Raw genomic sequence first — 57,157 nt, 5'->3', positions numbered from 1 at the left:
TGGTTCGGGAGCCGAGTGCCCGCCTCCGGCCAGCGACACGGCTCCGGCCGTACCGAGCGCGACCACGCAGAGCACTCCGGAGGCGACCGCCAGCCGCGTACGGCTCTTGCGCCGCCGACCCTCGGCAAGGGCAGGGCCCGCGAGGTCCGGCAGCGGCGGCAGGTCGGCGGAAGCCCGGTCCATTGCATCCCGGACCAGCAGGACGGTCCGGTCCTCGAGGTGTTCCTGATCGTGCATGGCGTTCTTCACCTCTCCGCGGTGTAGATCTCAGCGTCGCCCAGCTCGCTGCGGAGCCGGGAGAGCGCCCGTGAACACTGGCTCTTGACCGTGCCTTCGCTGCACCGCATCAAGCCGGCGACGGCCTCCACGCTCAGGTCCTCCCAGTAGCGCAGGACGACCATGGCCCGGCCGCGCGGCGGCAGGGTGGACAGCGCGGCCAGCAGCGTCACCCGGAGGTCCGGGTGACGGGGTGGTGGCGGCGGGTCGACATGTCTGTGGGCCACCAGGGCCCGTAGTCCGCGTCGCCGTTCACTCGGGAACGTCCGCGTCAGTACGGTCTTCGCGTATGCGTGGGGGTGATCGGCGGCGGCCACCCGCCGCCAGTACTGGAACAGCTTGGCGAGGGTCGTCTGCGTGAGATCGCGTGCGGCGTCGGCGTCACCGCACAGCAGATACGCGGTCCGGTACAACGTGTGCTGGCTCGCCCGGGCGAACGCCTCGAAGTCGTGCTCGTTGTCGGGTGGCATCGGCCCGCCCCTCCGTGGTGATGATCATCCGTTGCGCGCTGTCAAACGTTCTCTGAGCGCCGGCGCCCGGAAAAGGTTGCATACGGATTTCGCGGGGCAGTTCCGCGGGGCGGCGGATCTTCCTGCGGGCGCGCGGGACCCTGGTCCTTTCCCGGACCGGACCGGGTTGCACAATGGGGCCTGTGACCCGAGCCTCCCTGGACAAGCAGCCGCACGAAGTCGCCTCGATGTTCGACGACGTGGCGGCGAACTACGACCTCACCAACGACGTGCTCTCGCTCGGGCAGGACCGCCGCTGGCGCAAGGAGGTCGCCAAGGCCGTCGACGCCCGCCCCGCGGAGAAGGTCCTCGACCTCGCCGCAGGCACCGGCACCTCGTCGCTGCCCTTCACCGCCACCGGCGCCTACGTCGTGCCGTGCGACTTCTCGCTCGGGATGCTGCGCGAGGGCAAGCGACGCAACCCCTGGCTGCCGCTCACCGCGGGCGACGCGACGAAGCTGCCGTTCGCCGACGACGTGTTCGATGCCGTGACGATCTCCTTCGGCCTGCGCAACGTGCAGGACACGGACGGAGCGCTGCGTGAGCTCCACCGGGTGACCAAGCCGGGCGGGCGCGTGGTGATCTGCGAGTTCTCGCACCCGACGTGGGCGCCGTTCCGGACCGTCTACGAGGAGTACCTGATGCGTGCGCTGCCGCCGGTGGCCCGCGCCGTCTCGTCCAACCCGGACGCTTACGTGTACCTCGCCGAGTCGATCCAGAGCTGGCCCGAACAGTCCGCACTGGCGCGCCGCCTCCAGCAGGCCGGCTGGTCGAAGGTCGCCTGGCGCAACCTCACCGGTGGCATCGTGGCGCTGCACCGCGGCACCAAGCCCCTGTAGGTCCCGGGACATGGAGCTTCACGCGATCGCCGTGGACTACCAGGCGGTCCTGGAGCAGATCGCCGTCGACGTCGCCCCGCTCGTCGGCAGCGGCACGCCCGCCGAGTACATCCCGGCGCTGGCCGGTGTCGACCCGCGTCGCTTCGGCATGGCGGTCGCCGACGTCAGCGGCAAGGTGTACGGAGTGGGGGACTGGCAGCACCCCTTCTCCGTACAGTCGATCACCAAGGTGTTCACCCTCGCGCTCGCCCTCGCGGAGGGCGACGACAGCCTGTGGCAGCGGGTCGGTCGCGAACCCTCCGGCAACCCGTTCAACTCGCTGGTGCAGCTGGAGTACGAGAACGGGATCCCGCGCAATCCGTTCATCAACGCGGGTGCCCTCGTCGTCACCGACCGGCTGCAGACCCTCACCGGTGACGCGAGCAGCGAACTGCTCGGCTTCCTGCGGCAGGAGAGCGGCAACCCGGACCTGGCCTTCGATCCCGAGGTCGCCGAGTCGGAGTCCGCGCACGGCGACCGCAATGCCGCGCTCGCCCACTTCATGGCCTCCTACGGCAACATCGCGAACCCGGTCCCCACGCTGCTCGACCACTACTTCTGGCAGTGCTCGATCGAGATGAGCTGCGCCGATCTGACCCTGGCGGCCCGCTTCCTGGCCCGGCACGGGTTGCGTGCCGACGGCTCGCGGCTGCTGACGCGCAGCGAGGCCAAGCAGATCAACGCCGTGATGCTGACCTGCGGCACGTACGACGCGGCCGGTGACTTCGCCTACCGGGTGGGGCTGCCCGGCAAGAGCGGGGTCGGCGGCGGGATCGTGGCGGTCGTGCCGGGGCGGTGCACGCTGTGCGTATGGAGCCCGGGCCTGGACGCGCGGGGCAACTCGGTGGCGGGCGTGGCGGCGCTGGACCGCTTCACGACGCTCACCGGCCTCTCCGTCTTCTGACGCCGGCGCCCACTTCCCCTGCAAAACGGCCGAGTTGACGGGAACCGGTCGATGGTGAAGATGAGTCAGTTGTCTACGACTGTTTACGACTGCCTTATCCGCTTGTCCGTCGGCTTCCTCGTGGCCCGCTCCATCTCCCCGTCCCCTGCCTGTCGTTTCGGAGTATCCCCATGGCGTCGTACTGCCAGCACTGCGGCACCTCATCCCCGGATGAGGCGCGCTTCTGCATGAAATGCGGGAAGGAGCGGCTGCCCGAAGTGTCGGCGCCGCCGCCGCCGCCGACGGCGCCGCCGGCGGCCCCGTCGGCACCGGTGTCTCCGGCGATGCCGGCAGCTCCGCCCCCGCCCACGTACGGGCCCGGGCCCGTGCAGCCGTCGCCCCTCGCCGCCTTCCTCAGCCGGGCCCTGAGGGGCGACTGGCTGTCGGCCGCCAAGGCCGCGCTCTGGCCGGCCGGACTGCTGCTGGTGCTCGCGATCGCGCTGGCCGTTCCCTCGTACGATCAGGGCGACGAGGTCGTCGTCGGCTGGAGCGACCGGCTCCGCATCGCCCTCGCCCTGCTTCTGCAGGGCATCGGCGGCGACTTCGAACTGAAGGTGGCGGGACCTTCGCAGTTCGGCCCCGACGGCTACGGCTCCGACTTCGGCTCCGGTGGCTCCTACGGCTCCGATTCCGCAATGGACGACCTGGCGCAGGGAGCGGCGTCGCTCTCCCTCGTCCCGCTGACCGTGACGGCGCTGCTGATCGCGGCGCTCTGGCTGGGAGCCCGGAGGCTGCGCGGCCGCGGCGAGGGCCTGGAGGCGGCGGTCCGCGTCTCCGTGCTCGTCACGGGCGTGGTGCTGGTCCTCGGTCTGTTCGCGCAGCCCGAGATCATGGGCGTACGGATTTCCTCGTCGCCCGTGCTCGCCGCGCTCGGTGCCCTGGTCGTCTCCCTCGTGGTGACGGCCGGGGTGCTGCAGCGCGATCAGCTCGCGGCCCGGCTCGCCGCGCGCCCGGCCGCCAGGTCGGCGGTCCGCGGGCTGGGCTCGGCGGTCGGCGCGGTGTGCACGGTGGTCGCGCTGTGCTCGCTCGTGGGTTTCGTCGTCTACGCGGCCACCGACGACGTCGACGGCACGGCGCTGCTCCTCGCCCTGCCGATCCTGCCCAACATCGGCTTCGCGGTGCTGGGGCTGAGCTGGGGCGTGCCCGTGGAGTACAGCTTCCAGGGCCCCAGTGGCTGGGGCGGCTCCGCCGTGGAGCGCGGCGACGTCGGACTCGGCGAGATCGGCGACGAGTGGGGCGGCGGCGCCGTGACCGGTGTGCTGGCGCTGGGCGTCGTCTGCGCGCTGGCCATCGGCCTCTGGGCCGCCCGCCGCTCGGCCGACCGCCGCGAACAGGTGCTGGTGGGGGCGTTCACACTGGGGCTGGTCCTGGTCGGCACCGGCGTCAGCGGGGTGACCGCCGACCTGGCGGGTGCCTTCGGTGAGTTCGGCGGCCTGGGCAGGACCGAGGTGGCGCCGAGCGTTCCGGACGCGTTGCTGTTCGGCCTGCTGTGGGTGGGCGGAGCGCTGCTGCTGGGCCCGGTGCTGCAACGTCGTGGGGGCGGAGGTCCGGCGGCGCCGGGGTCCGGGCCCACGCCTCCGGTGTGGCCGGCCCCGGGGCACCTGCCTTCGGGCCCGGTCGGCGCCGGCTTCACGGCGGGCGCGGCGCCCGCGCCCGCCGCTGAGGCGGCGCCTCGGGCTGCCGAGCCCGGACAGGTCGGCGCAGGGCCGGCCGCTGAGGCCGGTCCCGTCGGCGCAGGCGCCGAGCCCGGTTCCGTCGCAGGCACGGCGTCCGAGCCGGGCCCGGCCGGCCCCGTACCCACGCCCACCGCCGTCGACGGCGCCGTCGCCCACGTGCCGGGACCGTACGCGCCGCAGCCCCCGCTTCCCGGCGCGTACGACGAGCCCGCCGCCGACACGGGCCGCCGGCGGCGCGTCCTGGTGTGGACGGCCACCCTCACCGCCGCGTTCGTCGTCGGCGGCGGCGCAACAGCGGGTGTACTGATGTTCCAGGACAGGGACGACCGGGCCAACCCGTCCATCGAGATCGGCGGGACGCCCGACGGCGATGCGAAGGGCTCCCGAGAGCCCTCGCCCACCCCGCCGCCCGCCTCTTCGCCCCCGGCAGCGTCCACCACGCCCTCCCCCCGCGCGAGCGGACCGTCCCCCAGCAACGAGCCCTTGCTCCCGCCCGGCTTCGTGCTGAAGCAGGACCCGGCCGGGTTCACCATCGGTGTGATGGAGGGCTGGTCGCGCCGACAGGCAGGCAGCCAGGTCTACTACGAGGCGCCGACCGGCGGCGAGTACATCCAGATCGGGATCATCAGGGACACCCCGACGAGCAGTTACGACAACTTCACCGGCCTCGAGCAGAAGCACCTGGCGAACACCAGGAGCGACTACCAACGGGTCCGGCTCGAGGAGAACACGTACCAGGGACGCCCCGGCGCGATCTGGGAGTTCACGCACATCCCCGAGCCCGACGAGAGCGGCCTGCGGCGCCACGTCATCGATCAGGCCTTCGTCGCCGCCGACGGCACCGAGTACGCGATCCTCGCCGCCGGCCGCGCCGACGCGTGGGACCCGGCCGAGGACACGGTGTTCTCCACCGCCGTCAGCACCTTCAAGGTCGGCTGAGCCCGCCGTCGGGGCAGGTCCCGCGGATCAGGACCGGGCCGGCCCGAGCTCCAGCCGGAAGCAGAAGCCCTGCTGCTTGGACACCGGAGTCGTGAAGGTCTCCGCCAGCTCCATGCCGATCCGCCGGGTCACGGCGATGGACCGCTCGTTGCGCGAGTGCACCATCGCCACGACGCGCTGCACCCCCGCCGCCCGTACCCGCTCCAGCGTGGTGCGGGCGGCGGCCGTCGCATACCCCTTGCCCCAGGAGGAACGGGCCAGCCGCCAGCCGATCTCGATCTCGCCGACCGGGCCGAACTCCTTGTGCGGCCAGGGCTGGGCACCGGTGAAGCCGATGACCTCGCCGTCCGCGTCGAGCATCGTCCAGAAACAGAACCCCCGCTCGGCGTCGTGCCTGCGCTGCCGTGCGGTGAGCTCCTCGTAGACGGACAGTTCGGCCGCTTTTCCACCGTGGAACTCCATGACCTCCGGGTCGTTGAACACACGGTGCCAGGCGATGGCGTCCTCGTCCGTGGGCACCCGGAGCTGTATGACGGGGAGCGGCCTGCTGGTCATAGACGGAGCCCTTCGGTCGGTTGATCGGTACGCCACCTTAGACTGCACAAGACTGCACCTGTCGTGTGCCGTTCACTACGCAATTTCGACAGCGCCCCATCGAATCCTCGGGAGAAGCCGCCGTGACCGAAGCCCTCACCGAGCACACTGCCGATGTGATCGTCGTCGGGGCGGGCCCGGCCGGCTCCACGACGGCGTACTACCTGGCCAAGGCCGGACTGGACGTGCTGCTGCTGGAGAAGACCGCCTTCCCGCGCGAAAAGGTCTGCGGCGACGGCCTCACGCCGCGCGCGACCAAGCAGCTTGTCTCGATGGGCATCGACATCTCGGAAGAGGCCGGCTGGCTGCGGAACAAGGGCCTGCGGATCATCGGCGGCGGCGTGCGGCTCCAGCTCGACTGGCCGGACCTCGCCTCGTACCCGGACTACGGCCTGGTCCGCAAGCGCGACGACTTCGACGAGCAGCTGGCCCGGCAGGCCCAGAAGGCGGGCGCGCGCCTGTACGAGCGCTGCAACGTCGGCGCGCCGGTCATCGACGACCGCACCGGCCGGATCACCGGCGTGCACGCGAAGCTCGGCGAGGAGAAGACCCCGGTCACCTTCCACGCACCGCTCGTCGTCGCCGCCGACGGCAACTCCTCCCGGATCTCGCTCGCCATGGGTCTGCACCGCCGTGAGGACCGCCCGATGGGCGTCGCGGTCCGCACGTACTTCACCTCGCCCCGGCACGACGACGACTACCTCGAGTCGTGGCTGGAACTGTGGGACCGGCGCGGCCCGGGCGAGGACCGGCTGCTGCCCGGATACGGCTGGATCTTCGGCATGGGCGACGGAACGTCCAATGTCGGCCTCGGCGTCCTCAACACCTCCGCCTCCTTCAAGGAGCTGGACTGGCGCGAGATCCTCAAGGCCTGGTGCGCCTCGATGCCCCAGGACTGGGGCTACACGCCGGAGAACATGACCGGTCCCATCCGTGGGGCGGCCCTGCCGATGGCGTTCAACCGCCAGCCGCACTACACGCGCGGACTGCTGCTGGTCGGTGACGCGGGCGGCCTGGTCAACCCGTTCAACGGCGAGGGCATCGCATACGCGATGGAGTCCGGCCAGATCGCGGCCGACGTCATCGTCCAGGCCAATGCCCGGCAGACCCCGGCCCAGCGCGAATTGGCCCTGCACCGCTACCCGAAGGTCCTCAAGGACACCTACGGCGGCTACTACACGCTGGGCCGCGCCTTCGTGAAGCTGATCGGCAACCCCAAGGTCATGAAGATCGCGACACAGCGCGGTCTCACGCACCCGCTGCTGATGAAGTTCACGCTGAAGATGCTGGCCAACCTGACCGATCCGACCGGTGGCGACGCGATGGACCGCATCATCAACGGCCTGTCCAAGGTCGCGCCGAAGGCGTGAAGCCCACCGGGCTTCCCGGCGGTGTCACGCTGCGCACGCCGCTGCCGGGCGACGCCGAGGCGCTGTGCGCGGCCTACGTGGACAACCGGGAGCACCTCGCGCCCTGGGAACCCCGCCGTGCCGACGAGTTCTTCACCGTCGAGGGCCAGGCCCACCGCCTCGCCGAGCGGCTGCTCGAGTACGAGGCGGGGCGACTGGTGCCCTGGCTGCTCATCGCCGGCGACGGGCGCGTCGTCGGCACCATCACGCTCTCCGGCATCACCCGCGGCCCGTTCTGCAGCGCGTACCTCGGCTACTGGACCGCTGTCGACCAGCAGGGCAGGGGCCTGGCGACGGCGGCGGTGGAAGCTGTCTGCGCCGCAGCGGACGACGCGTTGGGACTGCACCGGATCGAGGCGTCCACGCTGGTGGACAACGTGCGCTCCCAGCGGGTGCTGGAGAAGTGCGGCTTCCAGCCCATCGGCCTCGCGCCGCGCTACCTCCACATCGACGGAGCCTGGCGCGACCACCGCCTCTTCCAGCGCATCCTGCACGACCGGCCCCCGACCGTCCGCCGGGTGACCCGAGGTCCCCGGCCCTGCGGACCCGCTCCGGCAGGATGACCGCGACGCGGGCGACCTCGTGGTCGGCGACCGGCTCATCCACGCCGCGGACCGCGCGACGGCGTCCGGGGCCGGTTCCCGGCCGGTCCGGGGTCGTCAGGGGCCCGTCCGGGACGCCGGCGCGGGACGTCCGGTCGCCGGATCAGGCCAGTCGGATGACGGCACGGTCGCCGTCGACGGCGACGACCTCGACCTCCAGGTCGTTGACGACCAAGGTGCCCGGGACGGTCATCGTGCCGTCGAAGTTCGTGCCGGGTCCCGCCGCCTTGTAGGTGAGCACGTCGTCGGCGATGCGGACGACGGTGAAGCCGTCCAGACGGACGCTGTCGCCGGCGAAGGTGATTCTGTCGCCGGACCGCACCTCCACCTCACAGCGGCCGTCCGCGCAGGCCTTCAGGTCGGTGCCGTCGGCCGGCGTCGGAAACGCCGTGACGGGTGAGGACGGGGGCGACGGGGGAGCGGAGGTCGTCGGCGTCGCCGAGGCGCTGGGCCGCGGGGAGGGTGTCGCCGTGGGCCCGTCGGAATCCCCGCCCCCACCCCCGCATCCGGTCAGCAGCAGCCCCAGCACGGTGGCGCACATCAGGAGGGGGAGGCGGTGCGTGGTGGAGGACATTCGGCAGGCTCCCAGACTCTCGTGACGGGACGCCGGGCATGCATGCCCGGCCGTTGCGCCCGGCGAAGCCTCGGCGGGCGTGGTGCCGATCAGACGGCGTGGGTGACGCGGAGTTTCGACTGTCCGTGCGGCAGCCGCTCCCAGTCGTCCATGAAGCGGGCGACGAGACCGTGCCGCGCGGCCAGCCGGGTCAGCGTCTCCGTGCGGTAGTAGAAGTCCTCGCCCAGCACCTGGTGCTCGCGCGTCTCGGTGCGGTCGTAGGTGAAGTCGAAGAAGCCGCCGGGCGCCAGCACCCGTCCGATGTTCGCCAGGCATTCGTCGATGACCTCCAACGGCGAGTGCGAGAAGACGCTGTGCGCGTGCACGACCGTGAAGGACGCGTCGGGGAGAAAGTCCAGCGTCAGGTCTTCGACGGGGGTGAGATACGGCAGCTTGTGCTGGAGGCCGTAGCGGACGAGGGTCTTCTTGGCCTCGATGAGGATGTCCGGCGAGATGTCGATCCCGTAGTAGTGGCCGGGCTCCAGATGGTCGATGAACCGCCATCCGGCCCGCAGATTGCCGCAGCCGATCTCCAGCAGCCGGTCCTGCGGCCGCAGTCCGTGCTCCCTCAGGTAGTCGAACTGCATCCGACCGATGGCCAGCCAGCGGTCGTGGGACGGCCCCCCGCCCACCGCCGCCTCGGGGCTCCTCGCGGTGTCCGACGCCATCACTGCCCGGTAGTACGCGACGTGCCCGCCGCGGTGGCGCAGCCGCAGCCACGTGTCCCGGCTCGCGCGGCGCACATGGGGCAGCACGCGTCGCGGGTGCCGCAGCGCGTAGCGCACCTTGTGGCTGATCCGTGAGCGGTTCGTCGACAACCGCGATACGGGTCTGTCCTGCATGACGGCCTCCCTGTGCCATCCGTGGGCTGCCCCTCTCGGATGCTAACCAGGGTGGGACAGGTCCGCCTGGGCTCGGCGGCGGGCGGGCAGCGGGGCGAGGACCGGCATCGGCATCGACCCGGGCGCCTTCGAGGCGCCCGGTGGTGCCCCGGAAACGCGTATGGCGCGCCATTGTGGCCAGGCCAGGGCGGCCCCCGGGCGCCTTCGGTGTCGCACGGCTCGCCGTGGCGCCACAGGTGTGCCATGGCGGAGATGGCGGCGGCGACGGCGATCGCCGGTGCTCCGGCCATCCCGGTCGCCGGACAGGCCGGCCGGGGCTGCGCCGGCTCGCCGTGTACCCGCCCGTCGCACCGATGACCGAGACGCTGCGCGGCCTGCTGACGGGTACGGAGATCGGCAGCGACGGCGCCGTCGCCCTCGTCCGGCGCGTCGGCCTGAGCCCGGCCGGCTCTCCGTGGGCTCGGGCCGTCTGCCACCGCGAGGCGCACGGTAGGACATCCGCACCCCGTCCGCGCGCAACGCGAAGGGCCGTCGCTCCCTCCGGGGGAGCGACGGCCCTTCCAGGCGCTGCAGGCGCTGAGGCTACGTCAGAGGACGCGGACCGCGCCGCTCGCCGGGTAGCCCGACAGGTCCTGGATGACGACGCCCTTGCTCGGGTTCGCGGCGTCCAGGTACTGGCCGTCGCCGATGTAGACGCCCGTGTGGTACGCGGAGCCGGCACCGCCCCAGTACAGGATGTCGCCGACCTGGAGGTTGGAGGTGCCCACCTGCGTGCCCGCCAGCGACTGGTCCTGCGAGACGCGCGGGAGGTCGATGCCGACGGTGCGGTAGGCGGCCTGGACCAGGCTGGAGCAGTCCCAGGCGTTGGGGCCGGTGGCGCCCATGATGTAAGCGTCGCCGAGCTGCGCCTTCAGGAAGGCGACCACGGTCGCGGCGCTGCCCGTGGCGCTGCTGCCGGCGGAGCTGTAGGTGGAGGCGGAGAGGGAGGTGCGCTCGGAGTCGCGGGACGCGCGCTCCTGGGCGGCGGCCTCGGCGCGCTTCTTCGCCTCTGCCTTCTCCTTGGCCTCGGCCTCACGGTCGGCCTCGGCCTTGGCCGTCCTGGCGGCCTTCGCGGCCTTGGCCGCGGCCGCCTCCTCCTGGGCCTGCAGCTCAGCCTGGAGCTCGAGGTCGAGGGCGACCTGCTGGGTGGCTTCGGCGGACCGGGCGACCGCGGTGACGGCGTCCGCGGTGAGAAGGGGCATCTCGATGGTCTCGGTCACCGGCTCGGCGTTCGCCGGCCCGGCGGCACCGGCCACCGCGATGGTGCTGAGGAAGCCACCGGCAACTCCGGCCCGTATCGCCATTTTCGAGGCGCTGCGGCGGGGCTTCCGGTGGCTGGGTATGTGAGCGGTGTGGGACATGAGTACAACCGCTATCAGGGCCGAACGGTTCCCTTCAAGAAACGTGTGCTGCGCCACAGTTGTGACCGGAACGTGTGAATCCGCGCTTCGTGAACCTTTATTGACGCCGTAACGGGCAAACCGGGCAGGCGCGATCAGGGCCGTGATCACAGCCTTTCCGAAAAAGGTCCGAATTGCCGGGGGCTTACCACCCCTTTACGTGGTTGGCCAAGCCCGCTTTTGTTGAACTCTTGAGTGCGTGGCGCAGGTCACAGAATGGTCAACGTCCGGGTGGTCCGGTGCTCGTGAAGCGGCGCACTCGTCCACCACGATCCACTCGATCCCACTGCCGAGTGACCCGGCGTCCAATATCACCCGATGCGGTCCATCTCCAATTTGCCTGCGATCCCCACTGCTTGATAAAGCGCCCCGGCTCCGACCAGCGATAACGGCTCCGGATGTCACGGCTGGTGATCGCTCGGGAGCTTCGCGTATGAAGATCACCGCTCATCCGACTTCATGATCCTTCGTCTGGTGGTGGAGATCACAAACTCCATGCCGGACCCCGTGTCGCAGATCACAGACCGAGAGGCATAGGATGCGGGGCAGTCGGGCTTGTGAACTGCCTCACATGTGCACGATCTTCGAGCGCGATCCTCGGTCGCGATCTTCGGGAGTCGGGCGCCACCTGCGGGGCGGCGAGGCGGTGCCCGGTGCGGTCCAACGGTCAAGGACGACTGGAAGGAGCGAGGAGGGTGAATGCTTACGCGCCCATCCTTGTGCTCGGCGCCCTCGGGGCAGGGTTTGCGATCTTCTCCGTGGTCATGGCCACGCTTATCGGCCCCAAGCGGTACAACCGGGCGAAGCTCGAAGCGTACGAGTGCGGCATCGAGCCCACTCCTACGCCTGCCGGAGGCGGTCGCTTCCCGATCAAGTACTACCTGACGGCGATGCTCTTCATCATTTTCGACATCGAGATCGTCTTCCTCTATCCCTGGGCCGTCACCTTCGACGCCCTGGGGATCTTCGGGCTCGTGGAGATGCTGCTCTTCGTGCTCACCGTCTTCGTCGCCTACGCGTATGTATGGCGGCGCGGCGGCCTGGAATGGGACTGAGGGGCACACCATGGGACTCGAAGAGAAGCTGCCGAGCGGATTCCTGCTGACCACCGTCGAACAGGCCGCGGGCTGGGTGCGCAAGTCATCCGTCTTCCCCGCGACCTTCGGTCTGGCCTGCTGCGCCATCGAGATGATGACGACCGGCGCCGGCCGTTACGACCTGGCCCGCTTCGGCATGGAGGTCTTCCGCGGTTCGCCGCGCCAGGCCGACCTGATGATCGTGGCCGGCCGGGTGAGCCAGAAGATGGCGCCCGTCCTGCGCCAGGTCTACGACCAGATGCCCAACCCCAAGTGGGTGATCTCCATGGGTGTTTGCGCGTCATCGGGCGGAATGTTCAACAATTACGCGATTGTGCAGGGTGTTGATCATATCGTCCCCGTCGACATCTATCTGCCGGGCTGCCCACCACGCCCCGAGATGCTGTTGGACGCGATTCTCAAGCTCCACCAGAAGATCCAGAGCTCCAAGCTCGGCGTGAACGCCGAGGAGGCGGCCCGGGAGGCGGAGGAGGCGGCCCTCAAGGCGCTCCCGACGATCGAGATGAAGGGGCTGCTCCGATGAGTGACCAGCCGAACCCGGAGAAGGAGCTCTCCGAGCAGAACCTTCCCGGCCAGCGCGGTGAGCACGGCGAGGAGATCCGCGTCCAGCGCGGCATGTTCGGCGCCAACAGCGGAGGGGACACGTCCGGTTACGGCGGGCTCGTACGCTCCGTGCGCCTGCCGGGCCCGGCCACCCGCCCCTACGGCGGCTGGTTCGACGAGGTCGCCGACGAACTCGAGGGCGCCCTCGAGGAGCAGGGCCTGGTGCCCGAGAACGCCATCGAGAAGACCGTCGTCGACCGCGGTGAACTCACCTTCCACATCGCGCGCGAACACCTGGTGCAGGTGGCGAAGACCCTGCGGGACGACCCGGCGCTGCGCTTCGAGCTCTGCACCGGTGTGAGCGGGGTGCACTACCTCGAGGACAAGGGCCGCGAGCTGCACGCCGTCTACCACCTGCGCTCGATCACCCACGGCCGATTGATCCGGCTCGAGGTCTGTGCCCCGGACCGCGATCCGCACATTCCGTCGCTGGTACCGGTCTATCCGACCAACGACTGGCACGAGCGCGAGACCTACGACTTCTTCGGGCTCGTCTTCGACGGCCACCCCGCCCTCACCCGGATCATGATGCCGGACGACTGGCAGGGCTTCCCGCAGCGGAAGGACTATCCGCTCGGCGGCATCGCCGTCGAGTACAAGGGCGCCCAGATCCCGGCTCCGGACCAGCGGAGGTCGTACTCGTGAGCACTTCCCATGCATCCGCACGCGACACCACAGAGGGACCCGTATACACGGTCACCGGTGGCGACTGGGACGAGGTCGTCCGGTCCGCGGCCAAGGCCGACGACGAGCGGATCGTCGTCAACATGGGCCCGCAGCACCCCTCCACGCACGGCGTTCTGCGGCTGATCCTGGAGATCGACGGCGAGACCGTCACCGAGGCCCGCTGCGGCATCGGTTACCTCCACACCGGTATCGAGAAGAACCTCGAGTACCGGACCTGGACGCAGGGCACCACCTTCGTCACGCGCATGGATTACCTGACGCCGTTCTTCAACGAGACGGCGTACTGCCTGGGCGTCGAGCGCCTGCTCGGCATCAAGGACCAGGTTCCCGACCGGGCGTCGGTCATCCGCGTGCTGCTGATGGAGCTCAACCGGATCTCCTCGCACCTGGTCGCCATCGCCACCGGCGGCATGGAACTCGGCGCCACGACGATCATGATCTACGGCTTCCGTGACCGTGAACTGATTCTCGACATCTACGAGCTGATCACCGGCCTGCGCATGAACCACGCGTACATCCGGCCAGGCGGCCTCGCCCAGGACCTGCCGCCCGGCGCGGTGGACCAGATGCGCGAGTTCGTGAAGACGATGAAGAAGAACCTGCCGGAGTACGACAAGCTCGCCACCGGCAACCCGATCTTCAAGGCCCGCATGCAGGACGTCGGCCACCTGGACCTCACCGGATGCATGGCCCTCGGCGCGACGGGGCCGATCCTGCGCGCCACGGGCCTCGCCCACGACCTGCGCAAGACCGACCCGTACTGCGGCTACGAGACCTACGACTTCGACGTCCCGACCGCCGACACCTGCGACGCCTACGGCCGCTTCCTCATCCGCCTCGAGGAGATGAGGCAGTCGCTGCGGATCGTCGAGCAGTGCCTGGACCGGCTGGAGCCGGGCGCGGTCATGGTCGCCGACAAGAAGATCGCCTGGCCCGCGCAGCTCGCGCTCGGCCCCGACGGTCTCGGCAACTCCCTCGACCACATCAAGAAGATCATGGGTACCTCCATGGAGGCCCTGATCCACCACTTCAAGCTGGTGACCGAGGGGTTCCGGGTGCCGGCCGGACAGACGTACGCCGCGGTCGAGTCGCCCAAGGGCGAGCTCGGAGTGCATGTCGTCTCCGACGGCGGCACCCGGCCCTTCCGGGTCCACTTCCGCGACCCGTCGTTCACCAATCTGCAGGCCATGGCGGCGATGTGCGAGGGCGGCCAGGTCGCCGACGTCATCGTCGCCGTCGCGTCCATCGACCCCGTGATGGGAGGCGTCGACCGATGACGGACGTATCGCTGGGCATGCCGCAACTGCCCGCGCCCGACTACCCGGCCGATGTGCGCGCAAGGCTGGAGGCGGACGCGAAGGAGATCATCGCCCGCTACCCCGGCAGCCGGTCCGCCTTGCTGCCGCTGCTGCACCTCGTGCAGTCGCAAGAGGGCCATGTGACCCGTACGGGCATGCAGTTCTGCGCCGACATGCTCGACCTCACCACCGCGGAGGTCACCGCCGTCGCCACCTTCTACACCATGTACCGGCGCAAGCCCTCCGGTGAGTACCAGGTCGGTGTCTGCACCAACACGCTGTGCGCGGTGATGGGCGGCGACGCGATCTTCGAGGAGCTGAAGGAGCACCTCGGCGTCGGCAACAACGAGACGACCGAGGACGGCAGGATCACCCTCGAGCACATCGAGTGCAACGCGGCCTGCGACTTCGCGCCCGTGGTGATGGTCAACTGGGAGTTCTTCGACAACCAGACGCCCGAGTCCGCGAAGAAGCTCGTCGACGACCTGCGCGCCGGCGGGCAGGTCAGCCCCACCCGCGGCGCCCCGCTGTGCACGTACAAGGAGACCGCCCGCATTCTGGCCGGCTTCCCGGACGAGCGTCCCGGCGTGGTCGAGGCCTCCGGCGGTGCCGGGCCGGCGTCGCTGATCGGCCTGCGGCTCGCCAAGGGAGAGACCGCCCCCGCCCGCGTGGTGCACCCTCGCGGCGAGGCACCGCAGGATCGCCCCCAACCCGGCTCCGAGCACCTGAGCTCGCATGACGCACCGCAGAAGACCTCGGCGTCCGACCCGGAAAACCCGGCCGGACCTGTGGCCGAGGAGGGGGAGTGATGACCTTGTCCACCGAGTACGGCGGCGGTTCCCGGCCACAGGTCGGGGGAGACGGCAGCCCCGAGAAGCTCCTCGCCCCGGTCCTTACGGCCTTCTGGGACGAACCCGAGTCGTGGACGCTCGCGACCTATCGCAGGCACGATGGCTACGAGGGGCTGCGCAAGGCGCTCGCCATGTCGCCCGACGACCTGATCGCCTACGTCAAGGACTCCGGCCTGCGCGGCCGCGGCGGCGCGGGCTTCCCGACCGGTATGAAGTGGCAGTTCATTCCGCAGGGTGACGGCAAACCTCACTACCTCGTCGTCAACGCCGACGAGTCGGAGCCGGGCACCTGCAAGGACATCCCCCTTCTGTTCGCCAATCCGCACTCCCTCATCGAGGGAATCGTGATCGCCTGCTACGCGATCCGCTCCAGCCACGCCTTCATCTATCTGCGCGGGGAAGTCGTCCCCGTACTACGGCGGTTGCACGAGGCCGTGCGCGAGGCGTACGAAGCGGGCTACCTCGGCAAGGACATCCTGGGCAGCGGACTCGACCTCGAACTCACCGTGCACGCGGGCGCGGGCGCATACATCTGCGGTGAGGAGACCGCGCTGCTGGACTCCCTGGAGGGCCGCCGCGGCCAGCCCCGGCTGCGGCCCCCCTTCCCCGCGGTCGCCGGCCTGTACGCCTGCCCCACTGTGGTGAACAACGTCGAGTCCATCGCGTCGGTTCCCGCGATCCTCAACAAGGGCAAGGACTGGTTCAGGTCCATGGGCAGCGAGAAGTCCCCCGGCTTCACGCTGTACTCACTCAGCGGACACGTCGCGAGCCCCGGCCAGTACGAGGCGCCGCTCGGCATCACCCTGCGCCAGCTGCTCGACATGAGCGGCGGCATGCGGCCCGGCCACCGGCTGAAGTTCTGGACGCCCGGCGGCTCCTCGACCCCGATGTTCACCGACGAGCACCTCGACGTCCCGCTGGACTACGAGGGCGTCGGCGCGGCCGGTTCGATGCTCGGCACGAAGGCGCTCCAGTGCTTCGACGAGACCACGTGCGTGGTGCGGGCCGTCACCCGCTGGACCGAGTTCTACGCCCACGAATCCTGCGGCAAGTGCACGCCGTGCCGTGAAGGCACCTACTGGCTGGTCCAGTTGCTGCGCGACATCGAGGCAGGCAAGGGCGTCATGTCCGACCTCGACAAGCTGAACGACATCGCCGACAACATCAACGGCAAGTCCTTCTGCGCGCTCGGTGACGGCGCCGCTTCGCCGATCTTCTCCTCGCTCAAGTACTTCCGCGACGAGTACGAGCAGCACATCACGGGCAAGGGCTGCCCCTTCGACCCGGCCAGGTCGACGGCCTGGGCGGACCGACACACCACGGAGGTGTCCGCATGACTGTGGCGCACGCGCCGAATCCCGGCCGCGGCTCCGCCGCATGCCGTACCGCGGGCGAAGCCGCGCAGGCCGCCCCGTGCCGCGGGGAGGTGTGGGCATGACCGTCACCACGACCGGTTCCGGGGCCGCGGGCAGCGGCGCCGTACCGCCGGAGGACCTCGTCTCGCTGACGATCGACGGCATCGAGATCTCCGTCCCCAAGGGGACGCTGGTCATCCGCGCCGCCGAGATGCTCGGGATCGAGATCCCGCGCTTCTGCGACCACCCGCTCCTCGACCCGGCCGGTGCCTGCCGCCAGTGCATCGTCGAGGTGGAGGGCCAGCGCAAGCCGATGGCCTCGTGCACCATCACCTGCACCGACGGCATGGTCGTCAAGTCGCAGCTCACCTCGCCCGTCGCCGAGAAGGCGCAGAAGGGCGTGATGGAGCTGCTGCTGATCAACCACCCGCTGGACTGCCCGGTCTGCGACAAGGGCGGCGAGTGCCCGCTGCAGAACCAGGCAGTCTCGCACGGCCAGGCCGACTCCCGGTTCGAGGGGAGGAAGCGCACCTTCGAGAAGCCGGTGCCGATCTCCACGCAGGTGCTGCTCGACCGCGAGCGGTGCGTGCTGTGCGCCCGCTGCACCCGCTTCTCCAACCAGGTCGCGGGCGACCCGATGATCGAGCTGCTGGAGCGAGGCGCGCTCCAGCAGGTCGGCACCGGCGAGGGCGACCCGTTCGAGTCGTACTTCTCCGGCAACACCATCCAGATCTGCCCCGTCGGCGCGCTCACCTCGGCCGCGTACCGGTTCCGCTCCCGCCCGTTCGACCTCGTCTCCTCGCCCTCCGTCTGCGAGCACTGCGCGGGCGGCTGCGCGACCCGCACGGACCACCGCCGCGGCAAGGTCATGCGGCGCCTGGCCGCGGAGGACCCGGAGGTCAACGAGGAGTGGCTGTGCGACAAGGGGCGCTTCGGCTTCCGCTACGCCCAGCAGCGCGACCGGCTCACCACGCCGCTGGTCCGCAACGGTGAGGGCGTGCTGGAGCCGGTGAGCTGGCCGGAGGCTCTGGAGGCCGCCGCCCGCGGTCTCGTCAGGGGCCGCACCGGCGTCCTGACCGGCGGCCGGCTGACCGTCGAGGATGCCTACGCGTACGCCAAGTTCGCCCGCGTCGCCCTCGACACCAACGACGTCGACTTCCGCGCCCGGGTGCACTCCGCGGAAGAGGCCGACTTCCTCGCGGCGCGGGTCGCGGGGCAGGGCAGGGACCTGTCCGGCACCGGAGTCACCTACGCCGCGCTGGAGAAGGCGCCCGCGGTGCTGCTCGCCGGGCTCGAGTCGGAGGAGGAGGCCCCCGGCGTCTTTCTGCGGCTGCGCAAGGCCCACCGCAAGCACGGGCAGCGCACCTACTCCCTCGCCACGCACGCCACCCGCGGACTCGGCAAGGCGGGCGGCACCCTGCTCCCCGCCGCGCCCGGCACCGAGACCGAGTGGCTCGACGCCCTCGCCTCCGGCACCGGCCTCGACGGGGACGGCGCGCAGGCGGCGGAGGCGCTGCGGGCCGACGGAGCGGTGATCGTGGTCGGCGAGCGGCTCGCCGCCGTGTCCGGCGGCTTCACCGCCGCCGTACGCGCCGCGACCGCCACCGGCGCACAGCTGGTGTGGATCCCGCGCCGCGCCGGTGAGCGCGGCGCCGTGGAGGCCGGCGCACTGCCGTCACTGCTGCCGGGCGGCCGCCCGGCGACCGACCCGCGGGCCCGTGAGGAGACCGCGGAGGTCTGGCGCGTGCGCGAACTCCCGCACCGCTACGGCCGTGACACCGGCCAGATCGTGGAGGCGGCGGCCACCGGGGAACTGGGCGCGCTGCTCGTCGCCGGTGTCGAGGTCGCGGACCTGCCCGATCCGGCCCGGGCCCGTGAGGCGCTCGACGCGGTCGGCTTCCTGGTCTCGCTGGAGCTGCGGCCGAGCGAGGTCACCGAGCGGGCGGACGTGGTCTTCCCGGTCGCGGCCGTCGCGGAGAAGCCGGGCACCTTCCTCAACTGGGAGGGGCGGGCGCGGATGTTCGAGGCGGCGCTGAAGCCGGAGCACATGACCCGCCGCCTCGCTCCGACGGACGCGCGGGTGCTGCACATGCTCGCCGACACCCTCGACGTGCACTTCGGCCTGCCGGACCTGAAGTCCGTACGCACCGAGCTGGACCGGCTCGGCCGCTGGGACGGCCCGCGGGCCACCGAGCCGCTGGAGAGCGCTCAGTCGCTGCCCCGGCCCGGTGAGGGCGAGGCGGTGCTCGCCGGCCACCGGCTGCTGCTCGACCAGGGCCTGCTGCAACAGGGCGACGAGGCGCTGGCCGGCACCCGGCACGCAGCGGTCGCCCGGCTTTCGGCGGCCACAGCGGCGGAGACGGGCGTCAAGGACGGCGACGAGCTGGAGGTCTCCGGACCGGCCGGTTCGGTACGACTGCCGCTCCGGATCAGCGAGATGCCCGACCGGGTGGTGTGGCTGCCGATGAACTCCGTCGGCGGCGGCGTCACCCCGGACACGGGCGCCCGTCCCGGCGAGTTGGTCCGCATCGCGGCGGCGACGGGCGCGACGGAGGTGGAGGCGTGAACGGAATGACGAGCCTGGCCCTTGAAGACCTGTCGATGTTCGGACGCGACCCGTGGTGGCTCGTCGTCATCAAGGCCGTGTTCTGCTTCGCCTTCCTGATGGTGACCGTGCTCTTCTCCATCGTGTGGGAGCGCAAGGTCGTCGCCTGGATGCAGCTGCGCATCGGCCCCAACCGGCACGGCCCGTGGGGCATGCTGCAGTCGCTCGCCGACGGCATCAAGCTGATGCTGAAGGAAGACGTGATCGTCAAGCGGGCGGACAAGGTCGTCTACGTCCTCGCCCCGATCGTGGCGGCCGTCCCGGCCTTCATGGCGATCGCCGTGATCCCCTTCGGCCCGGCCGGCAACGAAATCTCGATCTTCGGCCAGCGCACCACGATGCAGCTGACCGACCTGCCGATCGCGATGCTCTACATCCTCGCGGTCGCCTCGGTCGGCATCTACGGCATCGTGCTCGCCGGCTGGTCGTCCGGTTCGACGTACCCGCTGCTCGGCGGACTGCGCTCCTGTGCGCAGATGATCTCGTACGAGATCGCGATGGGCGCGGCGTTCGCCTCCGTCTTCCTCTACTCCGGGTCGATGTCGACCTCGGCGATCGTGGAGGCCCAGGCGGACCGCTGGTTCATCATCCTGCTGCCGGTCTCCTTCATCATCTACGTCGTCACGATGGTCGGAGAGACCAACCGCGCCCCGTTCGACATGCCGGAGTCCGAGGGCGACCTGGTCGGCGGCTTCAACACCGAGTACAGCTCCATCAAGTTCGCGATGTTCATGCTGGCCGAGTACGTCAACATGGTCACCGTCTCGGCCGTCTCCGTCACCCTCTTCCTGGGCGGCTGGCGGGCGCCGTACCCGATCTCCACCTTCTGGGAGGGCGCGAACCACGGCTGGTGGCCGATGCTCTGGTTCGTCCTCAAGGTCCAGCTGCTGCTGTTCTTCTTCATCTGGCTGCGCGGCACGCTGCCCCGCGTCCGCTACGACCAGTTGATGAAGCTCGGCTGGAAGGTCCTGATCCCGGTCTCGGTGGTCTGGTTGATGCTGGTGGCCACCGTGCGCGCGCTGCGGAACGAGAACTACGACTTCCAGCAGATCGTGCTGTACGTCGGCGGTGCGGTGATCGCTGTGCTGCTGCTCTCGTTCGTCGCCGACATCTTCCGAGGCAAGAAGGAGCAGGCCGCCGGGGCCGCCGAGCCGGCACCCGCCCCCTTCGACCCGATGGCGGGCGGCTTCCCTGTACCCCCGCTGCCCGGACAGGAGTTGCCGCCGGTGCCGCGCAGGCGGTCACGGCAGGAACGCGAACTGATTGTCAGTGGCGGACCCAATACCGACAGTGACGGTCCTCGGGACGGAAAGGAGGCTGACGGTGTCTGAGGAATCCCAGAGCAAGGAATCCGAGAGCAAGTTCCTGAATCCGGTTGCCGGCTTCGGCGTGACCTTCAAGGCCATGTTCAAGAAGCGGCTGACCGAGCAGTACCCGGAGCAGCAGAAGGTCACGGCGCCGCGCTTCCACGGCCGGCACCAGCTCAACCGCCATCCGGACGGGCTCGAGAAATGCGTCGGGTGCGAGCTGTGCGCCTGGGCCTGCCCGGCGGACGCGATCTATGTGGAGGGCGCCGACAACACCGACGAGGAGCGCTACTCCCCGGGCGAGCGGTACGGCCGCGTCTACCAGATCAACTACGCCCGCTGCATCCTGTGCGGCCTGTGCATCGAGGCCTGCCCGACGCGCGCGCTGACGATGACCAACGAGTTCGAACTGGCCGACAGCAGCCGCGAGAACCTCATCTACACCAAGGAGCAACTGCTCGCCGGTCTGGAAGAGGGCATGGTCGACTCGCCGCACGCGATCCATCCCGGCATGGACGAGCAGGACTACTACCGGGGCCTGGTCACCCAGGCCGCGCCCGGCACCGTCCAGCAGTCGGCCGTCTCCAAGGACCAGACGGCCCAGGAGGGCGAGTCGACCTTCGGTGACGACGAGCCCGCGTCGAAGAAGGTGATCGGCGCATGAGCACGCTCGCCGCCTACACCACCTCGGCGGGGGAGGCCGTCCAGTTCTGGGTGCTCGGCACGATCGCGGTCATCGGGGCGCTGTGCACGATCCTGATGAAGCGGGCCGTGCACAGTGCGCTGTGCCTGGCCGGGACCATGATCATCCTCGCGGTGTTCTACCTGGCCAACGGGGCGTACTTCCTCGGTGTCGTCCAGATCGTCGTCTACACCGGCGCGATCATGATGCTGTTCCTCTTCGTCGTCATGCTGGTCGGTGTCACGGCCGCCGACTCCCTCAAGGAGACGCTGAAGGGCCAGCGCTGGCTGGCAGCAGCCTGCGGCCTCGGCTTCGGCATCCTGCTGATCGCCGGCATCGGCAACGCCTCCGTGAAGAACTTCAACGGACTGGACGCCGCCAACTCGGCGAACGGCGGGAACGTGGAGGGCCTCGCCGCCCTCCTCTTCACCAAATACGTCTTCGCCTTCGAGATCACCGGCGCACTGCTGATCACCGCCGCCGTCGGTGCGATGGTGCTCACCCACCGGGAGCGCACCGAGCCCGCCAGGACCCAGCGCGAGCTGTCCGAGCAGCGCGTACGGGAAGGCAAGCACCTGCCGCCGCTGCCCGCCCCGGGTGTCTACGCCCGGCACAACGCGGTGGACATCCCCGGTCTGCTGCCGGACGGCACCCCGTCCGAGCTCACCGTCAACCGGACACTGCGCCGGCGCGGCCAGATCCGGGACGTCTCCACCGAGGCGCTGAACGACCTCAAGGCCCTGGAGCAGCGCTCCGAGGAGCGCCTCGGACGCGACCGTGACGAGCACGACCGGGACGGACAGGAGGCCAAGCGGTGAATCCGGTCAACTACCTCTATCTCGCCGCCCTGCTGTTCACCATCGGCGCGGCAGGAGTCCTGATCCGGCGGAACGCGATCGTGGTGTTCATGTGCATCGAGCTGATGCTCAACGCCTGCAACCTCGCGTTCGTCGCCTTCTCCCGCATGCACGGCAATCTCGACGGCCAGATCATCGCGTTCTTCACGATGGTCGTCGCCGCCGCCGAGGTCGTGGTCGGGCTCGCGATCATCGTGTCGCTGTTCCGTTCCCGCCACTCGGCCTCGGTCGACGACGCCAGCCTGATGAAGCTGTAAGGGGTCGGAAGAATCGTGGAGAACCTGATTGCGCTGCTGGTCGCGGCGCCACTGCTCGGAGCGGCGGTCCTGCTCTGCGGCGGACGCCGCCTCGATCGGACGGGCCACTGGCTGGGCACGCTGCTCGCCGCCGCCTCGTTCGTCATCGGCGCGGTGCTGTTCGCGGACATGCTGGGCAAGGGCGCGGAGGAACGCGCCCTGCACCAGAGGCTGTTCAGCTGGGTCCCCGTGGAGGGCTTCCAGGCGGACATCGCCTTCCAGCTCGACCAGCTGTCGATGACCTTCGTCCTGCTGATCACCGGTGTGGGCACCCTGATCCACATCTACTCGATCGGTTACATGGAGCACGACGAGCGGCGCCGCCGCTTCTTCGGCTACCTCAACCTCTTCCTCGCGGCGATGCTCCTGCTGGTCCTCGCCGACAACTACCTGCTGCTGTACATGGGCTGGGAGGGCGTCGGTCTCGCGTCCTACCTGCTCATCGGCTTCTGGCAGCACAAGCCCAGCGCGGCGACCGCGGCGAAGAAGGCATTCCTCGTCAACCGCGTCGGCGACATGGGCCTGTCGATCGCGATCATGCTGATGTTCACCACCTTCGGCACCTTCGCCTTCGGCCCGGTGCTGGAGTCCACGTCGGACACCAGCGAGGGCATGCTGACGGCCATCGGCCTGATGCTGCTGCTGGCCGCTTGCGGAAAGTCGGCCCAGGTGCCGCTGCAGTCCTGGCTCGGCGACGCGATGGAGGGCCCGACCCCGGTCTCCGCCCTGATCCACGCGGCCACCATGGTCACCGCGGGCGTCTATCTGATCGTCCGCTCCGGCGCGATCTTCAACGCCGCCCCGGACGCGCAGCTCGCGGTCGTGATCGTCGGTGCGGTCACGCTCCTCTTCGGTGCGATCGTCGGTTGCGCGAAGGACGACATCAAGAAGGCACTGGCCGGTTCGACGATGTCGCAGATCGGCTACATGATCCTCGCGGCCGGTCTCGGCCCGATCGGATACGCCTTCGCGATCATGCACCTGGTGACGCACGGCTTCTTCAAGGCGGGGCTGTTCCTCGGTGCCGGTTCGGTCATGCACGGCATGAACGACGAGGTGGACATGCGCAAGTACGGCGGTCTGCGCACATACATGCCGATCACCTTCGTCACCTTCGGCCTCGGCTATCTGGCGATCATCGGTTTCCCGGGCCTGTCGGGCTTCTGGTCCAAGGACAAGATCATCGAGGCGGCATTCGCCTACGACGACGGCATCCGCGGCTGGATCTTCGGCGGAGTGGCCCTGCTCGGCGCCGGCATCACCGCGTTCTACATGACCCGAGTGATGATCCTGACCTTCTTCGGTGAGAAGCGCTGGCAGCCGGCGCCCGACCCGGACAGGACCGCGAGCGTCGAGCCCGGGGTCGACGTGACCCCGGGCGAGATGCCGCACCCGCACGAGTCGCCCAGGTCGATGACGATCCCGATGATCGTGCTCGCCTTCGGTTCCGTCTTCGCGGGCGGCCTCTTCAGCCTGAACGAGGCCTTTGTGACCTGGCTGGAGCCGGTCACGCAGTTCGAGCACCCGCACCCGGTGATCAGCGTCCCGGCGATCACGGCCTCGACGGTCGTGGTGCTGCTCATCGGTGTCGCCATCGCGTGGGTGATGTACGGTCGCCGACCGGTCCCGGTGACCGCGCCGCGCGGCTCGCTGCTCACCCGGGCGGCCCGCCGCGATCTCCTCCAGGACGACTTCAACCACGTGGTCCTGGTTCGCGGCGGCGAGCACCTCACCCGGTCCCTGGTCTATGTCGACCACACCCTGGTCGACGGCGTGGTGAACGGCACGGCCGCCTCGTTCGGCGGGCTCTCCGGCCGGCTGCGCAAACTGCAGAACGGCTACGCCCGCAGCTACGCGGTCTCGATGTTCGGCGGTACGGCGATCCTGATCGCCGCGACCCTGCTGATGAGGGGGGTCTGAGATGTCGTTCCCGATTCTGACGGCCACGGCGGTGCTCCCGGCGGTGGGCGCCATCGCCACCGCCGCCGTTCCTGCCGCGAGGAGGGCCGCCGCCAAGTGGCTGGCACTGCTCTTCTCGCTCGCCACGCTCGTCCTGGCCGCGATCGTGCTCGTGCGGTTCGAGCCCGGCGGCGACCGCTACCAGCTCACCGAGTCCCACGCCTGGATCGCCGACTTCGGCGTCCGCTACGAACTCGGGGTGGACGGCATCGGGGTCGTGATGGTGGCGCTGACCGCGCTGCTGATCCCGTTCGTGATCCTCGCGGGCTGGCACGATGCCGACCCTCTGGAGACCCGCTCTTCGCGCTGGCGGCCGACCCAGGGCTTCTTCGCCCTGATCCTGATGGTCGAGGCGATGGTGATCCTCTCCTTCGAGGCCACCGACGTCTTCCTCTTCTACATCCTGTTCGAAGCCATGCTCATCCCGATGTACTTCCTCATCGGCGGCTTCGGCGACCGTGCCCACTCCGGCACCGAAGAGAACGCGGCGGCACAACGATCCTACGCGGCCGTGAAGTTCCTGCTCTACAACCTGGTCGGCGGACTGATCATGCTGGCCGCGGTCATCGGTCTCTACGTGGTCGCGGGCAGCTTCTCGCTCTCCGAGATCGCTCAGGCCCGCGCGAGCGGCGAACTGGAGATGGCGACCACCACCGAGCGGCTGCTGTTCCTCGGCTTCTTCTTCGCCTTCGCGATCAAGGCGCCGCTGTGGCCGCTGCACACCTGGCTGCCCAACGCCATGGGAGAGGCCACCGCCCCGGTCGCGGTGCTGATCACGGCGGTCGTCGACAAGGTCGGCACGTTCGCGATGCTGCGCTTCTGCCTCCAGTTGTTCCCGGAGGCCTCGAAGTGGGCCACTCCGGTGATCCTGGTGCTTGCGCTGATCAGCATCGTCTACGGTGCGCTGCTCGCGGTCGGCCAGCGCGACATCAAGCGCCTGATCGCGTACGCCTCGGTATCCCACTTCGGCTTCATCATCCTGGGCATCTTCGTGATGACCAGCCAGGGGCAGTCCGGTGCGACGCTCTACATGGTCAACCACGGACTGTCCACGGCGGCGCTGATGCTGGTGGCCGGCTTCCTGATCTCGCGGCGCGGCTCGCGGCTCATCGCCGACTACGGCGGTGTGCAGAAGGTCGCGCCGGTGCTCGCGGGCACCTTCCTGATCGGCGGCCTGGCCACTCTCTCACTGCCGGGGCTCGCTCCCTTCGTCAGTGAATTCCTTGTCCTGGTCGGCGCGTTCGCCGCCTATCCGGTCGTAGGGATCATCGCGACCGTCGGCATCGTGCTCGCCGCGCTCTACACCCTCGTCCTCTACCAGCGGACGATGACCGGCCCGGTGAAGGCCGAGGTGCGGACGATGCCGGATCTGAAGGCACGTGAACTGGCGGTCGTCGCCCCGTTGATCGCCCTGCTGATCTTCCTTGGTGTCTTCCCGAAGCCGCTGACGGAGATCATCGACCCGGCCGTGGAGCACACGATGTCCGACGTTCAGAAGCAGGACCCCCGGCCCGATGTGGAGGCAGCCAAGTGAGCGCTACAGCTGTCCACAGCCTGTGGACAACGGCGGCGGAGGTCGAGCCGTTCGGCCGGATCCCCACGCCCCACATCGAGTACGCACAACTGGCGCCCGCGCTGATCGTCGTCGGCGCGGCGGTCTTGGGCATCCTCGTCGAGGCCTTCGTCCCGCGCCGTGCCCGGTACCACACGCAGGTGTTCCTCGCCGTCGTCGCGCTCACGGCCGCCTTCGCGGCGGTCGTCGGGCTCGCCGCCGGCGGCTACGCCACCACCGAGGCGCAGATCGCGGCGATGGGCGCCATCGCGGTCGACGGCCCGGCGCTGTTCCTGCAGGGCACCATCCTGCTGGCCTCGCTGGTCGCGGTCTTCACCTTCGCCGAGCGCCGGCTCGACCCGGCGGCACACGGCAACCGCATCGACTCGTTCGCGGCGGAGTCCGCCGCCGTACCGGGCAGCGACCATGAGAAGGCCGCGGTCAAGGCGGGGTTCACCACCACCGAGGTGTTTCCGCTCGCGCTCTTCGCCGTCACCGGCATGCTGGTCTTCCCGGCGGCCAACGACCTGCTGACGCTGTTCATCGCGCTCGAGGTCTTCTCCCTGCCGCTCTACCTCCTGTGCGCGGTGGCCCGCCGCAAGCGGCTCATGTCGCAGGAGGCCGCGGTGAAGTACTTCCTGCTCGGGGCGTTCTCCTCCGCGTTCCTGCTGTTCGGCATCGCCCTGGTCTACGGCTACGCGGGATCCGTCTCGTACGCCCGGATCGCCGACGTCGTCGAGGGCAGCGTCCGCACCATCGACCCGGCGCTGGCCGACACCATGGGCAACGACGCGCTGCTGCTGATCGGCGGCGCGATGATCCTCGTGGGCCTGCTGTTCAAGGTCGGTGCCGTGCCGTTCCACATGTGGACGCCCGACGTCTACCAGGGCGCACCTACCCCGGTCACCGGCTTCATGGCCGCTGCCACCAAGGTCGCCGCTTTCGGCGCGCTGCTGCGCCTGCTGTACGTGGTGCTGCCGGGCCTCACCTGGGACTGGCGGCCGGTCATGTGGGCCGTCGCAATCGTCACCATGCTGGGCGGTGCGATCGTCGCCATCACCCAGACCGACATCAAGCGACTGCTGGCGTACTCCTCCATCGCGCACGCCGGCTTCATCCTCGCCGGTGTGATCGCCGCGACGCCCGAGGGCATCTCGTCCGTCCTCTTCTACCTGCTCGTGTACTCCTTCGTGACGATCGGCGCGTTCGCCGTCGTCACCCTGGTGCGCGACGCGGGCGGCGAGGCGACGCATCTGTCCAAGTGGGCGGGGCTCGGGCGGCGTTCACCGCTGGTGGCGGCCGTCTTCGCGGTGTTCCTGCTGTCGTTCGCCGGCATCCCGCTGACGTCGGGCTTCGCCGGCAAGTTCGCCGTGTTCAAGGCGGCGGCGGACGGCGGCGCGGCCGCGCTGGTCGTGGTGGGTGTGATCTCCTCCGCGATCGCCGCGTTCTTCTACATCCGGGTCATCGTGCTGATGTTCTTCAGCGAGCCGAAGCCGGAGGGCCCCACGGTCGCCGTCCCCTCGCCGCTGACGATGACGGCGATCGGCGTCGGCGTCGCGGTGACGCTGGTGCTCGGCCTCGCTCCCCAGTACTTCCTGGACCTGGCGAGCCAGGCGGGCGTGTTCGTGCGCTGACGCCGCACAGCGCGAAGGTCCGGCGTCTCCTCGGGGGAGAGGCCGGACCTTCGGCATGTCCGGGCAACCCACCCACGCCGCGAGGCGTCCTTCCGGCGTGGAGCCAAGGGCCGACGGCCTCGACCAAGGGGGAGTCATGACCGAGCAGCAGATCCGGGCCGAGGCGGCGAAGGAGCCCGGCGCCGACCACACCTGGCCGCTCGGGTTCCTGGTCCCCGCCCTGCTGTTGCTCCGCTTCCTCGGGGAGCACGCCTGGGCGTACTGGACCGCGGCGGTGGTCGGTGGACCCGGCGTGATCTGCGCGGTCTTCGCGATCGCCGGGGCGGCCCGGGACGTGGTGCGCGGGCGCCGTCCGTGGAAGGCGGCGTTCGCGCTGTTCGTGCTGGCCGGCGGGTCGTTCGCGCTCGTGGCCAGGCTCGTGAACAGCTGACGGGCGGGCCGCAGAGGCCGTGGCCGCCGTCCGGGCCCCTCCCGCCGAGGAGAGGGACCCCGGACGGGGCGGATCAGACGGCGGGCACGATCCGGCCGGTGACCTCGCCGAACCCGACCCGTACGCCGTCCGGGCCGGGCGCCCAGGCGGTCATGGTCACCTCGTCACCGTCCTCCAGGAACGTCCGCTTGCCCTCCGGCAATTCGAACGCGTCGCGGCCGTTCCAGGTGAGCTCCAGCAGTGAGCCGCGCTGGTTCACTTCGGGGCCGCTGACGGTGCCGGAGCCGTACACGTCGCCCGTCCGCAGCGAGGCGCCGTTGACCGTCATGTGGGCCAGCTGCTGGGCGGCCGTCCAGTACATCGTGGCGAACGGCGGTTCCGCGACGACCTGGCCGTTGATCGCGACCGAGATCCGTACGTCGAAGCCGCCCGGCTCCTCCGCCTCGGAGTCGTCGAGGTACGGCAGCAGTTCGACGTCACGGGCGGGCGGTGCGGTCCTGGCCGCGTCCAGCGCCTCCAGCGGGGTCACCCAGGCGGCGACGGAGGTGGCGAAGGACTTGCCGAGGAACGGGCCGAGCGGCACGTACTCCCACGCCTGGATGTCGCGCGCCGACCAGTCGTTGAGCAGGAACATCCCGAAGACATGGTCGCGGAAGTCCCCGAGAGCCACCGGACTGCCCGGCCGGGAGGGCGTGCCGACGAGGAAGCCGACCTCGGCCTCGATGTCGAGCTTCACCGAGGGGCCGAACACCGGCGAGGCGTCGGCGGGCGCCTTCCGCTGGCCGGACGGCCGCACGACGTCGGTGCCGGAGACTACGACGGTGCCGGACCGGCCGTGGTAACCGATGGGCAGATGCTTCCAGTTCGGTGTGAGGGCGTCGCCGTCCGGGCGGAAGATCCGGCCCACGTTGGTGGCGTGGTGCTCGCTCGCGTAGAAGTCGACGTAGTCCGCCACCTCGTACGGCAGGTGCATCGTCACGGCGCCCAGCGGGTGCAGCAGCGGCTCCATGTCCGGCCGGTGCGCAGGCACGGTGAGCCAGGCGGTGATCGCCCTGCGCACATCGCGCCACGCCGTACGCCCGGCCGACAGCAGCGGGTTGAGGCTCGGCTGCGCCAGCAGGCCGGCGTAGGGGGAGCCGAGTGCGTGGGCGGCGGCCCCGGCGTCGAGCACATGGTTCCCGATCCGGACGCCGAGCCGCCGACGGTCCGGTTCGTCGGCCGTGGTGAAGACGCCGTACGGAAGGTTGTGCGGGCCGAAGGGGTCGCCCTCGGCGAGATCGAGCGGGCTCTGCTCGGACATCGGTGCTTGCCTCGCTTTCCACGGATGTGGAGGACACGTTACGTGGCGGCCCGGCCGCCGGGGCAGTGCGCCCGGCGGCCGGTTCAGCCGACGGTCCGGGCGACGCGTCTCTCCCAGGTGCGGTGGAAGACGATCTCGTCGCCGCTCCGGCACACCAGCTCGTCCGAGGTGACGAAACCGGCCGCGTCCAGGCCGATTTCGGAGCGCGTCCAGATGCGGACGTCCCATGCCTGATCCGGCCGGTGCAGCCGGATCGTCCACTCGGAGCGGGCACGGGCGGAGAGCGGGTCGGACTCCTCGATCGTGTAGGTCTCGTGGCACTCCTCGCTGTACTCCAGACCGTCCGGGTGGACGTGGGTGCCGCCCCGGTGCGGCGTCGCCTCCAGGGTCCAGCGACCGGCCGCCACGTCACGGATGAGCAGCAGCCGCGGGCGCGGCTCGTCGAGGGTCTGCGGGACGGCGACCGCGGGCGGCTCAGCGTGCTCGGGCTCGGCGAAGTCGATCTTCCCGTCCGTCGGGTCACGGACCGGCAGGTCGAGCCGGGAGCCCGCCGGGTCGAGCGTGAAGCCCGCCGGGCCGGGGTGCGGCCAGATCCAGGGCCAGTACGCGGACGAGACGGCGAGCCGGATGCGGTGCCCCGGTGCGAAGACGTGCCCGGCCGTGGCCAGGTCGAAGGTCACGTCCTCCGTGGTGCCCGCGGGCCAGGGCACCGCCCGTTCCGGGCCCTTGCGGGCCGCCAGGTTCAGCGCTCCGCGGGTGACGAGCGTGGCCGTACCGTCGGGGGCGATGTCGCAGAGCCGGGCCACGGCGAGGCCGCCCGGACCCGCCGGGCGCAGCCGCAGCGTGACCCCGGGCCGGCCGAGGACGCCGATCGCATCCTCGCCGACGGGGAACTCGAAGCACACCGACCTGGCGTCCTCCTCCCGCTGGTCCGGCGGGAAGTCACCCTCGTGCCCGGTGGGCCGGAAGCGTCCCGCGTCCACCCCGGTGTGCTGCGGGGAGCCGACGACGACCGAGGCGCCGCCCAGTGCGTAGGGGACGACCGTGATGTGCTCAGAGGGCCAGGCGGTTTCGCCCGCCCACCGGCTCCGCGACGGCTCGGCCGCCCCGAGCCGGCAGCGCAGCAGCGGCTCGGACAGCACTCCGGTGTCCCGGTCCTTCAGCCACTGGTCCCACCAGCGGAGCGTCTCCTGGAGGAAGCCGATCGCCTCTCCCTGGTCCGTGGCCCGGTCCGGGTACTGGTGCGGCCACGGCCCGATCAGCCCGCGGACCCGGTCCACCGGCAGCCGTTCGACCAGTCTGAGGACCGTGTCCCGGCACGGGCCGTGCAGTCCGCCCACCGCCAGCACGGCCGCCGTCACCGCGGCGGTGTCGTCGCTGACCCCGGCGCTGCGCCAGTACTCGTCGCGCAGCTGATGGCCCAGCCAGGTGTGGACGACGGGCGTCAGCGCCTCCAGCCGTGCCAGCCACACCGCGAGCCACTCGTCCCCCGTGTGCAGCGGGTCGGGGGGCCGGGCCGCGAGCGCGAGCCGGCCCGCGGCCGTGGAGTGCAGCCCCTGACCGGTGACGCATCCGCCGGCGTAGGGACCGCCGCCCGTGTACGGGTCGTCCGTCGCGTCCACGATCACCACGGCGCGCAGCGGCTCCGGGGCCAGCGCCGCGATCTGCAGCGCGGTGCGGCCGCCCCGGCCGATCCCGAACATCCCGACCCGGCCGTTGCACCACGGCTGCCGGGCCAGCCACTCGATCACAGCGACGCCGTCGGCGAGCTCGATCGCGTCGTACTCGCCCCCGGGGACGCCCCCGCTGTTCCCGTGGCCGCGCGGGTCGACCCGTACCGAGGCGTAGCCGTGGCCCGCGTACCAGGGGTGGCGCTCGCCGTCGCGCACCACCGTCGCGTCGGTGAGCCGGTGCGGTGCGTACTCGAGCAGTGCGGGCACCGGCTCATCGGTGACCGGCCGCCACAGGCGTGCGTGGAGGAGAGTGCCGTCCGGCAGCGGGACACGCAGATCCGCGTGGACCGTCTCGTGCGGGAAATCGGTACGGATGCGCATGGCGGGACCTCGGAGGCGGGTGGGGGCGGTGGAGAGGGAGGGCACGGACCGTGGTCCGACGGTATCGAGCAAATACCGCATCCATGGCCATTGAGGTGAATGGCGAACATACGGGGTGGCGGGAAGGCGCTCATGGTGATCGAAAGGCGACCGGATACGCTGACTTGAGTGAATCCAGCGACACATCGACAATCCGTGTGATCGTCAGCAGACAGGAGATCTCCTCGTGACCGTCGTCGAGCCGTTCGGGCTGAGCGTGCGGGACCAGGCTCTTGAGGCCGATGTCCGGTCCGGGTTGTCGGCCGTCGAGGCGGGCCTGCTCGCCGCCACCAAGAGCGAGGTCCCCTTCATCACGGAGGCGGCGCAGCACCTGGTGCGCGCGGGCGGGAAGCGTTTCCGGCCCCTGCTGGTGATGCTCGCGGCCCAGTTCGGCGATCCATACGCGCCGGGGATCGTGCCCTCCGCCGTGGTCGTCGAGCTCACCCATCTCGCGACGCTGTACCACGACGACGTGATGGACGAGGCGGACGTGCGGCGCGGCGTCCCCAGCGCCAACACCCGCTGGGACAACTCGGTTGCGGTGCTGACCGGCGACTTCCTGTTCGCCCGCGCCTCACACATCCTGGCCGACCTCGGTCCGGAGGCGGTACGCATCCAGGCGGAGGCCTTCGAACGGCTGGTGACCGGCCAGATCCTGGAGACCGCGGGCCCCCGCGACGGCCGCGACCCGGTGGATCACTACCTCGACGTCATGTCCGGCAAGACCGGCTCGCTCGTCGCCGTGTCCGTACGCTTCGGAGCGATGATGTCCGGCGCGCAGGACAGCGTCGTCGACACCCTCACCCAGTACGGCGAGCGGCTCGGCGTCGCCTTCCAACTCGCCGACGACGTGCTCGACATCGCGTCCGACTCGCACGAGTCCGGCAAGACCCCCGGCACCGATCTGCGCGAAGGCGTCGCGACCCTTCCCGTGCTGCGGTTGCGGGCCCTGGCGGAGGCCGAGGGCCGGCCGGAGGACCTGGAGCTGGTCCAGCTCCTGGAGAGCGACCTGACCGACGACGTCCGGCACGCGGAGGCGCTGCGCCGGCTGCGCGCGCACCCGGCGCTCGAGCAGGCCCGCAGGGACACCGTGCGCTACGCGCAGGAGGCCCGGGCGCTGCTCGCTCCGCTGCCGGGCTGCTCGGCCAAGGCCGCGCTCGAGGAGCTGTGCGACGCGGTGGTCCACCGGGCAGGCTGACGCTTGGAACCCTTACGGGACGGGGGACTTGCCGAGGGTGCCTCTCATCCTGGAGAGGTACGTCAGGTTGCGCCCGGGGTCTGACGCTTCCGGGCCTCTCATTTGGTCATATGGATGGCACCACCCCTGACAACCACGGAGGTAGGGCACACCATGGCACCGAACGACAGCGCACAGACCACCGAAGAGGCCAAGGACCTCGCAGCGGGACACCGCAAGGCCGCCCGCTACCTCGTCCCGGTCGCGGTGGCCGGGGTGGCGGCGGCGACCATCGGGCTCGTCCCGGCGCTCGCTGCCTCCGGTGACCCGGATCTGCCCAAGATCAGTGCGCAGGAACTCATCGAGAAGATGGCCGCGTCGAAGACCGAGCAGTTCTCCGGCACGGTGAAGATCAGCACCGACCTCGGGCTGCCGTCCTTCGGCGGTCTCGCCGACGCGGTCGGGGGCGAGGACGGCGAGGGCTCGTCGGCCGCCCCGGACGCCAAGCTGACCGAGCTCGCCACGGGCACCCACACCCTGCGGGTCGCGGCCGACGGCCCCGACCGGCAGAAGGTGTCCATCCTTCAGGACTCCTCCGAGTACAGCCTCATCCACAACGGCGACGAGGTGTGGGGCTACGACAGCTCCTCGAACGAGGTCTACCACGCCACGGACGACGGGCAGCGCGACGGCAAGGACGGCACCGCGCCCAAGGACCTGCCGAAGGACCTCCCGACCACGCCCGGGGACCTCGCCGACGAGGTGCTGAAGGCCGCCGACGACACCACGTCCATCACTGTCGGGGGCACCTCCCAGGTGGCGGGTCGCGACGCGTACAAGCTGGTCGTCAAGCCCAAGCAGAGCGGCTCGACCGTCGGCTCCATCACCGTCGCGGTGGACGCGGAGAACGGCGTGCCCCTGAAGTTCACGCTGACTCCGAGCAGCGGCGGCAAGGCCGTGGTCGACGTCGGCTTCACCAAGGTCGACTTCTCCAAGCCCGCCGCCTCGACCTTCGACTTCACCCCGCCCAAGGGCGCCAAGGTGACGGAGGCCGACGAGAAGGCCCATGAGAAGGCCCCCGAGGAGTTCAAGGGCGGCTTCGAGGACCTGGGCGGCCTCAATGTGATCGGCGAGGGCTGGACGTCCGTCGCCAAGATCGAGGGCCCGGGCGGCGAGGCACCCGGCGACCTGAAGGGCGGCGAGGGCGACGTCCCGGCCGAGGCCCAGCAGTTCCTCGACGCTCTCGGCGACAAGGTCGAGGGGAAGTTCGGTACCGGCACGGTCTTCACGACGCGCCTGGTCAACGCCCTGATGACGGAAGACGGCACGGTCTACGTCGGCGCCGTGACCAAGGACGCCCTGGTGAAGGCCGCGAACGAGGCCAAGTAGTACGAGGCCGGGCAAGCAGGCGTGACCGGCCCTCCGCCCCGTCGTAGGCTCCTTACGGCGGGGCGGAGTCCTGCGATCACATCGCCGGTGCCGATGCCCAAGTGCTCGACGATCCGGTCGGCGGTCCTGGGGCCTATGCCCTTGATCAGCCCGGATCCGGGACAGTGGGGGATCCCCGTGATCGTGGCCGGCAGCACGGTGGTGCAGTTGTCCACGGTGAACTGCTTGCCGTACCGGGGGGCGGGAAGCCCAGCGGCCCTCCATGCGCAGCGATTCGCCCGGCTGCGCGCCGATGAGCGATCCGACCACCGTGAGGGGGTCACCGGCGCCGCGGCCGGTGTCGACGCGGCCCAGCCGTGCGGCAGGGCCCGCTGTCCGCCACCGCCTGCCGCCGGTGCGCCGGCGGGCTGCGAGGCCTTCGGCCTCGCTTTGTCCTCGAACGCCGGACGGGCTGGAGAATCCAGCCCGTCCGGCGTTCGAGGACGAAACGCTCCCGGACGGACCCGGGCGGCCAGGGCGGGCTACACCCCGCTCGCCTCCCGGGCCACCGGCGTGTTGCGGCCCGGGCGCAGGTTCGGGATCGGGCGGGCCGGTGCCGTGAACACCGCGTTGTAGAGCGGGTCGGGGACGGCCGCGAGCAGCCGGTCGCGTACGGCCGGGCGCAGCCGCTGGAGCTTCGCCGCCCGGCGGGAGTTGAGGTACATCTGCCGGATGCGCGGGTAGCGCTCCTGCTCGTACCTGCGCAGTGCCGCCACCGGATCACCGGAGTCCATCAGCAGTTCGCTCAGGACGTGGGCGTCCTCGAGGGCGAGGCACGCGCCCTGCCCGAGCGTGGGGAGGATGGGGTGCGCGGCATCGCCGAGGAGGGTGATCCGGCCCTTGCCCCAGCCCTTCATCGGGGCGCGGTCCCGCAGGTTGTCCTTCCACACCGCGTCGGTCGGCGTCGCGGCCACCGCTCTGCGCACCGGCTCGGGCCAGCCGTCCGTGGACGGGGGCCGGTCGTTGGACATCCGCTCGGGGATGCCCTGGAAGAACCAGTAGGTCCTGCCGCCCGCCAGGCGCAGCAGCCCCGCTCCCCCGAACGCGCCGAACATGATCTCGAAGTCGGCTCCGGCTCCGGCGTCGATCGGGGCGAGCCCCTGCCAGCCTCGCATCTTCTCCGGTGTTCCCGGGGCCACATACCCGGCCGGTTCGATCATCTCCCGTACCCGCGAGCCGACTCCGTCCGCGCCGACCACCACGTCCGCGCTCAGCTTCTCGCCATCGCTGAGGGTCACGGTGCCGTCCGGTGAGACGCTCACCACCTCGGCGCCGAAGCGCACCGTGTCGCCCGCCCAATCGGCCAGTACCTGGAGCAGCTCGGGCCGGGTGATGCTGTAGGACGGCGCGCCGAACCGGACCGCGTAGCCGTCGAGTTCGATCGCGGTGAGGGTGCGGCCCAAGGTCGTGGAGATCCGCACCTGGTTCATCGGCCGCGACACCTCCTCGATCGCGCCGAGCAGCCCCATCGAGCGCAGCACCGCCGTGACGTTCGGCCAGAACGACAGGCCGAGGCCGCGCACCCGCAGTTCCGCCGCCTTTTCCAGCACGACGACATCGGCTCCGCGGCGCCGGAGTGTCCCGGCGAGCGCGAGCCCGCCGACTCCGCCGCCGACAATGAGCACCCGCAGTCGACTCATGACATCACCCATCAGATCAGCGCGTAGTTGTGTACGTCCGCCCAGATGAGGACGGGAGCCGGCATCGCCCCGCCCGAGCCGGGGCGGCGGGGCATGACCCTGCGCCGGCCGGCGTAGGGGATGCCGTTCGCCGTCCGGTAGTCGGCGGTCAGATGGCATGCGTGGGCCCAGCTCGCTCCGAATACCTCGGCGGTGTACTCGTGCTCCTTGACCAGACCGGTGGCCGGGTCCAGCAGGAACCGCTGCTCGGTGCAGTGCGTGGCCAGATGCGTCGGGAACCGGGCCGTCAGCACATCGGGCCCGGTCTCGCGCCACTCCATGTCGTCGCGCATCAGCAGGGCGGGGAAGGCCAGGTAGTTCCAGAGTGCGTAGCCGAGGAAGTACATCATGTCCAGGGAGTCCCACCGCAGCGCCCGCCGACCGCCGGGGAAGGGTGCCCGCGCCCCGGTGCGCTCGGCGATGACGACGCCGCCGGACTCGAGGCGTACCGAATGCCCTTCGAGTACGCCGTCGTTCTGTCCGTCGAAGCCGTGGAACCTGATGCGTTGCTCCGCCACTTCCGCGGTGATCCGCATCCGGTCGAAGCTTCCCGCCGTACCGCGCTTCCAGCGGAACAGCAGCCCGCCGCAGGAGATTTCGGCCTCGATGCGCTGCGCCTGCCGCCAGCGCTCGGCGCCGCCGAAGGCGTCCAGCGTGCGCAGCCGAAGACCCGCCCCTGCCTGTGGTGTTACGAGCGTCACGATGCTCTTCCTCCTGTGGTGACCATTTCGTGGTCCTCGCCGTCGGTGGTCGCTGTGCGGGGATGACCGGCCCCTGCCGCCTCCTCCCGTACGCCGAACCTGGCGTGCAGCTTGCGCAGCGGTGCGGGTGCCCACCAGTTGAAGCGGCCCGCGATCCGCATGAAGGCGGGAACCAGCAGCCCGCGTACGACGGTCGCGTCCACGATGATCGCCAGGGTCAGGCCGAGGCCGATCATCTTGGCGAACGAGACGCTCGACATGACCAGCGCGAAGCAGACCACGGCGAGCAGCGCGGCCGCCGCGGTGATCAGCCCGCCCACCTGGGCCAGGCCCGCGGCCACCGCCCCTCTGGTGTCGCCGGTCCTCTCGTACTCCTCCTTGATGCGCGACAGCATGAAGACCTCGTAGTCCATGGACATGCCGAAGGCGGCGCAGAACATCAGCACGGGTGCGGTCGTCACCAGCGCGCCCGTGACGGTGAAGTCGCCGAACCAGCCGCTGAGATGGCCCTCCTGGAAGATCCACACCATCGCACCGAAGGTGGCGCACATGCTCAGCAGATTGAGCACGATCGCCTTCAGCGGCAGCAGCACGCTGCCGGTGAACAGGAACAGCAGCACGAAGGACGTCACTCCGATGAACGCGAGGGCCCACGGCAGCCGGTCCGCGAGGGACCTGTTGGTGTCCACCAGCGCGGCGGAGGGCCCCGACACCTTGATCGGCCAGGGGGAGTCCAGCTCCCGGATCTTCGCCACCAGTTCCGTACCCGCGTCCGAGTACGGTTCGACATCGGGCACCACCTTGATCCAGGTGCTGTCGGCGCTCGCCTGCTGGGCGGTGTAGGGACCGGCCGGGGCGACCATCTTCCCGTCGGCGAAGATGCCTGACATGGACGTCACCGTCGCGACTCCGTCGAGATCGGAGAGCCGTTCCGAGTAGTCGAGGATCACCGTGGCCTGGGCCCCGGTGTCACCGACGTCCTTCGCCACGACCGAAAGCGCGTCGGACTCGCGTGAGGAGAATTCCTCCCGCACCGCGTCACCGACTTCGCGGCTCTGCGAGGCCGGAGGCATCACCCGGTCGTCGGGCAGCCCGAACTTGGCTCCCAGGAAGGGGAGTCCGAGGGCGAGCAGCAGCAGTACCGCGGCCGTCGCGACCGGGACGGGGAAGCGCATCACGAACAACGCCAGCCGGTGCCACATCCCCTCGTCCGCGGCCCGCGGCCCGCGTTCGGGGCGGCGGAGCAGCCTGCGCAGCCCCGTGCGCAGGTTCCAGCGGTCGATCCGCGGCCCCAGCAGGGAAAGCATCGCGGGTACGAGGAAGAGGGTGACCATCGCGGCGAGCAGCGGCACCGCGATTCCGGCGTATGCCAGCGAGCGCAGGAAGTAGAGCGGGAACAGGGCCAGGGCCGCCATGCTGAGCGAGACGGTCACGGCCGAGAACAGGACCGTACGTCCCGCGGAGCGCACCGCTGCCCGGATCGCCTCGCCGCGCTGCTCCCGGTCGTTGATGTCCGCGCCGCGGGCCCTGAGCTCCTCCTTGTAGCGGGAGAGCAGGAACAGGCTGTAGTCCACGGCCAGGCCGAGCCCGACCACGGTGGCGACGTTCAGCGCGAACACCGAAACGTCCGTCGCCAGGCTGAACATGCGCAGCGTGAACAGGGTGCCGAAGACCACCGGGAGGGTCACCAGGAGCGGCAGAAGCGCCGCCACCACGCTGCCGAAGATCAGGACGAGCAGCACCAGCAGCACGGGGAAGGCGAACGCCTCGGCCTTCTGCAGATCCTTCTCGACGGTTTTGCCCGTCTCGTGTCCCACGGCCAGGCTGCCGCCGAGCTTGATGTCGAAGCCGTCCACCTTGCCCGCGTACTGCGGCCTCAGCTCCTCGAGACGGTCCGTGGCCGCATCGACGTCGCCCTTGACCCGGGCCACCACCAGCGCTGCCGTACCGTCCTCGGCCAGCAGCGCCTTCGGTTTGCCCGCGGTCCAGTACGACACCACCTGGGTGATGCCGTGTTCCTTGCGCAGCCGGTCGGTGAGCCGCCTGCCTGCCGTCTCCGCGGCGGCCGAGTCGACCCGCTCACCGGTCTGCTCGCCGGCGCGGACCAGCAGCACCATGTTGGGGCTGCCGATGCCGAACCGGTCTGACAGTTCGGCACTCGCCCGGCTGGACTCCGACTTCGGATCCTCGAAACCGCCCGCCGACAGATCCTCGACCACGCCGCCGCCCACCGCGCCGAACAGCGCGGTGACGAGGACGACGCCCAGCAGTACGAGTCGGCAGCGGCGTACGGCAATACGCCCTATACGGTTCAGCATGTCCGGCCTTCCACCTCATGCGCTGGCACGTCATGCCCTGCCACGTCATGCCCTGCCACGTCATGTCCTGCCACGTCACGCGCTCCCGGTCCCGGGGCTCCATCGGCCGACCGGCATCCGCGACCCCGCGATCCTGGTGCGCAGCCCGGCGGGGAGATGGGAGATGACGGCCACGGCGTGGGCTTCGGGGCCCACCAGATAACGCGCCTTGGGGCGGCGCGCGGCCAGCGCGGTGTAGACGGCCTTGGCCACCGCATCGGGGGAGAGCCCCGCCTTGGCCATGCTCTCCTCGGTCTGGCGTGCGGCCTCCAGGACTCCGCCGTACCGGCCGGCCGCCTCGCCGGGGATACGGTCCATCCGGTCCCTGAGCGATCTGCTGGCGCGCTGCCCCATCTCGGTGGCGACGTTCCCCGGCTCCAGGAGCACGACATCCACGCCGAAGTGCGCCAGCTCGAGCCGGAGGCTGTCCGTCAGTCCGACGAGCGCGAACTTGCTCGCGTGGTACGCCCCGAGCAGCGGGAGTGCAATGCGGCCGCCGATGGAACCGATGAACAGCAGGCGTCCGCGGTTCTCCCGCAGTGCGGGCAACGCGGCCTGAGCGACGGCCAGTTGGCCGGTGACGTTGACCTCGATCTGGTGCCGGAAGTCGTCCAGGGGCAGGGACTCCAGGGGGCCCGCGACCGCGGCACCGGCGTTGTTGACGACGGCGTGGAGTTTCCGTTCCGAGCCGATCTTCTTGACGGCGGCCTCGATGGCGGCCGCGTCGGTGACGTCGACCGTCACCGGTTCCCCCGTGTCGCCGAGGTCTTGGGCCAGTTCACCGGCCGCGGCCGGATTGCGGACACCCGCGTACACGTACCAGCCTCGCTGGGCCAGATAGCGGGCGGAGGCGCGGCCGATGCCCGTGGAGGCGCCGGTCACAAGAACGGCACGGTCTGGCTGTGGGCTCACTGTCACTCCTGTTCGTCAGGGCGGTGGTCGGTGGGGCGCCTCATGCCGGATCCGGCTTGGCGAAGGCGGAGCTGCGTACCAGCGCGTCGGTCAGATGCGCCATGTGCTCACTGGAGGCGAACAGCATCGGCAGGGTCTTGGGGTTGCCGCCGCGGAAGGCGTCGGCGGTCGACAGGGCGGACGTCACGTGGTGGGCGAGGCCGGAGGAGATCGCCGGGGCCGAGGTCCCGGGGAGTGCGTCGGCGAGCAGCTCGGCCTGGGTGTGGCGGAACCGGTCGAGCCGCTCGCGGCCGCTCTTCTGTCCGGCCTTGTCGCCCCGCATGCCCGCGCGGGTGCACGCGATGAACAGGTCGACGTGGATCCGCCAGGCCGTCAGCAGACGGCGCCGGGTGTCCGGATCCTGGCCGAGCCGGTTCATCAGGTCGCGGGAGTTGTCGTCGAGCATTCCGGCACCGGCGGCGACGGCGGGATCGGTGGCGTTGCCCTTCCGCGAGACCATCAGCACCACATAGTTGTTGGTCAACCAGAAGTGCTCGACCATCAGCTGGTTGAGCTCCGCGTACGCGGCCTGCTGGGGGGCGTTGAGATCGCCGCCGAGGCCCCGGGCACGGACGGCGCCGGGGGCGATGGCGCGGGCCAGGTCGTACGCCTTCGCCCCGGGTACACGGATCGCCTGTCGTGCGGCCGGTTTCCGGGCTTTGACCTCGGTGAGGTAGCCGGTGAGCGCCCGGTCGATCCCGGCGAAGGAGGTGGCGAGCCGCGCCTGGGCCACCCCGGGCGTACAGCGCACGGCCGCCTCGGCCACGGGCCCCGATGCGTCTTCGAGACGCTGCCGCTCGGCGTCGGCCGCGGGCCCCTTTCCGGGACCGGTGGCCCTGGCCCAGTCGAGCAGGGCGGCGGACGACGTGCGCAGCGCGCCGAGGAGTTCCGTACGGTCGGCCGCCGTGCCGCAGACCACCTCGGCCAGGCGCGAGTCCGCCAGCTCCAGACCGTCCTTGGCGAGGGTCCAGGACTTCGCGGCGTCCGGGGCTCCCGCGCTGAACAGCACCATCGACGAGGCGCTGATGCGCTGGTACGCGTAGTCGGTGAACCGCCCCGCCAGCTTGCCGGAATGGACCGCCGCCGCGGTCGGCTTCGGCCCGGTGCGGCCTCCGTGACCCCCGTGGTCCTCGGCGGTCGCGTCGCCCAGCGCGTAGATACCGCGGCTCGCGGAGCGCGGCTCCGACCCGCAGCCGGCGAGCGCGGGCACCGCCAGGCCGGCCGCGACGGCGGCGGCTACCAGTCGCCTGGTGACGGGCATATGCCCTCCCATTCCTGTTCTGTGGCATCGCAAGGCCGCTACCGCGCCCCGGCTTCGCTCTACAGATCCACCCCCCCGCTCCGGGGATACAGGGGATGCGCGGACTTCGGCACGGCCGGGGCTGCACCCCGTCCGCAGTCCCCCCGCAGATCACCAAGGTGGAGCGGTCCCGCACCACCCTCCGGGAACGGCGCGGCCGCGCTGTCGTACTCACCCGACGAAGCCCTCCATCCGGCAGCCACCGCGGAGGAGCCGGTCGGCAGCGTGGAGGGCACCGAGACCGCCCCGGAGGAGCGCAGGGGCCGCCCGACCGGGCAGCTCGCCATCGGCACCTTCGCCTCCGCCGCCAGGGGGCTGCTCCCCGGCGTGCCGGCCGAAATCGCCCGGGAACACCCCACGCGCGACACCCGGCTGACCGAAGTGGATCCACACGTCTCCGTCGAGCCCGTGGCCAGGGGCGTGCTCGACATCGCCGTCGCGCACGACTGGGACATCGCCCCGCTGCCCGCCTCGGACGGCGTGGAGCAGGCGGTCATCGGCGACGACCTGTGCGACATCCTCGTACCCGAGGGGCATCCGCGGTCGGGCCGGGACCGGCTGCGCCGGGAGGAGTTCGCCGGTGAGCGCCGGATCACCTCAGCCGCCCGGCACGGTCTGCCACGCCTGGCTGATCGCATGCTGCGGGCCGCCTGGTGCACCGGGCATCGCGCACCGGGCCGCGCCTGCCGGGCGCCACTCGGCCGCCGCTCGCCAAGTGCACCGCGGTCTGCGCCTTCTGCCCGGCGGCCACACTGGTCGTGGCGCTGTCCGCGCTCGCCGGTGGGGCGTTGTTCTTCCCGCTCGGCGATGTCACGAGGATCTCGGGCGTGCCGATCCCGTTCGCCGAAGGGCTCCTGCGCCCCGTGCCGATCGCGGTGGTCGTCGCCGCGTCACCGGTGGCTCTCGCGGCGATCGGTCTGTTCGTGCAGACGCTCACCGGCAGTGGAATCGCCGCGACGGCGACCACCGTGGGGCCTGCTGATCACCGTGCAGATCCTGGACACGAGCCCGCAGCCCGGCGCCGTCCACCCCTACCTCTTCCCGCACCACTGGATGTCCTTCGCGGATCCGATGCGGAACCCTTCCTGTGGGACGAGATGGTGAGGAACCTGGGCATGCAGGCGTGTACGCGGCGGGGTTCGGCTCGGTGTCCTGGGCCCGCTTCACCACGAAGGACGTCACGACCTGGCGAACAACCGCATGCGCGTGCACTCACACACGCGCATGCGGTCTGCGGGGTGGCAGCTCGGCTGCCGGCTAGAAGGTCAGCTTCCAGCTGTCGATGTAGCCCGTGTCGTAACGCGTGACGTCCTGCACACGGAGCTTCCAGTCGCCGTTCGCCGTTTCGGCGGACGCGTCCACGGTGTACGTGGCGATCACGTTGTCCGCCGAGTCGTTGCCGCTCGAGTTCTTCAGCCGGTACGCGGTGCCGTCCGGGGCCACCAGGTCCACGACGAGGTCGCCGCGCCAGGTGTGCTTGATGTCCACGCCGACCTTGAGGGCGGCCGGGGCGTTTCCGCTGCGCCCGGCGACGGGCACGGTGGAGGTGACGGCGGCGCCGGCGTCCGGAACGGCGACGTCGGCGGTGTTCTCGTAGAGGTCGCCGGGCGGCTCCGTGGTGCCTGCGGAGAGCGTCCAGATCGCGTGGGCGATCGCGTCGCTGTTGCGGTCCAGTGCGGTGTCGCTGATGTTCGAGGTGGTGTCGCACGACGAGTGGTAGCAGCGGTCGAAGGCCTGACCGGCCGTACCGCCCCACTTCTGGGCCTGGGCGCTGGACTTCGTACGGCTGGCGCCGGTGAACAGACCGCCGACCGGTATGCCGACGTTCTTGAACGAGGCGTGGTCGGAGCGGCCGTCGCCCTCCGTCTCGATCTCGGTGGGGACGCCGAGCCCGGCGAAGTAGTCCTTGAAGGTCTGCTCGATCACCGGGTCGTCGTCGTAGACGAAGTACCCCGGGTTCGGTGAGCCGATCATGTCGAAGTTCAGATAGCCCGCGATCCGCGAACGCTCGGTCGAGGGCAGGCTGTTGACGTAGTACCGCGAGCCGACGAGCCCCAGCTCCTCCGCGCCCCACCAGCCGAAGCGCAGATGCTTCGCGGGCTTCAGTTGGGCGCGGGAGACCGCGAGCGCCGTCTCGAGCACGGCGGCGGATCCCGAGCCGTTGTCGTTGATCCCGGCACCGGAGCCGACCGAGTCGAGGTGGGCGCCGGCCATCACGGTCCGGTTCACGTCACCGCCCGGCCAGTCGGCCACGAGGTTGTAGCCGGTGGCGCCGCTGGAGGTGAACTGCTGGACGGACGTGGTGAATCCGGCCGCGTCCAGTTTGGCCTTCACATAGTCGATCGAGGCCTTGTAGCCGGGCCGGCCGTGGGCGCGGTTGCCGCCGTTGGAATCGGCGATGGACTGGAACTGGAACAGATGCGCCTTGACGCTTGCGAGCGGTATGTCGGGCGCCGCGAGGGCGGACACCGGTGCCTGCGGGGCCGAGGCCGGATCGGCCGACGCCGCGGGCGCGGCGGTCGCGAGCAGCCCTGCCAGGGCCAGTGTGGCGACCGCCGGGACACGTCTGGGAACGGAGGGTTTCATGTGGGGGCTCCGGATTCCGTATGGGGACAGGACGGAACGTGCGTGAACGCCCCGGGACGGCGGGTCCCGGGGCGCTGGAGCTGGATGCCGAACGTGGTGCGCGTGCGTGTGCGTTGTGCGTGCTGATGTTCAGTGACGACCTGACACAGCGTCAAGGGCGGAAATCGGTCACGGCTGTTCGTATAGCGGAGGGCTACTGCACGCAGAACTCATTGCCCTCGGGGTCGGTCATCACGACCCATGTGCCGCCCGGCTCGCTCACCCGGCGCAGTCTCGCCGCCCCGAGGCCCTCCAGCCTGGCGGTCTCGGCGTCCATCTGCCCCGGCTCGGCGTGCAGATCGATGTGGAGCCGGTTCTTCCCCGTCTTCGCCTCCGGCACCCGCTGGAACAGCAGCCGGCGCCCGAGCCCCATGCCGCTCCGTTCGTCATGGGGGTCGTCCGGATGCCGGACCGCGGCCAGATCCCGCCAGGCCTTGCGACCGTGCGACTCGATCGTCTCTTCGGCCGGTGCCGCACCGAGGGCGAGGAGCTGCTCGATGAGCGGGCTGTTGTCCTCGACCAGATAGCCGAGGGCCTCGGCCCAGAAGTCGGCCTGGGCGTGCGGATCCGAGGCGTCGATCACGAGCTTCCAGTGCATCGTCATGGAAACCAGTTATAGTGGTTACGTGACGAGGACCGCAACGGACACGCCCGGCCTGCTGCTGGAACCGCCTTCCGGCGGTGCCTTCCGCTTCGACCCGGGCGCCCTGTGCCTGGAGCTGCTGACCACCGGCGGTCCCGGGCGGCTCGCCGCCTACGAGGTGCTGCACGGCCCGGCCGCGCTGCTGCGCTGGGTGGCGGACAGTCGGCTGCCCGCGGGCCTGCGACTGGTCGCGGACGACACGGAGGTGGCCGCGGCCAGGGCGCTGCGCGACGCTCTGTGGGGCATGGCCGACGCCAGGGCGCACGGCCGCGACGCCGACCCGGCCGACGTGTCCGTGGTCAACGCGGCGGCCGCGGCGGCGCCGCTGGTGGCCCGCATCGGCGCGGACGGCTGCAGGCAGTGGGCGCCGGGCGCGACGGTGGCGCAGCTGCTGTCGACCGTGGCCCGGGACGCCGTGGACCTCTTCACCGGTCCGTACGCGCACCGTGTCCGCGAATGCGGCTCGCACGACTGCCAACTGCTCTTCGTCGACATCTCCCGTCCCGGCCGTCGCCGCTGGTGCTCGATGGAGCGGTGCGGTAACCGCAGCAAGGTGCGGGCGCACCGTGCCCGCCGCTCGGACGGAACAGAGTCCTCGGGCGGAGCAGAGCCTTCGGAAGGAGAAGAGCAATGACCACCGGACTGACGAAGGACGCGGGCTGGGAGATCGGCGTCTCAAGGACGCTGCCCCTGCCGACCGCTGTCCTATGGGACTTCATCGCGAGCCCGGAGGGCGTCGAGCTCTGGCTGGGCAGCGGGGTGCGCCTGCCCACGGTCAAGGGGGAGGCGTACGAGACGGCCGAGGGCGTCACCGGCGAGCTCCGCAGCTACCGTCCGGGGGACCGGATCCGGCTGACCCACGGCACGAGCGTCGTGCAGGTCGCCGTCTCTGCCTCCCGCTCGGGTGCGGGTGAGAACGCGGTCCTCCGCTTCCACCAGGAGCATCTCGCGGACGCTGAGGAGCGGGAGCGCCGCAGGTCCCACTGGCAGAGCGTGATGGCCGAGGTCGAGAGGGCACTCGGAGTGGGCTGAGGGCCGGCGGGCCCATGGGGCGGTTTGCGACGGACGTCACGTCTTGGTGCGGCTGTTCCGCGTTTACGGTGTTGGGATGGACGCACTGCCCCACAGCGGGCCGCCCGGCTGCCCGCTGGTCGGCGTCGCCGCAACGTACATGCCCCGGCTCTCGGAGTTCTCCTTCGAGCCGGGGCTCGTCGCCGCCGTCGACCAGCATGCGGCGGCCGTGCGCGACGCTCTCGTGCCGCCCGTGCCCGCTCCTCGCCGACCGGGCACGGGCTCCCGGGAGGAGCCGTACGGCATGGTGCGGCGCGAGGACCTCGCCGACTATGTGCTGGGATTCACCGACTGGCTGTCGGAGACCGACTGGTCGGAACCGGTCGGCTACGACTTCGCCGCGCTGCGGCTCACGGCGGTCTGCTGGCTGATCCGCGAGCACGACCTGCTCGCCGACTGACGGGCCGGACCGGACCGGCGCGCCGGACGTCACATGGGGTCGCGGCCGTTGCCCATCGGCCAGCCCTCGTCCGTGTCCCCTCCACGACCCATGTCGCGGCCCGTCTGACCCGCCCGGCCCGTGCCGGGCCTGGTGGCCTGGCGCTCGGACGCGGGCTGTCCGGCGGCGGCGTCGGCGCGACCGCGCTGGTAGGCGGAGACGTTCTCCCTTGCGCGGCCCGACTCGGCCTCCGCCGTCGTGAGCCAGCGCTCCCAGCGCTCCCGCATGGGGCCGATGAGGCCGCCGCCGACGCCGACGATCAGGATGCCGGCCATCGCTGCGAGCGCCGCCCAGAGCACCGGACCGGTGACGGATGTCGCGATCTGCGCCTGGCTGAGCGCGGCGATCGCACCGAGCCCCACGATGAAGGCCCACGCGATCGTCCCCAGGGTCCGGCCGTACGAGGTCCCGGCCAAGGCGCCCTGGATGATGTCGCGGACGGCGCGTGCGATGGCCATGGCCACGACGACGATCACACAGGCGACGATCGCCTTCGGGATCCAGGAAACGGCCCCGCTGATCATGTTGCTGATCGGGTTGGGGCCGAAGACCCCGAAGGCCAGCTGCAGGGCCACCAGCATGATCGCGTAGTAGAGGATCTTGGAGATGATCCCGGTGGCGTCGTATTTCGAGTTCCGCAGAGTGTTCGTGACGCCACTGCGCTCGGCCATCCGCTCGAAACCGACCTTGCGCAGCAGCTTGTCGGCGACCTTGGCTATCGCCTTGGCGATGAACCAGCCGATGAGGAGAATCGCCAGGAAAGCGATGAACTTCGGGATGAACCTGGCGACGGCCGACCATGCGTCGCTGAAACCTTGACCGAAGTCGACCGATAGCGCGAGGGGTTGCCGCATGACGCACACACTCCGCTCTGTGGACTACCTCGGTCCGGGTGACCGGGGCCTGGACCTCCGGTCGTAACACCGGTCGGCAGACCCCGGCCTGCGCCAAGCGGCGGAGCTGGGCCGTTCGAGTGGTTATTCGGTCCGGGTGGGCGTGTCGCCCCCGGAATGCGCGCATGCCGTGGTGGGCGGTGGACGTGCGGGGCGTGGTCGGCAGTCGTCGTGCTCAGGCTGTCGGCCCGGTTTCCTGCCGCGCCCGCGCAGCGCCCGCGACCCGTCCCGTCGCGAGGGGACCGGCCTGCGACGCTGCCGTGTCCGGCTGTGCGCCGGAGGCCGTCGCCTGCACCGCCAGTCGCAGAGCCTCCGCCTTGTTGCGGCGCGCCGTGCGCAGCGCGTCCCAGGTCAGACAGGTGAGGGCCAGCCACACCAGGGCGAAGCCCGCCCAGCGCTCGGCGGGCATCGCCTCGTGGAAGTAGAGGATGCCGAGCAGGAACTGGAACACCGGGGCCAGATACTGCAGCAGTCCCAGAGTGGAGAGCGGCACGCGTATCGCCGCCGCGCCGAAGCAGACCAGCGGCACTGCCGTCACCAGACCGGTCGCGGCGAGCAGCACCGCGTGTCCGGCCCCGTGGAAGCCGAAGGTGCCGGTGCCGTCCGCGCCGAGCCAGACCAGGAACGCCAGGGCCGGGAGGAACTGGATGGCGGTCTCGGCGGCCAGCGACTCCAGGCCGCCGATGTTGACCTTCTTCTTCACCAGCCCGTACGTGGCGAACGAGAACGCGAGCGTCAGCGAGATCCACGGCGGCTGCCCGTAGCCGATCGCCAGCACCAGGACCGCGGCGAAGCCGATGCCGACGGCCGCCCACTGCGCAGGGCGGAGCCGTTCCTTCAGCAGCAGCACACCCATCGCGATGGTGACCAGCGGATTGATGAAGTAGCCGAGTGACGCCTCGACGACGTGACCCGAGTTGACGGACCAGATGTAGACGCCCCAGTTGACGGTGATCACTGCGGCGGCGACGGCGATGAGCCCCAGCTTGTGCGGCTGCCGGACCAGTTCCCGCACCCAGCCCCAGCGCCGCAGCGCCATGAGCGCGACGGCCACGATCACCAGGGACCAGGCCATCCGGTGGGCGAGGATCTCCACGGCGCCGGACGGCTTGAGCAGCGGCCAGAAAAGGGGGACCAGACCCCACATCCCGTAGGCGCCGATCCCGTACAGCAGTCCTGCCCGCTGTTCGTTCTCCGACTTCACTGACCCTCCTGTCCTCGCCCCGCGTCCCCTCACGGTACGCCCGGCCAGGACCGCATGTCATGCCCGTACTGCCATACGGCCATTACGGACCACGAGGCGGGCGCCGGACGGCGGTCAGGCGGTCCGGACAGCAGTGAGGGGAGGCGGAAGCCTCCCCTCACGCGGATGATCAGGCGTCAGCCGATGACGGTCCAGGTGTCGTTGCCGGCAAGGAGGGCGGAGAGGTCGCCTTTGCCGTTCTGTTCGACGGCCGTGTCGAGCTGGTCGGACATGAGGGTGTCGTAGACGGGGCGCCGGATGCTGCGGAGGACGCCGATGGGGGTGTGGTGGAGGGTGTCGGCGTCGGCGAGCCGCGAGAGGGCGAAGGCGGTGGTGGGGCTGGTGGCCTGCGCGTCGTGGACGAGGATCCGTGACTGGTTCTCCTCGGAGACCTCGACGACTTCGAGGTCGCCGGTGGTCGGGTTGCGCACGACGCCTTTCGTGCCGTGGGCGCCGAAGCGGATCGGTTGTCCGTGTTCGAGGCGGATGACGGCTTCCTGGGCCTGTTCCTTGTCCTTGAGGGCGTCGAAGGCGCCGTCGTTGAAGATGTTGCAGTTCTGGTAGATCTCCACGAGGGCTGTGCCGTGGTGGTCGGCCGCCTGGCGCAGGACGTCGGTGAGGTGTTTGCGGTCGGAGTCGATGGTGCGGGCGACGAACGAGGCCTCGGCGCCCAGAGCCAGCGACACCGGGTTGAAGGGTGCGTCGAGGGAGCCCATCGGGGTCGACTTGGTGATCTTGCCCAGCTCGGACGTGGGGCTGTACTGGCCCTTGGTAAGTCCGTAGATGCGGTTGTTGAACAGCAAAATCTTCAGGTTGACATTGCGGCGCAGCGCGTGGATGAGGTGGTTGCCGCCGATGGACAGTGCGTCGCCGTCGCCGGTGACGACCCACACAGACAGGTCGCGGCGGGACGAGGCCAGCCCGGTCGCGATGGCCGGGGCGCGGCCGTGGATGGAGTGCATCCCGTAGGTGTTCATGTAGTACGGGAAGCGGGAGGAGCAGCCGATGCCCGAGACGAAGACGATGTTCTCCTTCGCCAGCCCGAGCTCGGGCATGAAGCCCTGCACGGCCGCCAGGATCGCGTAGTCGCCGCAGCCGGGGCACCAGCGCACTTCCTGATCGGACTTGAAGTCCTTCATCGACTGCTCGGCCTCGGCCTTGGGGACCAGCGAAAGCGCTTCGATGGTCCCTTCGGTGGTGGTCTCAGGCATCGATGGCCTCCTTGAGAGCCGTGGCGAGCTGCTCCGCCTTGAACGGCATTCCGTTGACCTGGTTGTGCGAGTGGGCGTCGACCAGGTACTTCGCCCGGATCAGGGTGGCGAGCTGGCCGAGGTTCATCTCGGGAATCACCACCTTGTCGTAACGCTCCAGCACGTCGCCGAGATTCCCCGGGAGCGGGTTGAGGTGGCGCAGATGGGCCTGGGCGATGCTCATGCCCGCCTTGCGCAGCCGGCGTACGGCGGCGGTGATCGGCCCGTAGGTGGAGCCCCAGCCCAGGACGAGCAGCCTCGCGTCGCCGGACGGGTCGTCGACCTCGATGTCGGGTACCTCAATGCCGTCGATCTTGGCCTGGCGGGTGCGGACCATGAAGTCGTGGTTGGCCGGGTCGTAGGAGATGTTGCCCGTGCCGTCCTGCTTCTCGATGCCGCCGATCCGGTGCTCCAGGCCCGGCGTGCCCGGCACCGCCCACGGACGGGCCAGCGTCTGCGGATCACGCTTGTACGGCCAGAAGACCTCGCTCCCGTCGTCCAGCGTGTGGTTCGGGCCCTGCGCGAACCGGACCTGCAGATCGGGCAGCTCGTCGAGGTCCGGGACGCGCCAGGGCTCGGAACCATTGGCCAGGTAGCCGTCGGAGAGCAGGAACACCGGCGTGCGGTACGTGAGCGCGATCCAGGCCGCCTCGAGGGCGGCGTCGAAGCAGTCGGCCGGGGTCTGCGGAGCGACCACCGGGACCGGCGCCTCGCCGTTGCGGCCGTACATGGCCTGCAGCAGGTCCGCCTGCTCCGTCTTGGTCGGCAGACCGGTCGAAGGGCCGCCGCGCTGGATGTCGACGATCAGCAACGGCAGCTCGAGCGATACCGCGAGCCCGATGGTCTCCGACTTCAGCGCCACACCCGGGCCGGACGTCGTGGTGACCGCGAGCGAACCGCCGAAGGCGGCACCCAGCGCGGCACCGATGCCCGCGATCTCGTCCTCCGCCTGGAACGTGCGCACACCGAAGTTCTTGTGCTTGCTCAGCTCGTGCAGGATGTCGGAGGCGGGGGTGATCGGGTACGAGCCGAGGTACAGCGGCAGGTCCGCCTGGCGAGACGCGGCGATCAGACCGTAGGACAGGGCCAGGTTCCCGGAGATGTTGCGGTACGTACCCGGGGGGAACGCCTTCGTGGCCGGGGCCACCTCGTAGGAGACCGCGAAGTCCTCCGTCGTCTCGCCGAAGTTCCACCCCGCCCGGAACGCCGCGATGTTCGCCTCCGCGATGTCCGGCTTCCTGGCGAACTTGGAGCGAAGGAACTTCTCGGTGCCCTCGGTCGGCCGGTGGTACATCCAGCTCAGCAGGCCGAGGGCGAACATGTTCTTGCTGCGGCCGGCGTCCTTGCGGGACAGGTCGAAGTCCTTCAGCGCCTCCACCGTCAGCGTGGTCAGCGGCACCGGATGCACGCTGTAGCCGTCCAGCGAGCCGTCCTCCAGCGGGGACGTCTCGTAGCCGACCTTCTGCATCGCGCGCTTGGAGAACTCGTCCGTGTTGACGATGATCTCCGCGCCGCGCGGCACATCCCCGATGTTCGCCTTCAGCGCGGCCGGGTTCATCGCCACCAGCACATTCGGCGCGTCGCCCGGCGTGAGGATGTCGTGGTCGGCGAAGTGCAGTTGGAACGACGACACACCCGGCAGGGTGCCGGCAGGGGCACGGATCTCTGCGGGGAAGTTCGGCAGCGTCGATAGGTCGTTGCCGAACGACGCCGTCTCCGAAGTGAACCTGTCACCCGTGAGCTGCATACCGTCACCGGAATCACCCGCGAAACGGATGATCACCCGGTCCAGTCGGCGGATCTCCTTGCCACCGGCATGTCCGCGCTGCTCACCGACGAGGGCCTCATCGGACCCGTTGACCTCATCGGCCTCTTCGGCCGGGCTACTGACCTGGCTGGTCACTGAACTGGACCTCCCTCGAGGCGGTTCCTCGGGCCGGACCGGCCGACCGGTCGACCCACTGGCAACCCTACGACGGTAAGGGTGGCCTACCCCGGACTGCTCACATGTCGGACGTCATGATGAAACACCGTGACGCCCCGGTTCCTCTCGCTTTTCCGTGTCCCCCGGGCCATCCGGGGCGTCGGACGCCGCTCATTCCCCGTCTGTGCCACCGCATCGAGGGAGGGCCGACAGGGTGTCGGCGTGGCGTCGGCGCACCCGGTCGCACGGTCATGAGTTGAGGTACGTCAGCACCGCCAGCACGCGCCGGTGGTCCCCCTCGCTGGGGGAGAGCCCGAGCTTCTGGAAAATGTTGCTGACATGCTTCTCCACCGCCCCGTCGCTCACCACGAGCTGCTTGGCGATCGCCGAGTTCGTACGGCCCTCGGCCATCAGACCCAGCACCTCGCGCTCACGGGGGGTGAGGCCAGCCAGCACGTCCTGCTTGCGGCTGCGGCCCAGCAGCTGCGCCACGACCTCCGGGTCCAGGGCGGTACCGCCCTGCGCCACCCGTACCACGGCGTCCACGAACTCACGCACTTCTGCTACCCGGTCCTTGAGCAGATAGCCCACCCCCCGGCTGCTGCCGGCAAGCAGTTCGGTTGCGTACTGCTCCTCCACGTACTGCGACAGGACCAGCACCCCGACCCCGGGATGTTCCTGACGGAGCTGCACCGCCGCCCGCACACCCTCGTCCGTGTGGGTCGGGGGCATGCGTACGTCCGCGACCACCACGTCCGGCAGTGCGTCCTGCGAGGCCAGGTCGCCGATCGTCTTGATCAGCGCCACCGCGTCCCCCACGCCGGCGACCACGTCGTGCCCCCGGTCGGTCAGGAGCCGGGTCAGGCCCTCCCGAAGCAGTACGGAATCCTCGGCGATGACCACCCGCACCCTGTCCTCCACAGCTTGAGCCCCCTGTTGATCTGTTGCCCCGATGATGCGCTTCGCGCTCCCCGCCCTGCGCGCTCCAGCATTCCAGGATCGGAGCGCGGTCGGGTCCGTGCCGTGTTTTTCCCGGTCACCGCATCGGGGGACGCAGGAACGAATGGCGGGGTTGCTGCGAAGGAGCAGCGGGGGGCGAGTGGGGAGCGCGGTCAGCGTGGCCGGGGGAGTTCAGGGGGCAGCGGGCCACGGGGGTTCCTGCCGTCAGCCGCGCCACGGGAGTTCCGCCGTCACCGTCGTCGGGCCACCCGCCGGTGAGTCCACGGCCAGGACGCCGTCCACCGCGCCCAGCCTCTCGGCGAGGCCGGCCAGACCGCTGCCGGCTGCCGTGTCGGCGGCGCCGCCCCTGCCGTTGTCGATGACCTGGAGCATCAGGCGGTCGTGCGAGCGCCACACGTCCACGGAGGCGCGGGTGGCGTGCGCGTGCTTGCTGACGTTCTGCAGCAGCTCGGACACGGTGAAGTAGGCGATGCCCTCGATCGCGGCCGCAGGCCGCCGGTCCAGGTCGACCTCCACCGTCAAGGGAACGGCGCACCGCGAGGCGACGGCGGAGAGCGCCGCGTCCAGACCGCGGTCGGTCAGCACCGCCGGGTGTATCCCGCGGGCCAGGTCGCGCAGCTCCTGCAGCGCCACCTTCACCTCGCCATGTGCCTCGTCGACCATCCGGGCGGCGGCCTCCGGGTCCTCGGCCAGCTTCTCCTTCGCCAGACCGAGGTCCATCGCCAGGGCCACCAGCCGGGCCTGAGCCCCGTCGTGCAGATCGCGCTCGATACGCCGCAGGTCCGCCGCCGCCGTGTCCACGACGACGCCCCGGTCCGACTCCAGCTCCACGACCCGGGTCGCCAGCCGTGACGGGCCGAGCAGCCCGGTCACCAGCAGCCGGTCGACGCCGGTCAGAGCGCGCATGACCCAAGGGGTGGTGATCGTGAACACCAGGCCGACGGCGCTGGTCACGGCGATCTCGAACGGGGTGTCGAGATAGAAGTTGTACGTGCCGTCCCCGTACAGCTGCAGACCGTCCACGCCGCCCCACATCGGGAAGACCCACTGCCACAGCGGGTAGAGCAGCAGCGACCAGCCGGTCACCCACAGGGTCACGGTCACACAGAACCCGAAGACGGCCCAGGGGAAGTGGAGGAAGGCGTAGAGCAGGTGGCGCCAGGACGCCCCGCTCTTGAGGCTGCCGGTCATCCACGCGACGACACCGTTCCTCCTGGCGCCCGCGGAGCCCGGCACCGGCTCCGGACCGGCCACCTCCACACCGAGCAGCGCCCGCGCCCGTGCCCGCTCCAGCGCCCCGTAGCCGCGGAGGGCCGACAGGGAGAGGGCGAACACAGGAATGCCCAGGAACGTGACGAGCAGGCCGGCGCCCAGCGAGGTCATGGTGACCGCGAACACGAAGGCCGCGGTGGCGAGCGGCAGGCTCAGCACCAGGTAGCCGAACTCCCGCCAGGTGCGGCCCTCGAAGGGCGCGCGCAGCACGGGAGGGAGGAAGTGCTCCCGGCGGGCGGGGGGACCGTAACGGAAGTCCGTGGCCATCGAAGTCGTCCGTTCTGGGATGTGGGCTGTCATGTCCCAAGCGTGGTGCGGCGGCCCGGTCCGCACCATGAGGGCGGTATCCGTCTCGGCGGGGGGTTTTCCCCACCCTGCCGCCCCCGGCTCGGGGCGTACGGCACCGTTGCGCAAGGCCCGGCCCGGGAGGAGAAGGTCAGACGCCGTGCGCGCTGCGCGCCTCACGGGCCCCACCGTCACGGGCCTCAAGCGCGCGCCACGGCAGCTCGGCCGTGACCGTCGTCGGTCCGCCGGGCGGGGAGTCCAGGGCGAAGAGGCCGTCCACCGCGCCCAGCCTCTCGGCGAGGCCGGCCATGCCGGTGCCGCCGTCGAGCCGGGCGCCGCCCTTGCCGTCGTCGATGACCTGGAGCATCAGGCGGTCGTGCGAGCGCCACACGTCCACGGAGGCGCGGGTGGCGTGCGCGTGCTTGCTGACGTTCTGCAGCAGCTCGGACACGGTGAAGTAGGCGATGCCCTCGATCGCGGCCGCAGGCCGCTCGTCCAGGTCCACGGTGACGGTCACCGGGGCCGTGCAGCGGGATGCGACGGCGGAGAGCGCCGCGTCCAGACCGCGGTCGGTCAGCACGGCGGGGTGGATGCCCCGCGCCAGGTCGCGCAGCTCCTGCAGGGCGAGCTTCACCTCGCCGTGCGCCTCGTCCACCATCGCGGCCGCCGCGTCCGGGTCCTCGAGGAGCTTCTCCTTGGCCAGGCCGAGCCCCATGGCCAGCGCGACGAGCCGCGCCTGCGCGCCGTCGTGCAGATCCCGCTCGATACGGCGCAGATCCGCCGCCGCCGTGTCCACGACGATCCCGCGGTCCGACTCCAACTCGGCGATGCGGCGTTCCAGTTCGTCGGACGGCGAGAGCAGTCCCCGCACCATCGCGCGGTCCGCGTTGGACAGTCCCCGCGCGATGAAGGGAAGCACGGGCCACAGGACGAACAGGCCCACCGCCATGACGGTGAAGGTGACAATGCCCCAGGGCAGCCGGATGACCGAGTACAGCACCGTGCGCCAGGCCACCGGGTCCTTCAGACGGGACCACACCGTCGCGATCAGACCGTCGTCGCTTCCCCGGCCGGGAAGCGGGCTCGGCTCGTCGATCCGTACACCGAGCAGCGCACGGGCCCGGGCCCGTTCCGCCCGCCCGAGCAGGCGCGCACCCATGAGCGCGAGGGCGAGCAGGGGCAGGCCGACGACCGTCACGGCGAGTCCGGCGCTGGTGGCGATCGTGACCGTCACATAGACGAAACCGAGCAGCGCGACCGGCAGATTGCCGAGCAGATGCGCGATTTCCTTCCAGGTGTGGCGGTCGAAGGCGAAGCGCGCAGGCGGCGGCCGGTCGTCGGCAGGGGCGGTGATGCTGGCGGTCATGGGGGCCAGCCTGCCGGGCCGACAGGCCGTACGCCATGGGGTACATGGGTGGGGCGGAGTGGGGATAACCCCACCCGGGGGCGACCGCAACTGATACGACTGCTTACGCTCTCTTTAGCAGGGCCTAGACTCCCGTGCGTACGGATCGTGCGTACTGATCGTCGAACAAGGTGACAAGGCCCGAGAACGCACCACAAGGCAACGACAAGGTCGACTGGGTCAGGGAGCGAGGGGACGGACGTGCCGGAACCGACCGTGGTCGTACTCGCGACGGACTACTTCCGCAGCTACTCCGTGGTGGGGCTGCTCGCGGTGATCGGCGTGCTGTTCGTCGCCGTCGCCTTCGCCGCCGGCCGGCTGCTGCGGCCGGTCGCCCCCACGCCGGAGAAACTGCTCACCTACGAGTGCGGAGTCGACCCCGTGGGCGAGGGCTGGGCGCACACCCAGGTCCGGTACTACGTCTATGCCTTCCTGTACGTGATCTTCGCGGTCGACTCGATCTTCCTCTTCCCGTGGGCGACGGTGTTCGCCGCCGACGGCTACGGCGCGACGACACTCGTGGAGATGTTCATCTTCCTCGGCTTCCTGGCCGTGGGACTGCTCTACGCATGGAAGAAGGGGGTCCTGACATGGACGTGACCCCGACCCCGGCCTCGCGCCCGGCCTCGGGCCCGGAGCTCCTGCCCGAGCCGCGGCGACTGGGCGCGCTGGCGCGCCTGGCCCCGGAACCGATGAAGGTGGTCCTCAACTGGGGCCGCCGATACAGCCTCTGGGTCTTCAACTTCGGACTCGCCTGCTGCGCCATCGAGTTCATCGCCGCTTCGATGGCTCGGCACGACTTCATCCGACTCGGCGTGATCCCCTTCGCGCCGGGGCCGCGCCAGGCGGACCTGATGATCGTGTCCGGCACGGTGACGGACAAGATGGCTCCCGCGGTGAAGCGTCTCTACGAGCAGATGCCCGAGCCCAAGTACGTCATCTCCTTCGGTGCGTGCTCCAACTGCGGCGGCCCGTACTGGGACTCGTACTCGGTCACCAAGGGCGTCGACCAGATCATCCCCGTCGACGTCTACGTCCCCGGCTGCCCGCCCCGGCCGGAGGCCCTGCTCCAGGGAATCCTCAAGCTCCAGGAGAAGATCGCGCGCGAGTCGCTCGGCGAACGCTATGGCCACGGCGGCGGCGCCCGCGGCGCGGGCACCTCCACCGCGGCGCTGCAGAGCGGCCTGGTCGCACCGCCGCCTGCCTCCTCCGGTACGGAGGGCGAGCGGTGAACGTGAACCCCTACGACAGCCTGCCCGACGCCGTCACCGAGATCTTCGGTGCGGAGGCGACGGCGGAGCGGACGTACGAACTGCTCACGGTCGACGTCCCCGCCGCCTCTTGGATCGCGGCGCTGGAGATCGCCCGCGACAAGCTGGGATGCACCTACTTCGACTGGCTCAGTGCCGTCGACGAGCCGGGCACCGGCTTCCGCGTGTGCGCACACGTCGTCTCGCTGGAGGGCCGTACGGTCCGGCGCCTGCTGGTCCGCACGACCGTTGTGCACACCGCGCCGTCGCTGCCGTCGGCGATCGACGTGTACGCGGGCGCGAGCTGGCACGAACGCGAGACGCACGAGATGTTCGGCGTCGACTTCACCGGCCATCCGAACCAGGCGCCGCTGCTGCTGCCGGACGGCTTCGAGGGGCATCCGCTGCGCAAGGACTTCGTACTGGCCGCACGGGTCGCCAAGGCCTGGCCGGGCGCGAAGGAGCCGGGGGAGTCGGAGCACGGCGGACCCAAGCGCCGCCAGATGCTGCCGCCGGGCGTCCCGGACCCGAACGAGTGGGGCCCCCTCAAGGGCCAGCTGCCGCCCGCCCCGGCCCGGCCCGCCCGCACACCACGCGCCGGCGCGGCAGGCGCAGCCGGCACCGGTGAACGACCGGCCCGCCGCACCCGCAGCACGAGCGAGGGGTCGGCGTCCCAGGGGGAGGCCGCAGCGCCGACTCGTGCGCCGCGCCGTGCCCGTGGCGCGAGCGAGGGCTCGGCGTCCCAGGGGGAGGCGGGTACGGTGTCCGCGCCCTCCGAGTCCGCGGACGTGACAGGGGCACCGGCCCGGTCCCGCGGTTCGGACGCACCGTGGCACCACGCCCGCCCCGCCTTCGATGGCGCAGACACCGCTGCCGTGCCGTCGGCACCCAGCGACAAGCCCGGACCGGAGGCGCCGGCTCCGGAGGCGCCCGCTCGGACGGCGCCGGTTACTGATGCGCCGGCTCCGGAGGCGCCCG

Annotated in this window: 50 protein-coding genes and 4 pseudogenes (1 of these 54 cut by a window edge); 31 read left to right on the top strand and 23 right to left on the bottom strand. The window is 70.5% G+C overall.

All coding sequences use genetic code 11. From position 1 onward, the window contains the following. Both IE198_RS27970 and IE198_RS27965 read right to left on the bottom strand, forming a co-directional pair. Window positions 1–237: the start of a hypothetical protein gene (locus tag IE198_RS27970; protein WP_189891498.1), read on the bottom strand. 594 nt of this gene lie to the left of the window's left edge; 237 of the gene's 831 nt are visible here — the first part of the coding sequence; it begins with the start codon at window positions 235–237; its stop codon lies off the left edge, out of view. An 8-nt stretch (window positions 238–245) separates the two neighbouring features. Continuing rightward, on the bottom strand, window positions 246–746 hold the full coding sequence (locus IE198_RS27965; RefSeq protein ID WP_189891495.1) for a SigE family RNA polymerase sigma factor: 501 nt from the start codon (window positions 744–746) through the stop codon (window positions 246–248). 182 nt (window positions 747–928) lie between these two features. Here IE198_RS27965 and IE198_RS27960 point away from each other — a divergent pair, with 182 nt between their 5' ends. From IE198_RS27960 to IE198_RS27950, 4 genes and pseudogenes are all read left to right on the top strand, one after another. Further along, window positions 929–1,624: a demethylmenaquinone methyltransferase gene (locus IE198_RS27960; RefSeq protein ID WP_189891475.1), complete on the top strand. Its 696-nt coding sequence runs from the start codon at window positions 929–931 to the stop codon at window positions 1,622–1,624. Between the two features lie 31 nt (window positions 1,625–1,655). Beyond that, a complete protein-coding gene (locus IE198_RS27955) occupies window positions 1,656–2,567 on the top strand; it encodes a glutaminase (protein ID WP_189891649.1) in 912 nt (303 codons plus the stop codon). Between the two features lie 170 nt (window positions 2,568–2,737). Beyond that, window positions 2,738–2,806: pseudogene (locus IE198_RS36720) on the top strand (zinc-ribbon domain-containing protein); the annotation flags it as partial. A gap of 126 nt (window positions 2,807–2,932) precedes the next feature. Then, window positions 2,933–5,221, top strand: coding sequence for a serine/threonine kinase C-terminal domain-containing protein (locus IE198_RS27950; protein WP_229834400.1), 2,289 nt, complete (start codon window positions 2,933–2,935; stop codon window positions 5,219–5,221). Window positions 5,222–5,248: 27 nt separating this feature from the next. Here the strand turns inward: IE198_RS27950 and IE198_RS27945 are convergent, their stop codons facing one another. Beyond that, on the bottom strand, window positions 5,249–5,776 hold the full coding sequence (locus IE198_RS27945) for a GNAT family N-acetyltransferase (protein ID WP_189891471.1): 528 nt from the start codon (window positions 5,774–5,776) through the stop codon (window positions 5,249–5,251). A gap of 122 nt (window positions 5,777–5,898) precedes the next feature. Here IE198_RS27945 and IE198_RS27940 point away from each other — a divergent pair, with 122 nt between their 5' ends. Next, window positions 5,899–7,185, top strand: coding sequence for a geranylgeranyl reductase family protein (locus tag IE198_RS27940; protein WP_189891468.1), 1,287 nt, complete (start codon window positions 5,899–5,901; stop codon window positions 7,183–7,185). Further along, a complete protein-coding gene (locus IE198_RS27935) occupies window positions 7,182–7,787 on the top strand; it encodes a GNAT family N-acetyltransferase (protein ID WP_189891466.1) in 606 nt (201 codons plus the stop codon). The genes IE198_RS27940 and IE198_RS27935 overlap by 4 nt, the downstream gene beginning before the upstream one ends. A 142-nt stretch (window positions 7,788–7,929) precedes the next feature. Here the strand turns inward: IE198_RS27935 and IE198_RS27930 are convergent, their stop codons facing one another. The 3 genes from IE198_RS27930 to IE198_RS27920 form a co-directional block, all read right to left on the bottom strand. Beyond that, window positions 7,930–8,400, bottom strand: a complete 471-nt coding sequence (locus tag IE198_RS27930; RefSeq protein ID WP_189891464.1) for a hypothetical protein — start codon at window positions 8,398–8,400, stop codon at window positions 7,930–7,932. Between the two features lie 89 nt (window positions 8,401–8,489). After that, a complete protein-coding gene (locus IE198_RS27925; RefSeq protein WP_189891462.1) occupies window positions 8,490–9,281 on the bottom strand; it encodes a class I SAM-dependent methyltransferase in 792 nt (263 codons plus the stop codon). Between the two features lie 587 nt (window positions 9,282–9,868). Next, window positions 9,869–10,681 (bottom strand): C40 family peptidase, encoded by an 813-nt coding sequence (locus IE198_RS27920; RefSeq protein ID WP_189891460.1) that lies wholly within the window; start codon window positions 10,679–10,681, stop codon window positions 9,869–9,871. A gap of 734 nt (window positions 10,682–11,415) precedes the next feature. Between IE198_RS27920 and IE198_RS27915 the strand changes: the two genes are divergently transcribed. From IE198_RS27915 to IE198_RS27845, 15 genes are all read left to right on the top strand, one after another. Then, window positions 11,416–11,775, top strand: coding sequence for an NADH-quinone oxidoreductase subunit A (locus IE198_RS27915; RefSeq protein ID WP_003974383.1), 360 nt, complete (start codon window positions 11,416–11,418; stop codon window positions 11,773–11,775). Window positions 11,776–11,785: 10 nt separating this feature from the next. Beyond that, window positions 11,786–12,340, top strand: coding sequence for a NuoB/complex I 20 kDa subunit family protein (locus IE198_RS27910; RefSeq protein ID WP_031141109.1), 555 nt, complete (start codon window positions 11,786–11,788; stop codon window positions 12,338–12,340). Continuing rightward, complete coding sequence (locus tag IE198_RS27905; protein WP_189891458.1) at window positions 12,337–13,065, top strand: NADH-quinone oxidoreductase subunit C; 729 nt, start codon at window positions 12,337–12,339, stop codon at window positions 13,063–13,065. Before IE198_RS27910 ends, IE198_RS27905 begins: the two co-directional genes overlap by 4 nt. Next, on the top strand, window positions 13,062–14,384 hold the full coding sequence (locus tag IE198_RS27900; RefSeq protein WP_189891456.1) for an NADH-quinone oxidoreductase subunit D: 1,323 nt from the start codon (window positions 13,062–13,064) through the stop codon (window positions 14,382–14,384). The genes IE198_RS27905 and IE198_RS27900 overlap by 4 nt, the downstream gene beginning before the upstream one ends. Beyond that, window positions 14,381–15,214 carry an NADH-quinone oxidoreductase subunit NuoE gene (gene nuoE, locus IE198_RS27895; protein ID WP_189891454.1) on the top strand — a complete coding sequence of 278 codons (834 nt, stop codon included), beginning with the start codon at window positions 14,381–14,383 and terminating at the stop codon, window positions 15,212–15,214. Before IE198_RS27900 ends, nuoE begins: the two co-directional genes overlap by 4 nt. Continuing rightward, the gene (gene nuoF / locus IE198_RS27890) at window positions 15,214–16,593 is read left to right on the top strand and encodes an NADH-quinone oxidoreductase subunit NuoF (RefSeq protein ID WP_189891452.1); all 1,380 of its coding nucleotides are present in this window, start codon (window positions 15,214–15,216) and stop codon (window positions 16,591–16,593) included. The genes nuoE and nuoF overlap by 1 nt, the downstream gene beginning before the upstream one ends. Window positions 16,594–16,690: 97 nt before the next feature. Beyond that, on the top strand, window positions 16,691–19,177 hold the full coding sequence (locus IE198_RS27885) for an NADH-quinone oxidoreductase subunit G (protein WP_189891450.1): 2,487 nt from the start codon (window positions 16,691–16,693) through the stop codon (window positions 19,175–19,177). A gap of 5 nt (window positions 19,178–19,182) precedes the next feature. Next, entirely contained in the window at window positions 19,183–20,547 is a 1,365-nt protein-coding gene (gene nuoH, locus IE198_RS27880) for an NADH-quinone oxidoreductase subunit NuoH (RefSeq protein WP_189891647.1), read from the top strand. Continuing rightward, window positions 20,540–21,187 (top strand): NADH-quinone oxidoreductase subunit NuoI, encoded by a 648-nt coding sequence (gene nuoI, locus IE198_RS27875; RefSeq protein WP_189891448.1) that lies wholly within the window; start codon window positions 20,540–20,542, stop codon window positions 21,185–21,187. Before nuoH ends, nuoI begins: the two co-directional genes overlap by 8 nt. Further along, complete coding sequence (locus IE198_RS27870; RefSeq protein WP_189891445.1) at window positions 21,184–22,023, top strand: NADH-quinone oxidoreductase subunit J; 840 nt, start codon at window positions 21,184–21,186, stop codon at window positions 22,021–22,023. The genes nuoI and IE198_RS27870 overlap by 4 nt, the downstream gene beginning before the upstream one ends. Then, a complete protein-coding gene (nuoK, locus tag IE198_RS27865; RefSeq protein ID WP_100108534.1) occupies window positions 22,020–22,319 on the top strand; it encodes an NADH-quinone oxidoreductase subunit NuoK in 300 nt (99 codons plus the stop codon). The genes IE198_RS27870 and nuoK overlap by 4 nt, the downstream gene beginning before the upstream one ends. A 15-nt stretch (window positions 22,320–22,334) precedes the next feature. Beyond that, the gene (nuoL, locus tag IE198_RS27860; protein ID WP_189891443.1) at window positions 22,335–24,278 is read left to right on the top strand and encodes an NADH-quinone oxidoreductase subunit L; all 1,944 of its coding nucleotides are present in this window, start codon (window positions 22,335–22,337) and stop codon (window positions 24,276–24,278) included. A 1-nt stretch (window position 24,279) separates the two neighbouring features. After that, window positions 24,280–25,851 carry an NADH-quinone oxidoreductase subunit M gene (locus IE198_RS27855; protein ID WP_189891441.1) on the top strand — a complete coding sequence of 524 codons (1,572 nt, stop codon included), beginning with the start codon at window positions 24,280–24,282 and terminating at the stop codon, window positions 25,849–25,851. Then, window positions 25,848–27,503 carry an NADH-quinone oxidoreductase subunit NuoN gene (gene nuoN / locus IE198_RS27850; RefSeq protein WP_189891439.1) on the top strand — a complete coding sequence of 552 codons (1,656 nt, stop codon included), beginning with the start codon at window positions 25,848–25,850 and terminating at the stop codon, window positions 27,501–27,503. The genes IE198_RS27855 and nuoN overlap by 4 nt, the downstream gene beginning before the upstream one ends. A 136-nt stretch (window positions 27,504–27,639) precedes the next feature. Further along, window positions 27,640–27,933, top strand: a complete 294-nt coding sequence (locus tag IE198_RS27845; RefSeq protein WP_189891437.1) for a hypothetical protein — start codon at window positions 27,640–27,642, stop codon at window positions 27,931–27,933. A 73-nt stretch (window positions 27,934–28,006) separates the two neighbouring features. Here IE198_RS27845 and fahA read toward each other — a convergent pair whose 3' ends face one another. Continuing rightward, a complete protein-coding gene (fahA, locus tag IE198_RS27840; RefSeq protein ID WP_189891434.1) occupies window positions 28,007–29,233 on the bottom strand; it encodes a fumarylacetoacetase in 1,227 nt (408 codons plus the stop codon). 83 nt (window positions 29,234–29,316) lie between these two features. Beyond that, a complete protein-coding gene (locus tag IE198_RS27835; protein WP_189891432.1) occupies window positions 29,317–31,287 on the bottom strand; it encodes a CocE/NonD family hydrolase in 1,971 nt (656 codons plus the stop codon). A gap of 226 nt (window positions 31,288–31,513) precedes the next feature. On the opposite strand from IE198_RS27835, the gene IE198_RS27830 reads away from it, so the two are divergent. Together IE198_RS27830 and IE198_RS27825 are read left to right on the top strand one after the other, a co-directional pair. After that, window positions 31,514–32,524, top strand: coding sequence for a polyprenyl synthetase family protein (locus IE198_RS27830; protein ID WP_189891430.1), 1,011 nt, complete (start codon window positions 31,514–31,516; stop codon window positions 32,522–32,524). Between the two features lie 153 nt (window positions 32,525–32,677). After that, the gene (locus IE198_RS27825; RefSeq protein WP_189891428.1) at window positions 32,678–33,892 is read left to right on the top strand and encodes a LolA family protein; all 1,215 of its coding nucleotides are present in this window, start codon (window positions 32,678–32,680) and stop codon (window positions 33,890–33,892) included. 74 nt (window positions 33,893–33,966) lie between these two features. Here IE198_RS27825 and IE198_RS35625 read toward each other — a convergent pair. The 6 genes and pseudogenes from IE198_RS35625 to IE198_RS27800 form a co-directional block, all read right to left on the bottom strand. After that, window positions 33,967–34,246: pseudogene (locus tag IE198_RS35625) on the bottom strand (YrrC family ATP-dependent DNA helicase); the annotation flags it as partial. Window positions 34,247–34,413: 167 nt separating this feature from the next. Then, on the bottom strand, window positions 34,414–35,571 hold the full coding sequence (locus IE198_RS27820) for an FAD-dependent oxidoreductase (protein ID WP_189891425.1): 1,158 nt from the start codon (window positions 35,569–35,571) through the stop codon (window positions 34,414–34,416). Window positions 35,572–35,582: 11 nt separating this feature from the next. Continuing rightward, complete coding sequence (locus tag IE198_RS27815; RefSeq protein ID WP_189891423.1) at window positions 35,583–36,311, bottom strand: hypothetical protein; 729 nt, start codon at window positions 36,309–36,311, stop codon at window positions 35,583–35,585. Beyond that, window positions 36,308–38,629 (bottom strand): MMPL family transporter, encoded by a 2,322-nt coding sequence (locus IE198_RS27810; RefSeq protein ID WP_189891421.1) that lies wholly within the window; start codon window positions 38,627–38,629, stop codon window positions 36,308–36,310. The genes IE198_RS27815 and IE198_RS27810 overlap by 4 nt, the downstream gene beginning before the upstream one ends. Window positions 38,630–38,704: 75 nt before the next feature. Continuing rightward, on the bottom strand, window positions 38,705–39,580 hold the full coding sequence (locus IE198_RS27805) for an SDR family oxidoreductase (protein ID WP_189891418.1): 876 nt from the start codon (window positions 39,578–39,580) through the stop codon (window positions 38,705–38,707). Window positions 39,581–39,620: 40 nt separating this feature from the next. Continuing rightward, on the bottom strand, window positions 39,621–40,880 hold the full coding sequence (locus IE198_RS27800; RefSeq protein ID WP_189891416.1) for a hypothetical protein: 1,260 nt from the start codon (window positions 40,878–40,880) through the stop codon (window positions 39,621–39,623). Here IE198_RS27800 and IE198_RS35620 point away from each other — a divergent pair. Beyond that, window positions 40,881–41,510, top strand: a pseudogene (locus tag IE198_RS35620) (LysR substrate-binding domain-containing protein); the annotation flags it as partial. A 98-nt stretch (window positions 41,511–41,608) separates the two neighbouring features. Next, window positions 41,609–42,102, top strand: a pseudogene (locus IE198_RS35615) (ABC transporter permease); the annotation flags it as partial. 74 nt (window positions 42,103–42,176) lie between these two features. On the opposite strand, the gene IE198_RS27790 reads toward IE198_RS35615, so the two are convergent. After that, window positions 42,177–43,505 carry a M28 family metallopeptidase gene (locus IE198_RS27790; RefSeq protein ID WP_189891414.1) on the bottom strand — a complete coding sequence of 443 codons (1,329 nt, stop codon included), beginning with the start codon at window positions 43,503–43,505 and terminating at the stop codon, window positions 42,177–42,179. 193 nt (window positions 43,506–43,698) lie between these two features. Beyond that, window positions 43,699–44,148: a VOC family protein gene (locus tag IE198_RS27785; RefSeq protein WP_189891411.1), complete on the bottom strand. Its 450-nt coding sequence runs from the start codon at window positions 44,146–44,148 to the stop codon at window positions 43,699–43,701. Here IE198_RS27785 and IE198_RS27780 point away from each other — a divergent pair. The 3 genes from IE198_RS27780 (at window position 44,147) to IE198_RS27770 (ending at window position 45,658) form a co-directional block, all read left to right on the top strand. Beyond that, window positions 44,147–44,821, top strand: a complete 675-nt coding sequence (locus tag IE198_RS27780; protein WP_189891409.1) for a CGNR zinc finger domain-containing protein — start codon at window positions 44,147–44,149, stop codon at window positions 44,819–44,821. The genes IE198_RS27785 and IE198_RS27780 overlap by 2 nt on opposite strands. Beyond that, window positions 44,818–45,219, top strand: coding sequence for an SRPBCC family protein (locus IE198_RS27775; protein ID WP_189891407.1), 402 nt, complete (start codon window positions 44,818–44,820; stop codon window positions 45,217–45,219). The genes IE198_RS27780 and IE198_RS27775 overlap by 4 nt, the downstream gene beginning before the upstream one ends. 76 nt (window positions 45,220–45,295) lie before the next feature. Continuing rightward, window positions 45,296–45,658 carry a DUF6401 family natural product biosynthesis protein gene (locus IE198_RS27770; protein ID WP_189891405.1) on the top strand — a complete coding sequence of 121 codons (363 nt, stop codon included), beginning with the start codon at window positions 45,296–45,298 and terminating at the stop codon, window positions 45,656–45,658. A gap of 29 nt (window positions 45,659–45,687) precedes the next feature. Here the strand turns inward: IE198_RS27770 and IE198_RS27765 are convergent, their stop codons facing one another. From IE198_RS27765 to IE198_RS27735, 7 genes are all read right to left on the bottom strand, one after another. Beyond that, the gene (locus tag IE198_RS27765; protein WP_189891403.1) at window positions 45,688–46,551 is read right to left on the bottom strand and encodes a mechanosensitive ion channel family protein; all 864 of its coding nucleotides are present in this window, start codon (window positions 46,549–46,551) and stop codon (window positions 45,688–45,690) included. Between the two features lie 214 nt (window positions 46,552–46,765). Further along, a complete protein-coding gene (rarD, locus tag IE198_RS27760) occupies window positions 46,766–47,794 on the bottom strand; it encodes an EamA family transporter RarD (protein ID WP_189891401.1) in 1,029 nt (342 codons plus the stop codon). Window positions 47,795–47,970: 176 nt separating this feature from the next. After that, window positions 47,971–49,044 carry a 2-oxoacid:ferredoxin oxidoreductase subunit beta gene (locus IE198_RS27755; protein WP_189891399.1) on the bottom strand — a complete coding sequence of 358 codons (1,074 nt, stop codon included), beginning with the start codon at window positions 49,042–49,044 and terminating at the stop codon, window positions 47,971–47,973. Then, complete coding sequence (locus tag IE198_RS27750; protein ID WP_189891397.1) at window positions 49,037–50,986, bottom strand: 2-oxoacid:acceptor oxidoreductase subunit alpha; 1,950 nt, start codon at window positions 50,984–50,986, stop codon at window positions 49,037–49,039. Before IE198_RS27750 ends, IE198_RS27755 begins: the two co-directional genes overlap by 8 nt. A 270-nt stretch (window positions 50,987–51,256) precedes the next feature. Continuing rightward, complete coding sequence (locus IE198_RS27745; RefSeq protein WP_308426866.1) at window positions 51,257–51,916, bottom strand: LuxR C-terminal-related transcriptional regulator; 660 nt, start codon at window positions 51,914–51,916, stop codon at window positions 51,257–51,259. A gap of 255 nt (window positions 51,917–52,171) precedes the next feature. Then, window positions 52,172–53,506: a sensor histidine kinase gene (locus tag IE198_RS27740; RefSeq protein WP_189891645.1), complete on the bottom strand. Its 1,335-nt coding sequence runs from the start codon at window positions 53,504–53,506 to the stop codon at window positions 52,172–52,174. A gap of 169 nt (window positions 53,507–53,675) precedes the next feature. Further along, window positions 53,676–54,890, bottom strand: coding sequence for a sensor histidine kinase (locus tag IE198_RS27735; RefSeq protein WP_189891393.1), 1,215 nt, complete (start codon window positions 54,888–54,890; stop codon window positions 53,676–53,678). A 240-nt stretch (window positions 54,891–55,130) separates the two neighbouring features. On the opposite strand from IE198_RS27735, the gene IE198_RS27730 reads away from it, so the two are divergent. The 3 genes from IE198_RS27730 to IE198_RS27720 form a co-directional block, all read left to right on the top strand. Next, entirely contained in the window at window positions 55,131–55,529 is a 399-nt protein-coding gene (locus IE198_RS27730; protein WP_189891391.1) for an NADH-quinone oxidoreductase subunit A, read from the top strand. Next, window positions 55,520–56,161 carry an NADH-quinone oxidoreductase subunit B gene (locus IE198_RS27725; protein ID WP_189891389.1) on the top strand — a complete coding sequence of 214 codons (642 nt, stop codon included), beginning with the start codon at window positions 55,520–55,522 and terminating at the stop codon, window positions 56,159–56,161. Before IE198_RS27730 ends, IE198_RS27725 begins: the two co-directional genes overlap by 10 nt. 2 nt (window positions 56,162–56,163) lie before the next feature. Beyond that, the coding region (locus IE198_RS27720) for an NADH-quinone oxidoreductase subunit C (RefSeq protein ID WP_189891643.1) at window positions 56,164–57,157 on the top strand (994 nt) is incomplete at its 3' end.

The organism is Streptomyces xantholiticus, from assembly GCF_014651015.1.
Lineage (GTDB): Bacteria > Actinomycetota > Actinomycetes > Streptomycetales > Streptomycetaceae > Streptomyces > Streptomyces xantholiticus.
This window is presented reverse-complemented; position numbering and strand designations above follow the sequence as displayed.

Excerpts from the sequence above, each read along its gene's own strand:
- IE198_RS27965 (WP_189891495.1), bottom strand. The coding sequence starts at position 746 with ATGCCACCCGACAACGAGCACGACTTCGAGGCGTTCGCCCGGGCGAGC.
- IE198_RS27945 (WP_189891471.1), bottom strand. The coding sequence starts at position 5,776 with ATGACCAGCAGGCCGCTCCCCGTCATACAGCTCCGGGTGCCCACGGAC.
- IE198_RS27930 (WP_189891464.1), bottom strand. The coding sequence starts at position 8,400 with ATGTCCTCCACCACGCACCGCCTCCCCCTCCTGATGTGCGCCACCGTG.
- IE198_RS27925 (WP_189891462.1), bottom strand. The coding sequence starts at position 9,281 with ATGCAGGACAGACCCGTATCGCGGTTGTCGACGAACCGCTCACGGATC.
- IE198_RS27920 (WP_189891460.1), bottom strand. The coding sequence starts at position 10,681 with ATGTCCCACACCGCTCACATACCCAGCCACCGGAAGCCCCGCCGCAGC.
- IE198_RS27910 (WP_031141109.1), top strand. The coding sequence starts at position 11,786 with ATGGGACTCGAAGAGAAGCTGCCGAGCGGATTCCTGCTGACCACCGTC.
- IE198_RS27905 (WP_189891458.1), top strand. The coding sequence starts at position 12,337 with ATGAGTGACCAGCCGAACCCGGAGAAGGAGCTCTCCGAGCAGAACCTT.
- nuoE (WP_189891454.1), top strand. The coding sequence starts at position 14,381 with ATGACGGACGTATCGCTGGGCATGCCGCAACTGCCCGCGCCCGACTAC.
- nuoF (WP_189891452.1), top strand. The coding sequence starts at position 15,214 with ATGACCTTGTCCACCGAGTACGGCGGCGGTTCCCGGCCACAGGTCGGG.
- IE198_RS27885 (WP_189891450.1), top strand. The coding sequence starts at position 16,691 with ATGACCGTCACCACGACCGGTTCCGGGGCCGCGGGCAGCGGCGCCGTA.
- nuoH (WP_189891647.1), top strand. The coding sequence starts at position 19,183 with ATGACGAGCCTGGCCCTTGAAGACCTGTCGATGTTCGGACGCGACCCG.
- IE198_RS27870 (WP_189891445.1), top strand. The coding sequence starts at position 21,184 with ATGAGCACGCTCGCCGCCTACACCACCTCGGCGGGGGAGGCCGTCCAG.
- IE198_RS27855 (WP_189891441.1), top strand. The coding sequence starts at position 24,280 with ATGTCGTTCCCGATTCTGACGGCCACGGCGGTGCTCCCGGCGGTGGGC.
- IE198_RS27845 (WP_189891437.1), top strand. The coding sequence starts at position 27,640 with ATGACCGAGCAGCAGATCCGGGCCGAGGCGGCGAAGGAGCCCGGCGCC.
- fahA (WP_189891434.1), bottom strand. The coding sequence starts at position 29,233 with ATGTCCGAGCAGAGCCCGCTCGATCTCGCCGAGGGCGACCCCTTCGGC.
- IE198_RS27835 (WP_189891432.1), bottom strand. The coding sequence starts at position 31,287 with ATGCGCATCCGTACCGATTTCCCGCACGAGACGGTCCACGCGGATCTG.
- IE198_RS27825 (WP_189891428.1), top strand. The coding sequence starts at position 32,678 with ATGGCACCGAACGACAGCGCACAGACCACCGAAGAGGCCAAGGACCTC.
- IE198_RS27820 (WP_189891425.1), bottom strand. The coding sequence starts at position 35,571 with ATGAGTCGACTGCGGGTGCTCATTGTCGGCGGCGGAGTCGGCGGGCTC.
- IE198_RS27810 (WP_189891421.1), bottom strand. The coding sequence starts at position 38,629 with ATGCTGAACCGTATAGGGCGTATTGCCGTACGCCGCTGCCGACTCGTA.
- IE198_RS27800 (WP_189891416.1), bottom strand. The coding sequence starts at position 40,880 with ATGCCCGTCACCAGGCGACTGGTAGCCGCCGCCGTCGCGGCCGGCCTG.
- IE198_RS27790 (WP_189891414.1), bottom strand. The coding sequence starts at position 43,505 with ATGAAACCCTCCGTTCCCAGACGTGTCCCGGCGGTCGCCACACTGGCC.
- IE198_RS27780 (WP_189891409.1), top strand. The coding sequence starts at position 44,147 with ATGGAAACCAGTTATAGTGGTTACGTGACGAGGACCGCAACGGACACG.
- IE198_RS27785 (WP_189891411.1), bottom strand. The coding sequence starts at position 44,148 with ATGACGATGCACTGGAAGCTCGTGATCGACGCCTCGGATCCGCACGCC.
- IE198_RS27775 (WP_189891407.1), top strand. The coding sequence starts at position 44,818 with ATGACCACCGGACTGACGAAGGACGCGGGCTGGGAGATCGGCGTCTCA.
- IE198_RS27770 (WP_189891405.1), top strand. The coding sequence starts at position 45,296 with ATGGACGCACTGCCCCACAGCGGGCCGCCCGGCTGCCCGCTGGTCGGC.
- IE198_RS27765 (WP_189891403.1), bottom strand. The coding sequence starts at position 46,551 with ATGCGGCAACCCCTCGCGCTATCGGTCGACTTCGGTCAAGGTTTCAGC.
- IE198_RS27755 (WP_189891399.1), bottom strand. The coding sequence starts at position 49,044 with ATGCCTGAGACCACCACCGAAGGGACCATCGAAGCGCTTTCGCTGGTC.
- IE198_RS27740 (WP_189891645.1), bottom strand. The coding sequence starts at position 53,506 with ATGGCCACGGACTTCCGTTACGGTCCCCCCGCCCGCCGGGAGCACTTC.
- IE198_RS27735 (WP_189891393.1), bottom strand. The coding sequence starts at position 54,890 with ATGACCGCCAGCATCACCGCCCCTGCCGACGACCGGCCGCCGCCTGCG.
- IE198_RS27725 (WP_189891389.1), top strand. The coding sequence starts at position 55,520 with ATGGACGTGACCCCGACCCCGGCCTCGCGCCCGGCCTCGGGCCCGGAG.